Below are 56,321 nucleotides of genomic sequence, written 5' to 3' on the forward strand. Positions count from 1 at the left end.
GTCCAGCCAAGGTTGTTGACATGGTTCACCGGCACTCCGGCGGCCAGGAGGATGCGGACAGTCTCCACATGGCCGTGTTCGCTGGCGGGAATCAACGCCGTGCCGCCGTAGCGGTTGGTGCTGCCGACGTCCGCGCCGGCCGCCAGCGTCAGCTCAAGCACCTCGTTGAATCCCTCGGCCCCGGCATAGAGGAATGCCGAATCCTGGATGGCATCCTTCGCGTTCACATTGCCGCCCCGCCCAATAAGTTCACGCACCAGGGCCACGTTGTTGGCCTTCGCGGCGGCGATCAGCTTTTGGTCGAGCTGCACCTGTGCCTCGGCGGATAAGGGCGGCTTGGTTGGAGTCGGGGACATGGTGGGAGTGACGGGCACGTCAGATTCCGGGCTCCCCAAAACGGTCGACGGCGGTGACTCCACCCGCTCTGGTTCACCGGGGGTCGCCTGGCACGCGGCCAGGCAAGCCACCACACCGCCCGCCAGAATAAGAATCAGCGCTGCCCTGCGTGACCGGCGCCAGGTCCTGAACCGCCTCATGGAGCCGAGCCTACTTGGCTGGGCCGGTGGCCGCTGCGGCGATGGCCTCGGCACCGGCCGTGGCGCAGGCTTCGTCCAGGTTGCCGTCAGGGGCACCGCCCACTCCGATGCCTGCCACAGACACACCGTTGACCTTGAGCGGAACGCCGCCGGCCAGGAACAGTGTGCCGGGGAGGTCCGCGATGCTGGGCCCGTTGCCGTTGATGCGCTTGGCCAGCTCGGACGTTGGTGCACCAAAGGCGGCCGCGGTATAGGCCTTCTGCTTAGCTGCCTCGATGGTGTGTTCGGCGGCGTTGTCCCCGCGCAGGAGCGCCTGGACCGTGCCGAACCTGTCCACAAGGGCCACCGTGACGAACGGCAGTTTGTCCGCCTGGCATTTGGCGAGGGCCGCCCGGACGGCGTCTGCGGACGCGCCCGCGGTGATGCGGTTCTGGGTCACGACGGTTGCCGGCGCCTGCGGGATATCGACGGCGGATACGGCGGCCGGAACGGGCACGGTGGCCTGCGCAGCCGATGGGCCGGTCCCCGCATTGGCCGCGGCGGTCAGGCCTCCGGTCAGCAGCAACGCTGCGGCGGTGGCGGCTATCTTGTTGGACTTCTTCACGGTGTTCTCCTTGGGTTTCAGGTTGTCGTGGCTCGGCCGGACCGTGATGCAGGTCCTGCCTGTGGCCTCATCTCCATCCTGCCCAGCCCCACCGTGGCAGACATCGGGCGTTCGGCTGCGGCCCGGTCACCCGAACGGCCAGCAGCATCAGCCAAAAGACTGAGAGACCACGAACGGCGCGGGCAATAGCATGGGATGAGAACTCCCCTGACCGGAACCGGACCATATGCCATCCCCAGACGATCCCCGCGAATCCCTGCTTGCTGAACCGGCGCAGTCTGCCGAACCTACCCTGCCGGGTAGACGAACCGCCGTCCCTGGCCGATTCGGCGGGATAGACACGGCCGTCCACCTCGGCTTCGCGATCCTGCTCGTCGCGTCCGCCGTTCGCTACGCCATGCGGCACAGCATTGAGGACAACGTCCTGGTCCTCGGACTCGCGGGGGCAGTTTGTGTCCTGTACGCCGTGATCGCTGTACTCGCCCGGCAGAGACGCCCGTGGGCAGTCTGGATGCTGGTGTTTGTGGCCGTCTGGGCAGTCCTGGTCATCGCCGCACCCAGCTTTGCGTGGTGTTCGTTTGCGATCTTCTTCCTCTGCCGCACGGCCTTCACCGGTACCGTGGGCTACGTGGCGGCGGGCGCGACGGCGGCCGCCACCGCCGTAGGGCTGTTCCGCCTCAGCGACAGGACAGACCTCGCAATGCTCTTGGGGCCGCTCGCCGTCGGCGTGATGCTGACGCTGATCTATGACCGGCTCGAGCACGACGCGGCGGAACAGCGGCGGCTCCATGCCGAGGTATCGCTGGCACAGGGACAACTGGCGGCCAGCGAGCGCCGGGCCGGAACCATCGCCGAGCGCGAGCGCGTATCGCGTGAAATCCACGACACCGTGACGCAGGGCCTCGCCAGCAGCCTGCTGCTCCTGGAGGCAGCAGACCGGTCATGGCCCGGCCCGGGATCCCGCCAGGAGCTCAACCAGGCCACTGAACTGCTGCGCCGGAACCTCTCCGAGACCCGCAGCCTGGTCCACGAGCTCGCTTCCCCGGGACTGGACGCCTCGCCGCTGCCTGATGCACTGCACCTGGCCGCCGCCCAGTACGTCCCGAACGTCCGGCTCTTGGTCACCGGCGAGCCGAGGGCCGTCGCCGCAGAAGTCCGGCACACCCTGCTGCGGGTGGTCCAGAGCGCGGCCGCGAACATCCAGCAGCACGCAAACGCCTCGGGCACAACGCTGACGATCGGGTTCCTTCCGGACTCCGTCACCCTGGACATTTACGACGACGGGACCGGCTTTGATCCCTCAGCGGCAGCACCGCCGTCGGACGCCGGAGGCTACGGGCTCCGGGCCATGCGCCAGCGGGTGGAGCAGCTGGGCGGAGTATTCTCGGTGGAAAGTTCCCCCGGCGAAGGGACCATCGTGGCCGCACAGGTGCCGAGCGTCCCGGCGGAGCCGTCCCTGCAGCAGACACCCCAGGGCGACGCATGACCGGCATCACCGTCCTCCTGGTGGACGATCATCTGGTGGTCCGCAGCGGGCTCAGGGCACTGCTGGGCACCCAGCCCGACCTTGACGTGGTGGCTGAAGCAGCCTCCGGTGAGGAAGCCCTGGAGCTCGTGGAACAACTCGCGCCCGCCGTGGTGGTGATGGATCTGGCCATGGGCGCCGGAATGGACGGAATCGATGCCATCCGGCAACTGCGGCAACGCAACAGCCGGCAGGCCATCCTGGTGTTCACCACCTACGATTCGGATGCGGACATCGTCCGGGCGGTGGACGCCGGCGCCATGGGCTACCTCCTCAAGGACGCAACCCCGGACGAAATCTTCGCGGCAATCCGGGGTGCCGTACAAGGCAAAAGCGTGATGAGCGCCCCCGTGGCCTCCCGGCTCTTCCAGCAGCTCCGCAATCCCGACGAGATCCTGACGCCCCGGGAAGCGGAGCTGCTGAGCCTCCTGACCGAGGGGCTCAGCAACCGCGAGCTCGGCCAGCGGCTGTTCATCTCCGAGGCCACGGTCAAGACCCATCTGGCGCACATCTACGCCAAGCTCGGCGTGGAAACCCGCGCCGCCGCCATCGCAACGGCCATCCGCCGGGAGGGCATGCGCTAGCCCGGCAGTCACGGCCAACTTAGCCCCGAAGCCCCCGCTGGCAGCTGACTTCGGCGGTCCTCAATGGCCCGTAATCCAGACACTATTCAATAACAGGAGTGACAGATGATGACCGCAGCTATTGCACGCCCACCGCGCACCCCCTAGGTTTGAGAGTGCGGACCACAGTCTCCGCGTCTGCCTGCCGTCCGAGCAGGACCAGAAAAGGGTTACAAAGGAAGTTAGCAATGGCAACAGGCACAGTTAAATGGTTCAACGCTGAAAAGGGCTTTGGCTTCATCGCTCCGGACGACGGATCCGCCGATGTTTTCGCGCACTACTCCGCAATCGCCAGCAGCGGCTACCGCTCGCTGGACGAGAACCAGAAAGTCGAATTCGATGTGACCCAAGGTCCCAAGGGCCCGCAGGCAGAGAACATTCGCCCGCTGTAAGGTTCTGATTAACTGCCCTGACTGTGCTGCCAAGCATGGTCAGGGCAGTTTCTTGTTAAGCGATTATCGGTCGCCTAATGACGGAAGAATCACCGTCACACGAATGCCGATTTCCCGGTCACTGCCCTGCCCACAATGAGCGAATTGATTTCGTAGCTGCCCTCGTACGTATAAAGGATTTCGGCGTCGCCAAAAAGCTTGCCCATTTCGTAGTCCGCACTGATGCCGTTTCCACCCAGCAGCGATCTGCCCATGGCCACCGAAGAGCGTGCCAGGCGGGTGCAGGTAGATTTCGCCATGGCAGCCTGGGCCATCTCCAGTTTTCCGTCGGACTGGATTCGGGCGAGCTGCGCCATCAGCGCCAGCGAAGCGGACGCGTTGCCGAGGATCTCCGCCAGCTGCTGCTGGACCAGCTGGAAGCGCGCCAGTTCCTTGCCGAACTGCCGGCGTTCCAGTGCATAGGCACGGGCGATGTCGAACGCGGCGAGCTGGATACCGGCAGCTTGCCAGCCCACCCATGCCCGGGAATCCCGCAGGAGGTCGTTGGCTTTGGCGAAGTCCGTGGCCCCCGGCAGCATGTTGGACACGGGAATCCTGACGTTGTCCAGCACAATGTCGGCGTTCTGCATGATCCGCAGGCCGATCTTATTGGCAATCTTGGTGGCCCGGTAGCCGGGGCGGTCCGTCTCCACAATGAAGCCTTTGATGTGCCCGTCCGCCTGATCTCGGGCCCACACCAGGGCAAAATCCGCAATGGTGCCCGAGCCGATCCAGCGTTTGGCACCGTTGATCACCCATTCACCGTCCTCCAGCCGCGCGGATGTTTCGAGCCCGCCGGCAATGTCCGAGCCGTGCTCCGGTTCTGTGAGGGCGAACGCTCCAAGCTGGGTGAACGCGGCCAGGCCAGGCAGCCACCGCTGCTTTTGTTCCTCAGAGCCCAGCGCGTCGATCATGCCCACGATCAGTTCGTTGTGGATCCCCACGAGGGCAGAAAGCGAAACATCCGCCCGTGCCACCTCGACGTACATCAGGCCCTTGAAGAGCTTCGAGGTGCCGTCCGTCTGCAATGTCCCGAGCCCCCGCTTGCCCATCTCCGCCAGCAGTCCGAAGGGGAATTCCTCGCGGTTCCAGTAGTCGATGGACGCCGGCCGCACCGTGGACTGCAGGAACGCCCGGATGTCCAGGTACCGCTCGCGTTCGGCGGCCGGCAGCAGGTCCACAACGTACATCAGGTCGGCATCGGGAAAAGGCGGCGGGCTTGTCACATCAGGCTCACGTCGTTGTGGCTGCACGGTCTGCGTCCCTTCGGTCTTCCAAACTCTTGGATGTCCTAGTATATTGCACAGGGTTGGACATCAGTGATGCGCATCACGTGACGAAAGGTCTCCCCTTGTCAGTGACCGATGATTTCCGGGAAGCACGGGACCACTTGCTGGCCCTCCGTTCCGACTACCACCGGGCCCGGAGGGAGTTCCAGTGGCCCCGGTTTTCGGAGTTCAACTTTGCCCTTGACTGGTTCGACCAGATCGCCGCCGATCCGTCGAAGGCCAAGAACCCGGCACTGGTTGTCGTGGAGCAGGACGGCTCGGCCACCCGCAAAACTTTCGCCGACCTCGCTTCGCGTTCCAACCAGGTGGCCAACTGGCTGCAGAGCCAGGGCGTGCGCCGCGGCGACCGGATGATCGTGATGCTGGGCAACCAGGTGGAGCTCTGGGAGCTTATGCTCGCCGGCATCAAGCTCGGAATCGTCCTGATCCCCACCACCACCCTGATGGGTCCCGAAGACCTCGCCGAACGGGTGGAGCGCGGTGAGGCGGGCTGGGCCGCCGTCGGGCATGCCAACATCGGCAAATTTGCCGGCGTGCCCGGCAGATACCGCCTGATTGAAATCGGCGAACTTGGCACAGACACAACCCCTGCAGCCCTCCAGTACGCGGATTCGGCGACGGCGCCCGATACCTTCACCCCCGGCGCCCCCACCCGGGCGGACGAGACGCTGCTGCTCTACTTCACGTCCGGAACCACGTCCAAGGCCAAACTCGTGGAGCATACGCACACGTCCTACCCGGTGGGGCACCTGTCCACGATGTACTGGATTGGCCTGGAACCCGGCGACGTGCACCTGAACGTTGCCTCGCCGGGGTGGGGCAAACACGCCTGGTCCAATTTCTTTGCCCCCTGGATCGCGGAGGCGTGCGTCTTTGTCTACAACTATGAACGGTTCGACGCCCGCGCCCTGATGGAGCAGATGGACCGCGAGGCCGTCACCAGTTTCTGCGCGCCGCCCACAGTCTGGCGGATGCTGATCCAGGCAGACCTGAAACTGCTGAAGACGCCGCCCACCAAAGTGGTCTCTGCCGGCGAGCCGCTGAACGCCGAGGTGATCGACCAGGTGAAGCGCGCCTGGGGCCAGACCATCCGTGACGGCTTCGGGCAGACCGAGAGCACTGTCCAGGTGGCCAACACGCCTGGCCAGCCGGTAACCATCGGCGCCATGGGCCAACCACTCCCCGGCTACGACGTAGTGCTGGTGGACCCGAACACCGGGAAGGAAGCGGACGACGGCGAGCTGTGCCTGCGCCTTGACCACCGACCCGTGGGGCTGATGAAGTCCTACTACGCCGATGCGGCAAGGACCGCGGAAGCGTTCCGCGGCGGCTATTACCACACGGGGGACATGGCCCGCCGGGACACGCATGGAACCATCACCTACGTGGGCCGGGACGATGACGTGTTCAAATCCTCGGATTACCGGCTCTCCCCGTTCGAACTGGAGAGTGTGCTCCTGGAGCACCCGGCGGTGGCTGAGGCGGCGGTGGTGCCATCGCCGGATGAACTCAAACTCTCCCTCCCCAAGGCGTATGTGGTTTTGGTGGCGGGGCTTAAGCCGGGACCGGAACTGGCCGAGGACATCCTGCGGTACTGCCGTGAGCACCTGGCGCCCTTCAAGCGAATCCGCAGGCTGGAATTCGCGGAGCTGCCCAAAACCATCTCCGGCAAGATCCGCCGGGTGGAGCTGCGCCAACGCGAGGAAGCCAGGCACGGCACGGGCGCAGTGGCGGCCGGGGGAAAGGCCGCCACGGGCTTCGGCATCGAGTACTCCGACGCTGATTTCCCCGGGTTGAAGGGCTGAAAGTTCCGCCGCGCGGACCGTGGCCCTGGCTTTCCCCGCACCGGCGCCGCCAAGGTAAGTTAGGGACTGTGAAGATTGCTACCTGGAATGTGAACTCCCTCCGTGCCCGCGCCGACCGCGTTGAAGCCTGGCTGCAGCGCAGCGACTGCGATGTCCTGGCCATCCAGGAGACCAAGTGCAAGGACGAGAACTTCCCCTGGGAGCTGTTCGAGCGCATGGGCTACGAGGTGGCCCACTTCGGCGTCAGCCAGTGGAACGGTGTGGCCATCGCGTCGCGGGTGGGCCTGGAAGACGTGGAGCGCACGTTCCTGGACCAGCCCCCGTTTGGCAAGGAAGGCAAGGACCCCGTGCAGGAGGCCCGTGCCATGGCTGCCACGTGCGGCGGCGTCCGTGTGTGGAGCCTCTACGTCCCCAACGGCCGGTCCCTGGACGACGAACACATGCCGTACAAGATCAAGTGGCTTGAGTCCCTGAAGACCCACGCCCACAGCCTGGTCAACGCGGACCCGACAGCCCAGGTAGCCCTCATGGGTGACTGGAACATTGCACCGTTCGACGACGACGTCTGGGACATCGACCTATTCGTCAATAACAGGTACACCCATGTCAGCCCGCCGGAACGCGCTGCGTTCCACGCCTTTGAAGAGGCCGGGTTCAAGGACCTGGCCCGCGAGTACACTCCCGGGCCGGGCGTCTACACCTACTGGGACTACACGCAGCTGCGCTTCCCCAAGAAAGAGGGCATGCGCATCGACTTCGTGCTGGGCTCCCCCGCCCTGGCTGCCCGCGTTACCGGTGCGTCCATCGACCGCGAGGAACGCAAGGGCAAAGGCGCTTCGGACCACGCACCGGTCGTGGTTGAGCTGACTGACTGATGACCGCTGCCGGAGCCCAGGAAGGGAGACTGCCATGACGGGAAACCTCTACCGGGGCCAGGCCGGCCTGCCATTCTCCTCCACGCTCCGGGTCTACGAGCCGCTGGAAGCCTTCCCCGAAGGGCAGCGGGAAGCCATCCGGGCTGCAGGCGCGCGGACGGCCTCCCGGGCGGCGGTCGAAAACGCAGAGCTGCTGGCGTCGCTGGGCCGGATCACCCGCGCCGGCGGGGACCCCTTTCCCACCGGGCGGACGGACCTGGTCAGGGTCACCAGTGCACCCGGCGTACCGCCGCGCCGCACCCCGCGGGCAGGAACACCCGACGCCGGTGCTGCCGCCGGCACGGGTGCTGAGGCCAGCGCCGAACGCGTGCTGCTCTACTGCCCCAGCCAGCTGGTCCTGCGCGCCGGGCTCGCCGCCAACGCGCTGATGGAGGGAATCCACGGCCCGCTGGCCGAACTGCTGATTCCCGAAGAACAGCGGGACAAACACCAGGAACGGATCGACCAGGTCAAGGCCCGTGACGGCAGTATCCGGGTCCACAGCCGCGCCTCCACATGGGGCATCCCGTTCAGCTGGTTCTCGCTTTTTGCCGAGGGCGACCACAAGGACGTGGTGGAATCCGGCGGGCGCATCCTCACCGTCAGGGTGTGGGCCCCCATCACGGATGCCATGGAGCGGGCACGGTACGCTGTCGCCAACCTGGCCTTGGCTGCCCCGGACCTGGACATGCTGGACGATCTCGCCCAGCTGACAGAGTGGCTGGAGATGTTCCACGTCAATTCAATGGTGGAGCTCGACTATGGTGCCGTCGCGGACAAGGTGTACCCGGACGAGTCGCCCATGGACATCCGGCTGGGCATCGAGTGCCTGGCCGAGGGCGATATGACTGGAGCCGCGGCAGCCTACCGGCGGCTGGCCTCCCGCTGGATTCCCATCCGGCAACTCGCCCGCGCTTCCTGACCGGGGCCCGCATAAACCCTGGCCGAGGTGCGCTGCCTCAGGAAGGGGGCGGCGCCGTCGTACGCCTGACGATGAGCTGGTGGGGCGCGACGGCGGAGCGAACCGCCCCGGGTGTGCCGTTCAGTTCGTCCAGGAGCATCTTGGTGGCCAGTTCGGCCTGTTCGTCAGGCCGTTGGCCTACGGTGGTCAGGCCCATCGCGTCCGCGAAATCGTGATCGTCGATCCCAACCACTGAAAGGTCCTCGGGCACCCTGACGCCGGCGCGGGCGGCTTCGAAAATCACACCCATAGCCATTTCGTCAGAGGCACAGAAGAGGGCAGTGGGCTTGGGTCCGGGCCTGGCCCACAGGCGCCTGAAGGCCTCCTGTCCGCTCCGGACCGTGAAGTCACCCCACTCATCCCACTCGGGGCGCGTCGGCAGTCCGGCCGCCGCCATCACTTCCTTGAAGGCCAGGATCCGCACCCTGGGAACGTCGAAATTGAGGTCCGTTTCGTCGTCGCCGTGCAGGAGCGCAATGTCCCGGTGGCCAAGGTCGATCAGGTGCCGGACGGCGGTGGACGACGCGGCGTAGTCATCGATCCCGATATACGCGCACTCCTCCACGTGACCGCCCACCACTATCAGCGGGATGTCGATCTTCTGCAGATGCTCCAGCTCATCGTGCGTCAGGGCCATACACAGGACCAGCAGGGCATCGATCTGCTTGTAGACCATGGTTTTGCTGAACAGGCGTTCGCGGTTGCTGCCGTGTCCGCCCAGGTTGAAGAGCGAGAGGTTGTACTGGCGGGCGTGAAGTTCACGGTCCGCGCCCTCGATGGCCTTGGAGAAGAACCACCGGCTCACGAACGGCGCCAGGACGCCAATGGTCCTGGTGCGGCCGGTAGCCAGCCCCGAAGCGGAAGACGACGCCACGTAGCCCAGGGCACCCGCCACCTCCAGGATTTTCTCCCGGGTGGCGGGCGAAACCCTGGGCAACCCGCGCACTGCCCGGGACACCGTGGCAGTGGACACTCCGGCCGCCGCTGCTACGTCCTCAATGCTGACGCCGCTGTGGCCGCCACGTTGCGACCTCTCCGTAATGCGTGCCACTGTTTTCCCCTCATGGGCTCGTGCAGAATATGCGGTTTCCTGCGCTTACCCCTTCAGTCCGCCGGCGAGCAGGCCACGGACAAAGTAGCGCTGCAGGGCAAAGAAGACGACCAACGGAGCAATGATTGAGACAAAGGCCGCCGCAGGGTTCAGGAAGTCCCTGCTGCCGCGGGTACCGGAGATCTCCGCGAGGCGCTGCGTGATCGGCGCAACGTCCGCCGTTCCACCGGAGAAGACCAGCGCAACCAGCAGGTCATTCCACACCCAGAGGAACTGGAAGATGGCGAGCGAGGCCAGTGCGGGCACCGAAAGCGGCAGGATGATCCGCCAGAAAATCGTGGTGTGTCCGGCTCCGTCCACCTTCGCCGCCTCGATCACTTCGCCAGGGATCTCCGAGATGAAGTTGTGGAGAAGGAAGATGCCCAGGGGAAGCCCGAACATGGTGTGGGCAATCCAGAGCTGGGCGTAGGAGCCTGGCGGAATCTGAAGCACCTGGGTGAACAGCGTCAGCAGCGGAATCAGCGCCATCTGCAGGGGGATGATCTGGAGGGCGAAGACAAAGATGAACGCCGCCTCACGGCCCTTGAAGTTGCCCCAGGCGAACATGTAGGCCGCCATGGAGGCAAGCACCAGCACAAAGACGGTGACAGGGATGACGATCGCCACGGAGTTGGCGAAGTACTGGGAGAGGTTTGCGGACTGCGATCCCGCGGCCGCCGTTACATCCACGTAGTGCTTGAACGTGAAGTCCCAGTCCGTAAAGAAGTTCCACCAGCCGTCTGACCGGGGGCCCACTTGCTTGGCTGCCGGACGGATTGAGGACACCAGCAGGCCGAAGGTCGGCACCGTCCAGACCGTTGCAATGATCACGGCCGCTGCGGTGGCCCACCGTGACGTCAGCTTGTCCTTGACGCGCCGCATGATCGGCGCGGAATCCTCCGGTGAAGCGGCACTGCCTTTGGCTGGGCGCACCTGGGTACGGGAAGTGTTGGCCGCCTCATCCGGCGCTGGCATGACTGTCATCGGATTTCCCTTTGCTGACGGAGTACGCGGGCGTTGTAGACCACGATGGGGAGGACGAGAAGGAACAGGATGAGGGCGAGTGCTGCGCCCCTGCCCGGCTCACCGGCACGGAATGCCTGGGTGTACATCTCATTGGCAACCACTGAGGTGTCATAATTACCCGCCGTCATGGTGCGGACAATGTCGAAGACCTTCAGGGTGGCGATGGTGATGGTTGTCAGCACAACCACCAAAGCGCCGCGGATCCCGGGAATGGTTACGTTCCGGAATTGCTGCCAGGGGTTAGCGCCATCCAGACGGGCCGCCTCCACCAGCTCCATCGGAACGCCCTTGATGGCCGCCGACAGGATCACCATGGCGAAGCCGGTCTGGATCCAGACCATCACGATGATGAGGAAAATGGTGTTTTCCGGTGCGTCGAGGAGGAACTGTTTGGGGTCCAGGCCGAAGGCGGCACGCAAAGCGTTGAAAACGCCGGTCTGTTCAATGCCGGGGCCGCGGTAGTCGTAGACCAGCTTCCAGATGATGCCTGCGCCCACAAACGAGATGGCCATGGGCATGAACACCAGCGCTTTGAGGACTCTCTCCCCGCGGGCCTTGTCGATGAAGACCGCATATGCCAGGCCGAAACCCGTGGACAGCAGGGGCACCAGCACCGTCCAGATGACCGTATTGCGGAGCGTGGTCAGGGCCTCGGGCTGGGTAAACATCCAGACGAAGTTGTCCAGTCCGTTCGGCTGGCCGGAAGCATTCGTGAATGCCAGGAACGTTGTGGTCACGGCCGGGTAGACCAGGCCAACCAACATCAGGATTGCTGCCGGCGCCAGAAAGCCAGCGATCGTTACTTTGTCTTTGACTGATTTGGGAGCCCTGTCCACAATCAGCATAATCAGCCCGATTAGCGCAGCAAATACTGCCAAAGCTATAAAGACTTGAAGAAATTTTCCTCCAAGGAATTCCATTGCCCAACCTCCGTGGTGTGCGTGGATCAGTTAATACGTAATCGACACTGCGCCCTCGGGACTGGAAGTCCCAAGGGCGCGGTGTCGAGGAGGTCAGCCCTTCGGCCAGCTGCCTTCAACGCTGTCGGCAACCTGCTTGGCCGGGGCGCCGTTGATCCATGCAACGATGCCCTTCCAGAAGGAGTTGGAGCCTACGGCGCCGGGCATCAGGTCAGAGCCGTCGAAGCGGAAGACGGTGTTCGGATCCTGCAGCAGGGCGATCGACTGCTTGTCGAGTTCCGTCTGCGCACTCGCGGGGTCCAGAGCCTTGTTAGCGCTGATCACGCCGCCGAGCTTGACGCGGCTGTTGGCGAACTCGCCGCTGGCCAGGTAGGCCTGGAAGGCCTGTGCCTCGGGGGTGTCCTTGTAGGCGCCCACCATCTCGCCGCCGCCCGTAATGGCCTGGCCCTTGCTGGCGTCAGTGGGAGGGGTCATAAATGCCCAGACGTCACCATCGGGAGCCACAACAGTACCTTCGGGCCAGTTGGCGGCCTGGAAGTTGGCCTGGTGGTGCATGGCGCACTGCCCATCGAGGACCGGCTGGCCCGCCTGGGCGAACCCGGTGCTCAGGATGGAACGTACGTCGCCGAATCCACCGTTCATGTAGTCCGGGTTCAGGAGGATTTCGCCCGTCTTGTTCATGGCATCGACGATCTTGGGATCGTTGAACGGGATCTCGTGGCTCACCCACTGGTCGTAGACTTCCGGGCCCTGGGCGCGAAGGACAACATCTTCCACCCAGTCAGTGCCCGGCCAGCCGGTCGCCTCACCGGATTCGAAGCCGGCACACCACGGCTTCATGGTGCCGTCGTCAGCGATCTTCTTGGACAGGGTCAGCATTTCGTCCCAGGTCTTGGGAACTTCCCAGCCCTTGTCCTTGAACGCCTTCGGCGCGTACCAGACGTAGCCCTTGACGTTCGCCAGCATCGGAGCCGTGTAGAAGACCCCATCCACGGTGCCGTACTTCTTCCAGTCAGCGGACCAGTTCTTGTCCACCAGATCCGAGACTGCCTTCGGCGCCGGCTTCAGGTTGCCGGCCTTGGCCTGGTCGGCCATGAGTCCGGGCTGCGGGAAGATGGCAATATCCGGCGCGTTACCTGCTTTGGCCCGAACCCCGATCTGGGTCTCGAATTCCTTGCTGCCCTCGTACTTGATAGTTGCCCCGGTGCACTCCTCAAACGGTGCCCACGCGGTTTCCAGGTTCGTGGCCTCGATATCGACGATGGTGGAGTAGACGGAAACGGTCTTCCCGTCGTGCTTTCCATAACTTGCGTACGCGGAGCAATCAACATCGGTTGTCTCGGCGCCGCCCCCACCGGAGCTGCACGCCGTGAGGGCTAATGCCAGGGCTCCGGTAGCGGCTACGGGAAGCAAGTACTTGCGGTTTCTCATTTGCTGATGACTCCTCGGTGAGTTGCAGATCACGTGCGATTGAGGTGAAAGAGACCATGGTGGTGGTATGAATCACACACTAATAAAGCCCCGGAGCTAAATGCAAGCGTTTACACCCGTCGTGTCCGAAAGGAGATCTAAGGCGGAAGAACGCGGGAATGACCCACCCGGGTTGTCACCACACAGCGATAAGCCCGCCGGGAAGGACCTCCTGACGGGCATGTCGGTACGGCCCTACGGCCGCGCTTTGGGGGATTTAGCCCGCATTCATCTCGTGGCTGGAGGCCGCCCTTGAACGGAGCGGTGTCCGGCCGCATCGACCCGACCAGACGCCCCGGATCGCACTAACGGACGCGTTCGGCGCGGCTGAACCGCGTCCTGGCCCCGGCGCCGATGTGGATCAGGACAGGCGTCTGCTTCCCCACCACCGTGTCGAGGGCGGCTACGAGGGCAACGACCTCGGCACCCAAAAGATGCGGCGCGACGCCCTGGCGCGGCTGCAGCTTGATCTTAAGGGCAGGGCTGCCTTGGACGTCGTACGTTGCCACGGTGGCCCCAGCCAGATCCGGCCGCTCGGCCAAGGCATGCTTCAATGCCTGCTCGGCGACTCCCCCGCTGATCCGCACGTCTCCGGGCACGGCACCTGGATCGAACTCGGCCACCAACAGGTTGCTCCGGCCTTTGCCCTGCTGTGCAATCCAAGCAACCATCAGACCGATCAGGATCACCAGTGCAATCGCCACGACAATCCAGAGCCAACTTTCCGGGCGGCCGGGAAAGCGGGTGCTGTTGAACGCCTGGTTCATGCCATTCCAGGCCCCGCCCGACCACGCGTGCCACCAGTTGCCCACTGCGGGAACCGAGGCAAGCAGGACCAGGAGGATGCCCACAGCGAGCAGCTTGACTCCGAGGAGCCCGATCAGGATCCGGTTGAGGACCGACGGTGTGCTGGTCATGCGCCAATCACCCCTGCGGTGGATATGTTCACACGGACTTCCGGTAACGGATCGAGCGACATCTCACGGAGTTCATCCTGGACAGCGGCCAGCACTGCGTTCTCGGTCACGGGAACCCCTGAAGTGGGACGGACATTCACGATGACCTGGCGCTGGGAGACCACCACCATCACCTGCTCCGGAGTGACATTGGCGGCGAGCCTTGCGCTGCGCGCCAGGGCCGAGGCGATGACTTCGTCATCCACCACCACGGCCGTCGATGATCCGCCGCAGTTCAGTACGTGCCGCGCGCGCCGGCCAGGCAACACGGCGTTCAACAGAAAAAACAGGCCGACCATGGCAACCACGGCACCGCCGGCACCCAGCAACAGGGGCGGCACGCCAGCCGGCAGGGCAACGATGCGCTCCGCCGCAAGCTGGGGTTCGATCAGCCACGCCGGTTGTCCAATGGCATGCACGGCCGATTCGAGGAGCCCGTAGCCAGCGAGCCCCATCACCAGGACGGCTGCCACAACCGCCACAGCGGCACGCGATGAGTGCGTCTCCCGGTACACCACCCTGCGCATGTCCGGTTGCCGTCCGCTGGCCGCAGGACCGGCTTCACTCGGGTCCGCATGCTCGTCATCCGCTAATTTGTGGCTCACAGGACCCTGCCTCCCTCGCTTGGCTTCACACCGCTGATCCGGACATCCACCCTGCTCAGGCGTGCACCACTCAGCGCAGTGACAGTGGACAGAATCCTGCCTTTGGCTTCCACAGTCCTGTCCCAGATGGATCCTCCGAACGTGTTCACCCTGCCGGGGTCCCGGAGCACCGCCATCAGGGGCGGAATCCTGATCGGTGAGACGAGGGCCAAAGCGAGCAGGCCGTCGTCGTCCGTCCAGTCCGCCCGGACATCCTGCGCGTCCACCCCGAGAGCCTCGGCGGCCGCTGCCTTGGCGAGGCTGGTCAGGGCCTGCGTACTGATGCGGTTGTGCCCGCTCAGCTCCTGCGCAGGAAGGGAAGGTACGGCTGCAGTCATGATGAGGAGCGCCGGCCGATGATGGCGTCCAAGACGCCGCGCAGGTCCAGTTTCCCTTCTGCAGCGCGGCCCAGGAGGGCACCGATAGCCATAAAGAGGAGCGACACCAGGAAGCCCCACAGCCCGAACTGGAAGGACATAAACGCCACGAACGCGCCCACGGCGATGCCCACAACGGTCAGGTTCACAGCAGCGCCTCCCTCTCGGTGCCCGCATGACCAGCCGCTTTCGGCGGCGGCGCCACATAGACATCGGTTATTTCGACATTCACTTCGATGACCTGCAGGCCCACAAGTTCCTCGACGGCACGGTAAACGGAGGCCCTGACCTGGTTGGCGAGGGAGTGGAGCGGTGTCCCGTAGGAGGCGACGAGGCTGATGTCCACGGCAACTTGGGTCTCGCCGACCTCGGCACGGACACCCGCGGCATGGTCCGAGCTGCCCACGGCATCCCTGATGGCCCCCAGCGCGCGGGACGGAACGGAGCCCAGGGAGTAGACTCCGGGCACCGCGCGGGCAGCGATGCCGGCGACTTTTGCCACGGCGGCTTCAGCGATCACCGTGCGGCCGTGCCCGGGCACCGGCGCGTGGCTGGCAGCAAGCTCGCCGGCACGTTGCCGCTCATCCCCCGCAACGGGCTGTGGGTTCTGGTATTCCATCAGGCACTTCCCCCTTCTGTTGTTCCCAACCCTATCCCCTGGCCGTGACAACGTGCTGAAAATCGCGAATTACCGACGCGAAGGACCAGTTGAAGAAGAAAGGCGCCGGTTCCGAAGAACTGACGCTTCCCAGTGGTGGCTCTCAGACCGGCGTCGGTCCGGAAACCCGGCCAAACGGTGGGGTCTGGAACATTATCAAGGGAATACGAGAGGGAAGGCGAAAATCTACAGGCTGACCGCATTGTGCCCGACTCCCGTCAGATCGTTTCTAACAGCAACTCGCGCTGTGGAGACGCAGCGGCGTACCCAGCCATTTCCGGGCCAGCATGGAATGCGTTCTAGGAAACTCGACATGTGCGTTGGGCCTGCCTGCCCTCGGCCGAAGAGAAGAGCATCCCTTGACCTCAGCGAACGCCCGCTCGACGACGGCCCCGGGCGGGGACGATTAGCGTGTCGTCACGTCTTTCGACTTGATCAGCTCGTGTTGTTCAAGAAACGTCTGGCTGCCCGTCGATGCAAATCGTTTCTAACGCTTGCACGCCTGTGGAATCCGATGCTGTAACGAAACCAATTACTACTTCGCTGTATGACATTGAATGATCCAAACATAGAGATCCGGTATTGCGCCCATTCGCACTTCAATCATGCAAGGATATGAGGGCCTCATAGGGACCATGTTTCGATTTCGATTCCCCACGAATAAGTTCAGAAACGTTTTTGACTGACTAAAACCAGTCGCCCAAAAGAAAGTCACTCGAATGTCAGTGAAGAAGATAACCACGTTCGCTGTTGCAGCGCTTGTCGGCGCTGCTGCTCTTCTGGTTGCTCCTGCACCGGCAGCGGAAGCAGGGGCTCAGGTCTACAACCCCTGCGCACGTGCCACATCCGGGCAAACAAAATACTCCACGTTCGGAGCAACCCGGGTCACGTTCGTCACCACAACAACACGCAATTCAAACGTCGCCACCATCACTGGCTGCGTACGTCGCGGAAACGCATACCACCAGGAATGGCAGGACTGGGGTTATGTCGGCGTTAACGGGTTCGCTCCTCCGGGGCTGACGTGGGAGAACTCTTTGCGCTCACCCACGGGTTCCTACAGTGTCACTGAGGCCTTGGGACGCGCCAATCCGGGTACGGCTTTGAAGTACCGCACGGTAAACAAGAATTCGCGCTGGGGTGGCGAGCATAAAGCAACCTACAACCAGTACTTTGAGGGTGCAGGCGGCGATTCTGACGAGAACCTCTGGACTTACATGAAGCAGGGGTACTACGAACAAGCTGCGGTCATCAACTACAACCGCTCACCTGACATGAAGGTGACACAGGGCGCTTCGTACGCCATCTTCCTACATGCCGGGCGCACCACGTCAGCGGGTTGTGTTTCCACCAGCCTTGCCACCACGACACGTTTCATCCGTTCTGCGCGACCCGGTGACAGGATCATCATGGGCGCAGTGGAGGACATTTTCACTCCGTACTCGAGCAACCCTTTCGGTGCGATCATGAGCAGGTACGCCGCTTCGGGCAGCGTCGCTGGAGGCCTGAGGAGCCCGACCAACAGGGAAGTCGCGGGCCTGAAGAACGGTGGCGCGGGGCGCACCTACCAGGGTGGCGGGATCTACTGGTCACCTAAGACCGGGGCAAAGATTGCCAGTGGTGCCATTCTCAAGCATTGGGTAAGCGTTGGAGCCTACAAGAGCTCGTACGGTTACCCCTCAACCGAGGAGTACACGATTCCCGGCGGCAGGGCACAGAAGTTCCAGAACGGCTTCTCCATCACGTGGAATGGCAAAACTTCATATACCCAGTCCGGAAGAATCGGGGCGCGCTGGCAGGGAGCAAGCTGGCTCGGTCCAGCTACCAACAATAAGAAAAAAATCAAGAACGGCGGCTATTACCAGAGCTTCCGAAGTGGTTTGATCTACTGGTCCCCATCGACCGGTGCCCGCATCTCATCCGGAGCTATGCACACCGCCTGGGGCAAGACTGGTTTCGAGAATGGTCGACTCGGCTACCCGAAGACGGACGCGTATAAGACTTCCAAGGGAACGTCGCAGAACTATCAGGGTGGCCGGATCGACGTCAGCACCGCTGGCAAGGTATCCACCACCTACGGAACGGCTGTACCGGTCGCAAAGTAGTTCCAGCCAACGCTCTACCCAAGGGATACCAGGGGCGCCAGTGTGACTGTCACGGTTTCATGTGATCCAGCTGAAACCGTGACAGCTCCAACAAAGACAAAACCCCGCCGTTCCCGTGTAAACACTGGGAACGGCGGGGTTCTAGCTGGTGGCTCCGACCGGCGTCGATCCGGTGACCTTTCGATTTTCAGTCGAACGCTCTACCAACTGAGCTACAGAGCCTAGGTGACATGTCACCATGACCGCCGAAATCTCTTTCGACAATCAGAGCGACCCTGACGGGACTTGAACCCGCGACCTCCGCCGTGACAGGGCGGCGCGCTAACCAACTGCGCTACAGGGCCTTGCTTTTCTTGCTTCGCAGTATGCCTACCGCGTTTTTTCAAGGCTTCCAGCTTACCAGACATTTTCTGCCTGCCTGACCAGTTCCTTGCGTACCCCCAACGGGATTCGAACCCGTGCCGCCGCCGTGAAAGGGCGGTGTCCTAGGCCGCTAGACGATGGGGGCCAGAACCCGTTCGGCACAAAAGAAAAGGCTTCGAGCCGAGGCCCTCAGTCTTTGTCGTTTGCGGTTTCTCCGAACTGGACTCTAAAACTATAGGGCCTCGAACGGGATAATCCAAAATCGGCCACCAAAGGCCTCAACGAAAGGGCCTTAACAGGCGAAGATGGAGGGATGGATGCCGTCGCTGCGCTCAACGAGATCGCCTTTTGGCTGGAGCGCGGACGCGCCGCCACGTTCAAGGTCCAGGCCTTCCGGAAGGCAGCCGGGGTCATCTCGGCCCTGGACCCCGCCGAGGTGGAAGCCCGGGCCCGGGACGGCAGGCTCAAAAGCATGAAGGGGATCGGGGACAGGACGTACCAAGTGGTCCGCCAGGCGGTGGACGGCGGGGTGCCCGACTACCTGGAGGACCTGCGCCAGCGCGGCTCGACACCGCTTGCCGACCGTGGGGCTGAGCTGCACTCGTCACTGCGCGGCGACCTCCATAGCCACAGCGACTGGTCCGACGGCGGATCACCCATCCCCCTCATGGCCGATGCCGCGAAGTTACTGGGCCGGGAATACCTGGCCCTCACGGACCACTCGCCCAACCTGACCATCGCCAACGGGCTCAGCGTGGAGCGTCTCACCGAACAACTCGACGTCGTAGCAGAGCTCAATTCCAGCACCAACGGCTTCCGGCTCCTGGCCGGCATCGAAGTAGACATTCTGGAGTCCGGTGAGCTGGACCAGTCGCCGGAAATGCTTGACCGGCTGGACATCGTGGTGGCCAGCGTGCACTCCAAACTGCGCGCGGACCGGACCACCATGACTGAGCGAATGCTGGCCGGCATCCGGGATCCACACACCAACGTGCTGGGTCACTGCACCGGTCGCCTCGTGGAAGGATCGCGGGGCACCCGGCCCCAGTCCGAGTTCGATGCCAATGAAGTGTTTGCTGCCTGCGCTGAACACAACGTGGCTGTGGAGATCAACTCCAGGCCCGAGCGGCAGGACCCGCCGGACAACCTGATCCAACTGGCCCTGGACGCCGGGTGCCTGTTCTCGATTGACAGCGACGCGCACGCCCCGGGGCAGTTGGACTTCCTCCAGTACGGAGCCGCCCGCGCGGCCCTGAATGACGTGCCGGCCGAGCGCATCGTCACCACCTGGCCTTTGGACCGCCTTCTCGCGTGGGCCAGCAAGGCCTGACGCAGGGAGCTACTTCACCGCGTCGGTGAGTTTCTGCCGGAAGTCCTGCTTGGTGGTCAGGGTCAGCTTCTCCCCGTTCAGGAAGAAGGTGGGGGTGCCCGTCACGCCCAGGGCATTGCCGTCCGCGATGTCGGCCCGGATGCGTTCCTTCGTTTTGTGATCAGCCACCGCAGCGTCGAACGCGGCCAGGTCCAGCCCAATTTCCGCGGCGAAGGTCCGGAACAGCGGCCCCTGCGATTCGCGTTTTCCGTGCCACTGGTCCTGTGTTTCAAACATTTTCGCGGCCATGGCGTCAAATTTTCCCTGCTGCGCGGCAGCTTCCACGGCGAGCGCGGCGGGACCGGAGTTCGGGTGTGAGGGCAGTGGGAAGTAGCGGTTGACGAACGTGATCCTGTCGCCAAACTCCGCTTTCAGCTCGTCCACGAAGGGCTGGATGGAGCGGCAGGCTGCACATTCGAAGTCCAGGAACTCCACCAGTTGCGCCTTTTCAAGCGCAGGGGTGGTGAGCTGGCGGCCGTCCGTCGGCACCACCTTTTCCGCGCCAGTTGGCGGCTGTGTGGGCGCGGGTTTGTTCAAGGTGAGTGCCGCGTACCAGGCACCCCCTGCGACCATGACAACCCCAAGCAGGATCCAGATGACCACGCGGATCCGTTTTGCAGGGTCCGGGCCGGATTCACGGGATGAAGTCGAAGCTGAGACCATGAACCGCATCCTAGCCGACCCTGCGATATCGACCGGCGCTTCCGTGGCTGCGGCTTTGGCAGGAAGTTGATGAGACGTGACCGATTTCCGCCAGCCGCCGGCGCGGGCGCGGGGCTAGATTGGCAGCATGGCTTCAACTTCCTCCACCAACTCCGCACCATCGGCTGCGCCACCCACATCGTCGGGCGGCATCAGTGCCCTCGGCGTCGCAGCGGTGCTGGTCACCGTGGTGCTGTGGGCATCGGCGTTTGTGGGCATCCGGGCGATTGGACCGAGCTTCTCGCCCGGCTCCCTGACGTTGGGCAGGCTGGCGGTTGCCGCCGTCGTACTCGGCGCACTGGTCCTGCCGCAGCTGCGCAAGAGCAGGCTGCTGCCGCAGGGCCGTGAATGGTGGCCCATCCTGGGGTACGGAGTGATGTGGTTCGGTGGGTACAACGTGGCGTTGAACGCCGCCGAGCACCTCCTGGACGCGGGCACGGCCGCCTTGCTGATCAACGTGAACCCCATCCTCGTGGCCATCATGGCGGGTTTGTTCCTGAAGGAAGGCTTCCCGCGCTGGCTGATTATCGGCAGCCTGGTGGCTTTTGGCGGGGTGGCGCTGATCGCGTTCGGCTCGGGTCCCGCTTCGGGTGAACGTTCGACGGCGGATGTTGCCGGCGTGCTGCTTTGCCTCCTCGCCGCCGTACTCGCCGCGGTCAGCGTGATCATTCAGAAGCCGGTGCTGCGGAAGATCCCCGCAGCCCAGGCCACCTGGTTCGGCATCATGGTAGGCACCGTGTGTTGCCTGCCTTTCACCGGCCAACTGGTTTCCGAACTGCAGGCGGCCCCGGCGTCCGCAACCCTGGGGCTGGTGTATCTCGGCGTCTTCCCGACGGCAATCGCCTTCACTACGTGGGCCTATGCTTTGTCCCTGATTGACGCCGGGAAGCTGGCCGCCACGACTTACCTGGTCCCCGGCACCACCATCCTGATCTCCTGGCTTCTCCTCAGCGAAGTTCCCTCGGCCTGGGGCCTCGTGGGCGGCGGGGTCTGCCTGGTGGGGGTGGGCCTGACCCGCCGCAGGTCGCGGACAGTCATCCGCCCTTGAACACGGACGGGCGGGCGGAAATTCGCGCTACAGTCGTGGCATGCCCGCCAATCTGCCGCCCGGACTGCCCATCATCCCCGATGGGCCGCACGAGCCGCTTCCCTTCGAGATGTCCGCCGACGACTTTGAAGCCGCTGTCACCGACGCCTTGGGCCTGATCCCGCCGAAGCTTGCCGCCGCCATGGACAACGTGGCCGTGTTCATCGAGGACGACTACGTTCCGAACCCCGACGAAGACCCCGACACCGTGCTGCTGGGCCTCTATGAAGGCGTGCCGCTGACCGAGCGGGATTCCTGGTGGGACGCCGGTTCGCTCCCGGACCGGATCACCATCTTCCGCCAGCCCATCCTGGACATCTGCACCTCCCGCGACGAAGTGATCCAGGAGGTCGCCGTCACGGTGGTGCACGAGATCGCCCATCACTTCGGCATCGACGACCACCGGCTGCACGAGCTCGGCTGGGACTAGCCTTGTAGTCATGGGACACGACCACAGCCACACACACGGAATCACGGCCACGGGCCGGCACCGCAAGAGGCTCATCGCCGTCCTGGCCATCACACTGACTGTGGTCCTGGTCCAGGTGGTGGGTGCGGCACTGTCCGGCTCGCTGGCCCTGCTGGCGGACGCCGGCCACATGCTGTCCGACGCGGCGGGTGTGACCATCGCGCTCCTGGCCGCCTGGATCGCCGGACGGCCCGCGAGCGACCAGCGGACCTACGGCTACCAGCGGGCTGAGGTGCTGGCTGCCCTGGCCAACGCGCTGATTCTGATCGTCATCTCCGTGGTCATCTTCACGGAGGCCGTCCGGCGGATCGGTTCCACGCCGGAAGTCCACACCGACATCATGCTCTTCGCCGCGATCCTGGGCGCGGTTGCCAACCTGGTGTCGCTGCTGATCCTGCGCGGGGCACACCAGGACAGCCTGAACGTCCGCGGCGCCTACCTTGAGGTGCTCGGCGACCTGCTGGGATCCTTTGCCGTGATCGTCGCGGCCCTGGTCATCATGTTCACCGGCTACCAGGCGGCAGATACCATCGCCTCGGTCCTCATTGCCCTCATGATCCTGCCGCGGGCCTGGAACCTGCTGCGCGACGTGGTGGATGTGCTCCTGGAGGCAACCCCCAAGGGCGTGGAAGTTCAAATGATCCGCGAGCACATCCTCAGTGTCGACGGGGTGGTTGACGTCCATGACATCCATATCTGGACCATCACGTCCGGAGTGCCGGTGTTTTCTGCGCATGTAGTGGTGGAGGACGGTGTCCTCAACGCCCGGGGAGCCGACCAGTTGCTGGACAAGCTCACCGCCTGCCTCGGCTCGCATTTCGACACCGAGCACTGCACATTCCAGCTTGAGCCAGCCAGCCATTCCGAGCACGAGTCGCGCCAGCACGCCTGATGGCCGGGCAGCGGCGGGGCCGCATCCATCCAGCCGCGCAAAAGGCTGCCTCCCGTGACACCACGCCGAAGTCTCAGCCCTGAATCCGGAGCTCATTCCGCGACACGCCGGATTCAGCTGTGCCGGAATCACACTCTTGTTGTTATGTTATTGATGTGACCAGTGTTGCCAAAGTGCAGGACGTCACGTAGCCTCGGACTGCTGGGCGATCAGCAGAGGGGCCCTTTGTGCCGCCACCCGACCTCGCTCCCCAGCCTGACTGTCCTGCGAGGTTCTGCGAATGGCTTTGTCCGGATCCGGCCTGAAGGCCGCCGTGCTGTGTACCGCCGTCGTGCTGTCCGCAGCCTTCACCTTCCCGGCCCAGGCATCGTCCACGCCTGCCACTCTGACCATCCAGCGTCCGGCCTCGCCGAAGATCCCGTCCGCGGAGGACATCGCGGCTGCGAAGTCCAATGAAAGTGCGACGGCGGACCAGGTCACGGCCATCGAACGACTCCTGGCGGACGCTGCCGGCGCCCAGGAGGCCACTTTTGCCCTGACACTGCAGGCAAACAACGCCTACAGCGAAGCCTTGGTGGAACTTCAGGACCGCCGGAGCGCGGCGAATGTAGCCACAGCGCGGGCCGAGGCGGCGACGCAGGCGGAGGACAGGACCCGGAAACAGGTAGGCCAGCTTGCCGGCGATCTGTACCGCAACGGCGGCCTGAACCCGACGCTGACGACGTTCGTCAGCGGCCAGGGGGAAGCGCTGCAGCAAGCCGCAACGCTGCAGGCCATTTCGGCCAGCCGCAGCAGGGCCTTCGAATCCGCGGAAACAGCGGCCGCCGCAGCGCAGTCGCTGACGGCCGCGGCCCAGGACGCCAACCGGGCCGCCGACGAGGCCGCAAAGACAGCCGAAGCCCGCAAGGCACAGGCGGAGGAGGCCAATGAGGCCCAGGTCCAGGCGGTCGCCGAAGCCCGGGCGCAACGGACCATCCTGGTGGACCAGCTGGCGCAGCTGCGGAACACCACAGTGGCGCTGGAATTGGCGCGGGTGGATGAACTCGACCGGCAGCGCGAAGAGGCCCGTCTCGTGGCAATTACCACGGCTGCGGAAGGGACCGCGTCCGGTCAGGCTCCCGCTGCGCCAGCTGCGCCTGGAGGGGCCGCACCGGGAGGGACTGCGCCGGGAGGGACTGCGCCGGGCGGGACTGTACCGCAGGCGCCCGCTCCGGCCCCAGTTCCCGCCCCGGTTCCGGTTCCGCCGCGGGCCCCTGCTCCGGCCCCGGTCCCAGCACCGGATCCGGCCCCCGCCCCTGTCCCGACTCCGACGCCGGCACCAACACCCCCGCCTGCGCCGTCACCGGGCGGTTCCAACGAGGCTGCTATTTCCGTGGCGCTGTCCAAGGTAGGGTCGCCCTACTTCTACCAATACGGCGGCACCGGTCCCACCGGTTTCGACTGCTCCGGCCTGGTACAGACTGCCTTCGCCGCCGCCGGCAAATATCTGCCCCGCACGGCTGCCCAGCAGTACGCGGCCGCTCCGGTGCAGGTACCCATCTCACAGGCCCGCCGCGGCGACCTGCTGGTGTGGGGGTCGGCCCCGGGTTTTTACCACGTTGCCATCTACCTGGGTAACGGACAGGTAGTGCAGGCTTTGAATCCTGATGAGGGTCTGGGCGTCACGCAATTGAGCAGGATGGCCGGGATGCAGCTCTACCCTTACGCCGCCCGCTACTGACCCGGCGCGCACCATTGGCCGGGCCCGGCTTCAACCACAAGACTCCCGCCCCAGGACAGGACGGCCTCAGGACAGAACGTCCTTGGTGACGAACCGGCCGTACGCGAGCGCCCCGAAAACGGCCACGTATCCGGCCTGCAGCAGGGCATTGCTGGCGAAGGAATCCCACAGCACCGGCTGGCGCAGGACATCCGCGAACCCAAACCAGTAGTGGGTAAACAGCCAGGGGTGCAGCCACTCCAGCTGGGGCAATTGGTCCGCGATCTGCGATGCCACGGAAACCACCACCGTGGCAGCCATCGCTCCGACGGGGACAACCGTCAGGGTGGACAGGAAGAGGCCGATCGCCGACAACCCGGCCAGGGAAACCGCAAGATATGCCGCGATCAGGACAAGCCGCAGGGCTGCTTCGGGTGGCTGCACCACATCGCCGGACAGGAGCGTCACGGGCCCGATCGGGAACAAGGACGCTCCGATCGCCGCCCCGGCCAGCGCCACGGTAATAGGCGCGGCCAGGCAGAAGGCCAGCGCGCCGGCATACTTCACCAGCAGCAGCCGGACGCGCCCGGCAGGTGCCACCAGCAAATACCGCAAAGTGCCCAGGCTTGCCTCGCCGGCGATGGTATCGCCAGCCACCACACCGATGGTGAGGGGCAGGAACAGCGGCACGGAGACCAGCATCGCCGTGACGGCCACAAACAGCCCGTTCTGCGTGATCCGGTCCAGGAACGCGGGCCCACGGCCGGGAGGAACAGTTGAGGAGAGCCGTACCGCGACGGCGATCAGCACTGGAATCGCTGCCAGTGCCACCAGCATGGCCAAGGTCCGGCGACGCCGGAACAGAGTCTTCAGCTCGGACGCCAGGAGTGACAGGCTGGACCCTCCGGCTGGGACAGGACCGTCATCTGGACCGCTGTGGGCATCCGGAGCCCTGCGGTCATCCGGAGCTCTGCCGTCTTCACCACTGCGGTTGACGGGGACACTGACGCCAGGTGAACCGTCCCGGGTCCCTGCCGCATTTCTGGCGCCTGCCGCATTTCTGGCCCCTTCAACCTCACTCGGCGAAGCATCACGGGCCGAAGAATGACGGCCCGAAGAATGACTGGCCAAAGAATCACTGGGCAACGTCGAACCCCTCCCCCGTCAACGCAACAAAACGCTCCTCAAGGCTTTCCCGCTCGACTGAAAAGCCACGGACGCGCACGCCTGCCGCCACGAGCTCCGCGACGATGTCTTCCGGGAATGGCATGCCGGGCGGCGGCATTCCCGGCGGTGACATCCCCGATGGCCTGCCCGTTTGAGCACCCGTCGCCGCACCAGCCCCCATGGCCGCTTCCGCCCCCGTCGCCGCACCGCCCGGGAGAGTCGCACCGGCTGGGACAGTCGCGCCGGCTGTAACTACTTCCCCGTCCACGCCGGGGATCCCCGCCTCGGAGGTCCATGTTTCATGGCTAGCCGGTTCTGGGTTTCCCCTCCCCGGCGTCATACCCAACCGCAGCAGGACCTCGCAGGCTCTGCCAGCGTCGGGGGTCAGCAGGCGGATCCGCGTGTGCCCATCCTGCCGAAGCTCTGCCAGCGGCCCCTGCGCCACCAGCCGGCCGGCGCTCATGATGGCCGCATGCGTGCAGATCTGCTCCACCTCGGCCAGCAGGTGGCTGGAAACGAACACGGTGGCGCCGTCGGCGGCCAGCGATCGGACCAGGCTGCGCACTTCACGCGTGCCCTGCGGGTCAAGGCCGTTGGTGGGCTCATCCAGCACCAGCAGGTCCCGCGGGGAGAGCAGCGCGTTGGCGATGCCCAGCCGCTGCTTCATGCCCAGTGAATATGCGTGTACGCGCTTGCTGCCGGCGTGCGAGAGCCCAACCCGCTCCAGCGCCGCAGCCACCCGGGCCTTCCGGGTGCCGGGCGTTCCGTGCCGGCTTGCGGCGTCCAGCCGGTGCAGGTTGGCGGTGCCGGACAGGAATGGATAAAACGCCGGCCCCTCCACCAACGCCCCGACGCGCGGCAGCACCTCGTGCAGCCGTTGCGGCATCGGCAGGCCCAGGACGCTGACCGTACCGGCGGACGCGGCGGCGAGGCCCAGCAGCAGCCGGATGGTGGTGGTCTTGCCGGATCCGTTGGGCCCCAGGAAGCCGAACACGGCGCCCTGCGGTACGGCCAGATCCACGTTGTCCACGGCCAGCTGGTGGCCGAACCGCTTGGACAGGCCCTGGGTCTCGATGGTCAGCCCGGCAGCAATGCTGCCGGCCGCGGTCACGCTGCGCCGGCGGCGGCCTGCAGCCGGTCCGCCGGAACCATCCCCACAAAGATCCTGCCGTCGTCGGTCAGCAGGACGTTGACCAGGGACGTGGACAGGAGCCGTCCGCCGGGAACGACGACGGCGGCCTGGGACAGGAGCGGATCCTTCAGCAGTGCATCGGTCAGCTTAGCCCCCTGACCGTCAGGCGCCGCCGGGAACCCGACCACAGTTTCCCATCCCTTGCCGGTCACCGTCGGCTTGGGCTTGTCACGGTGCGTCAGTTCGGGCGCAACCCAGGGGTTGTGGTCCGGCGTGACTGTTCCGGACTTCCCAGGGAGGGCGGGCATGCCGTGGGGGTACGGCAGCGGAGGTACCTGCAGTTCCTTGACCGTGGCGCCGGGTGGAGCCACGAACGTGAACATGCCAGCCTCAGGTGCCTCCAGGGACAGGCTCGTGAAGCCGGCCTCGAAAGCAGGCTGCGCCTGACCCCGGGCCGATACGGTCACCCTGAGCGGCATTCCGGTCTGGCCGTCGACGGCGATGACGACCTTCTCCAGGAGTGTCCCCTCGGTGCGCGGCGCCAGTTCGAGGCTGTAGGCCGAGCGTCCGGCCACCTGGACCGCCGGGCCGACCGTTACTGCGGTGGAGCGGTCAGCCATGGCAAGGAACTTCGCGGCCAGGTCCTCGGGGGTGGGGACAACTGGCATGGGCAGGTCCGGCATGCCCACGTCCGGGCCGGGAAGTACGCCGGGATCCGAGGGTACGGGCAGCGGCAGGCCGGGAGACTCAGGAACCTGCAGGGGCAGGTCGCTGGCGAAGGACGGCAGGGTCAGGTGGGTGGCGGAGTTGTCCTTGGAGTTGTAGAACCAGACGTCGTTGTCCCGCCGGATGACATCGCGTTCAGCCAGCCGGTCCATCACCTGGACCCGCACGTTTGCAGGCCCGTCCATAAAAATCCGGGCAGTGTGCTCGCCGGTCAGGAACTCGACGATCGAAGCCGGCCCGCCTGCTGAGGCGGGCCCGGAGGCGGGGCCCACGGCCGGCAGCTCCGGCAGTCCAAGGTCCGAAACCTGCTCAATAGTCCCGGAGAACGTCTTGGTGCTGTGCTTGCCCAGAAGGGTAAGGACCTCAGCCGGAGACTTGTCCGGCAACGGATCGCCGGCCCGCGCCGGTATGGATCCCACCAGCACACCGGCGGCGATCACAGCGGGTACAGCTGCGGCAGGCACCCAGCGCTTCCATGCGCGGTTCATGCCAGCCCCACTTCATCATTGGAGCCCATAGCATCAGGTTACGCCTGGGGACCGCTGTGCACACCCCTCCCGGGACGGGCCTGCCCAGCTACGAAGGAACTACGGTTCCGGCGCCGCCGTCGACCGTTATCTGTTGGCCGGTGGTAAGCCGCAGGGTGGCATCCGGGACGCCCACCACCGCCGGGATTCCATACTCCCGGGCCACCACGGCGCCGTGGGAGTTGGGGCCGCCCATCTCCATGACCAGTCCGCCGGCCGTGAGGAACAGCGGCGTCCAGCCGGGGTCGGTGGACGGTGCCACAAGGATCTCGCCCGGTTCCAGGTGGGCACCCACCGGGTCCAGGATGACGCGGGCCGGTGCCGTGACGGTTCCGGCCGACGCCGGGCTCCCTGTCAGGGTTCCAGGCGCCGCGGACCCTTCGGCGGTGCCCGCAGGCTGCAGGGCCTCGGGTTCGGTGCCGTCGGAGAGCAGCAACCGGGGCACATGGCGCCGTTCCAGCTCGGCGGCGTATGCCTCCCGACGATCGGTCACCAGGCCGCGCAGGTCAGGAGGTCCTTTTCCGCGTTCTCCGCCCGGTCCCCCAACTGCGCCCTTCAGGAGGCCGGCCCTGGCTTCGTCCAGGTTCAGGAAGAAGACATCATCAGGCGCAGCCACAGCGCCGGCGGCGACGAGCGCCTCGCCCACCAGGCCCAATTGTTTCCGCACCTCGGCAAGCCCCACCACCAGCTGGAACTTGGGCAATTCGCGCAGGCCGGCGAACAGCCGCGTCCGCCGCAGCGCAGCCCGGACCACGGCACCGCGCAGCCGGCCCCGCGACCGGGCATCCGCCACCAAGCTCTTCACCTGGGCTTCTGCCTCCTCGGCGGCGTTGCTGAACTGGACATCCGGCGCCATGGCGTCAGCGTCAAGGCGCAGATAGTTGGTCAGGACGCCCATGATGTGTGTGGGATCGTCGGACCAGCGCGGCATCCCGACGTCGATCTCGGCCACGGCGCGGTGCCCGTACTGGCCCATAAACCGCGCCAGCCCTGCCTGCAGTTCCGCAGGCAACTGGCCTGCCTTGAAGTCGGCGGCCAGTTCGGCGGGTTTCCGGCCCGTCACGGCGGCGCGGGAGCCGCCGTCGTTCTTAATCACTTGGGCGAGGCGCCACAGTTCCAGGTCCATTTCGGTGGTCACGTTGTTGGGCAGCCCGCGGAGTACCACCTGCAGGTCATCCCACCGGCCACCGCCCAGCAGCTTCCCCGCCAGCGCCAGTGAGGCGAAACCCAGCGCCGGGAGGGGCAGGATGGACGGCACCACCGAAAAAAGGCGGGCACCAAGGACGTGTTCAGCATGGTCGAGCCGCTGCAGCGGAGTGGCGCCGGCAGGAAGCTGGAGCGAGTCCCCGAACTCGCGCGCTTTGCGGTTCGCCCGGCGGAGCGCCGCGTCCGGCCGTAAGGCCGCCCGGAACAGTGTCTCCGGCACCCGGGCATGCGCTGCAGCCGGCAACACGTGGCGCAGCAGGCCCAGCGGCGTCCGCCGGGTCACGGAAAAGCGCGGGTCCTCGAAGACCCTCCGCAGCACCGTGGCTGAGCGCGCTTCCATCACGTCGAAGACCCTGGGCACGATCCGCCGGCCAGTGGTGCTGCGGGCAACAGCCGTCAGGTCAAAGTACATCCGCTGGCCCGCCTCAGCGTACAGCGGCGGTCCGTTGCGTGGCTGCGGCACGTCGAACTGCGCGGCGCGGGCCACCGATGATGCGATCAGCCGGAACGCTGCCAGGCCCATCGGAGTAATGGGGCGGGTGAGGCCCTGCGCCAGGCTGAAGCAGAGGTACACCCGGGCGCCGTTCACCTCCGCGCGTTTGGCAGAGCTGCCGGCCCTACCGGCAGTCCGCTGGGGCACCGGGAACAGTGTGGTGATGGGCCGCGACTGCGTCAGCCACAGGCGCCCGCTGCCGTCGATGGCCCATTCGATATCCTGCGGCGCTCCGAAGTGTTGCTCCACGCGGTGGCCAAGGGCGGCAAGTTCTGCTGCCTGCTGGTCCGTCAGGCATGCAGTGGCGCCGCCGTTGCTGACCGCCTCGGTCCGGGTTCCGCCGCCCAGGATCGGCCGGACGGCGATGCGCTTATCGCCGAGACGCCGCTCCAGGATCCGGCCTGTGACGGGATCAACCACAAAGTGGTCCGGGTTCACGGCCCCGGACACCACCGCCTCCCCCAGCCCCGGGCTGGCATCAATAACCGCCTGCTGCCGGCGGTTGGTCAGCGGGTTCGCCGTGAATAGTACGCCGGCTGCCGTGGCATCCACCATCCGCTGGACCACAACGGCCAGCGCCACCGCGGCCGGATCAATTCCCCGGGTGGCCCGGTAACTGACAGCGCGGTCAGTCCACAGCGAAGCCCAGCATTTGCGCACAGCCTCCACCACGGCGGCAGCACCCACCACGTTGAGGTAGGTGTCCTGCTGCCCGGCGAAGCTCGCGGACGGAAGATCTTCGGCAGTGGCCGAGGACCTCACTGCCACCGGGACATCGTGCCCGAGCGCTGAGTAGGCCGTCTCGATGGCAGCGGCTATGGCCGCCGGGACGGGCGCGGCCCGGATGACATCCCGGGCCTGGCCGGCCAGCGCAGCCAAGGCGGGCAGGTCGCCGTCGGCAGTGTTTTTCAGGGCCTGGTGGACGCCGGCGAGTGGGCCGGCTCCGCCGTTCCCGTCACCGCCACTACCGTTACCGCCACTACCAGCGTCGCCAGCGCCAGCCTCACCGCCACCGGCGGTAGCTTGGCGGTAGGCCGCCGTCGTGAGGCAAAAGCCGTCCGGCACCGGCATTCCCGCGGACAGCAGCTCCCCGAGGTTAGCGGCTTTGCCACCCACGAGGGGAACCATGGCGGCGCTGACGGCCTCCAATCCGAGGATCGGGGACCGTCCGCCGTCGTCAGGCACTTTCACGCCTCCTGCAGCAAGGGGGTCGTCCGTCAGGCCGCGCCGAGAATGGGTCCGAACTTCGCCCGGTCCGCCAGCCGGGGATCATCGCGGTCCGGTACTACCAGAACCGGCCCCTTGGTGTGGTGCAGGACCCCGCCGGACGTGGAACCCAGCAGCATGCCGGTGAAGCCGCCACGGCCGCGGGTGCCAACCACCACGAGTTCCGCATGCCTGCTGGCGTCCACCAGGACATCCACGGCCGAGCCGTCTTTCACTTCCGACTCCACACGGAGGTTGGGGTAATGGCTCCGCAGCCAGGCCTTCCCGGCTTCCAGCTGGTTCTCAATGTCCTCGAACAGGGCCTTGCGGTCCATCGGCGCAGGAACCCAGGCCAGGGATCCGCTGAACTGCGGTACGGCGCAGATCACGCGCAGGGTTGCCCCGAGCCGTTCGGCCTGGTCTGCGGCCTCCAGCACGGCGACGCGCGCCTGCTCGGAGCCGTCCACGCCTACCACCACAACGTTGTCGACCTGCTTGTGCCCTTCCTTGGCCTGTTCGGCCCGGATGCGCTTGTCCTCGGTAGTTTCGCCCAGCCGGTCTGAACAGACCAGGGGCACGGTGACGGTGGGGCACTTGGCGTGGGCGGGAAGTGCGCTGCTCACTGAGCCCAGCAGGCGGCCCACAAATCCGCCGCGGCCGCGGGTCCCGAACACCAGCAGCTCCGCCGTTTCCGACATTTCCAGCAGCACACCCGAGGCGTCGCCATTCTCCACGGAGGCATCGACGTCGATGCTGTAGCTGGAAACCTTTTCCATCGCCTGCTGGATGATCGCTTCCGCACCCTCGCGGATCACGGAATCATCCACCGTGGCGTAACCGCCGTCCAGCCCGGACGCGGCGAAGATAGGCACTGAATATGCGGTGACGATGTGCAACGGCCGACGGCGGCGTTCAGCCTCCCGGGCTGCCCACACCAGCGCGCACTGGCCGTGGTCGGATCCGTCCACGCCCACCACTATTCCCCGGGGAGCAGCGGAATTGGCCGTGTTCTCCCATTCCGGGTCCGGTTGCATCTCATGTGCGCCCATCGGGCCGCCTCCTCGCGATACTGCCTTATGTTCCGGCCATTCTGCCAGAAGATGAGCGCTCCGCCCGCACCCGCTGCCCGGACATCGAAGCTGGTCAGGAACGCCCTGCCTCCATTTATCACTATTGTCGGTCCGCGGACACTTAGCAAGCCACCGGGGCCCCTGAGAGAGAGTTATCCACAGCCCTTGGCAACCGGAACGGCAACCGTATCCATCGTTAAGGGGAATGTTTCGTTTTGGGCTATCCCCCGTCACCAATCTTCTGTAGTCTTCGAGGCACTGCCGGTCCGTTGATGCCCTCTGCAAGGGTGTATCGCGGGCCGGTGTTGCGGCCGGACTTTGGGGGTAACGGGACGCATGCAGGGCGACGACGCCTGCATCATCCGAATGCCTTCAAAGGAGGAGAACTGTAGTGTCAACCATGCCTGTGACTGGCGGGACCGAGCGGACCACCACGGTGATCATAGGCACCGGGCTCTCCGGCCTCGCCGTCGGCGCAGAACTGCGCCGACGCGGCGTGGACGCCATCGTGGTGGACGGGCTGGACATCCTGGGTGCCGGGCAACCGGCCAATACAACTTCACTGCAGCGCTGCGACGCAGCAGACTCCGACTCCCTCCGGGAACGCAACGAGATCCTCCGGCACCTGCGCAACTATGCCGCCAGCCACCATATGGATGTCCGCAACACCACCCGGGCCGTTCAGCTCACCATGGTGGGCGGCGTACCCGGCACACCGGCCACTGCCGCACCCGGGGAGCCCCCGGCCCTCCAATGGGAAGTCCATACCCCTAACGGAATCCTGCTTGCTGACCACATCGTGCTGACCCGCTGCGCGCACAGCCAGCTCCGGCGCATGCTCAGCGACTTCGGCATCACCGTCGGCCGGAACCTGGTGGCAGCCATGCGGAAGATCGGCATCTACCTCGTAGGCGTGGGTGAACTTATTACGCCCTCACCCAAGGAAGTGCTGCGGCAGGCAAAAACCGTAGGCCAGGCCATCTCTTCCAAGGTCTACCCGGAGTCCGGCCCGGCCGGTTGGGCGGGGAGTTCCGCCGTCTAGGACTCCTCAGTGTCCTCGTCGTCGCTGCCGGCCGTCAGGCGGCGTTTCGCGAGGATCCCGATGGTCACGAGCAGGCCCAGAGCCACCGCGGCAAAGATCACCAGGCTCCACGGAAACGGTTCAGACGCGTCAGCTGCTGGTTCCGGTGCCGCCGTGGTTCCCGGCTGGGCGGTTCCCATCCCCGGAACGCCCGCGGACGCCGTCGGGCTCGCCGTTGTTCCGGGCGTTGAAACGCCCGACGTCGATGCCCCCGCCGCCGCGGCAGTGGCCGTAAAGCCGAACGTCCCCTCAATCGGATGGGAATCCGAGCTGACGACGCGCCAGGCCACGGTGTAAGCCCCCGCGGGTGCGCCGGCCTTCAGCTTCTGGGACGCAACGTTATCCACGATCTCAACTGCACCGTCGGCCCACTCGGAACCGCCGGCGTCCTTGACCGAAAACTGCGCGCCGATGCCCAACGGGTTCTTGTTGAACGTGACGGACACCTGCTCCGGCGGCGACGCCACGGTGGCGCCCTGGGCCGGACTGCTGGATTCAGCGGCATCGTGCGCCACGGCCGGGGCAGAGAACCCCAGCAGCGCGGCGGCCACAACGAAGATCCCCAGCAGGGCACTCAGCAACTGGCGGCGGATGGATCGCATGGGTGGACTGCTCCCTTAAAGTTGACCGGTGTCTTCCTTTCAGCCTAGCCGCTGCGCTGACCGCCTTCCCCGGGCGTCCCGGCTAAGTCGCCACGTACGCTGCGAGGTGCTTGCCGGTGAGCGTGGACTTCGCGGCCACAAGTTCAGCCGGAGTCCCCTCGAAAACCACCTTGCCGCCGTCGTGCCCTGCGCCGGGGCCGAGATCGATGATCCAGTCAGCGTGCGCCATGACTGCCTGGTGGTGCTCAATAACGATCACTGATTTGCCCGAGTCGACCAGGCGGTCCAGGAGGCCCAGCAGGTTCTCCACATCGGCCAGGTGGAGGCCGGTGGTCGGTTCGTCGAGAACGTAGACGTCGCCCTTCTCCGCCATCTGCGTGGCCAGCTTCACGCGCTGGCGCTCGCCGCCGGACAGCGTGGTGAGCGGCTGCCCGAGCGTCAGGTACCCGAGGCCAACGTCCACGAGCCGGTCAAGGATCTTGTGGGCCGCGGGCGTGCGGGCTTCCCCTTCGCTGAAGAAGACCTCCGCCTCGGTCATCGACATGGACAGGACCTCAGAGATGTTGTGCCCGCCCAGTTTGTATTCCAGGACCGATGCCTGGAAGCGGCGGCCCTCGCAGTCCTCACAGGTGGACTCGACGGTGGCCATCACGCCCAGTTCGGTGAAAATGACGCCCGCGCCGTTGCAGGTGGGGCAGGCCCCTTCCGAGTTGGAGCTGAACAGCGCCGGCTTGACGCCGTTGGCCTTGGCGAATGCCTTCCTGATCGGCTCGAGCAGGCCGGTGTATGTGGCGGGGTTGCTGCGTCGCGACCCCTTGATGGCGCCCTGGTCAATCACCACCACACCCTCGCGGCCTGCCACCGAGCCGTGGATCAGTGAGCTCTTGCCCGACCCCGCGACGCCAGTGACCACGCACAGCACGCCGAGCGGAACATCGACGTCGACGTTCTGGAGATTGTGCGTGGACGCCCCGCGCACCTCAAGGGCGCCCGAGGGCTTGCGAACGGATTCCCTGACGGCGGCCCGGTCATCGAGGTGGCGTCCCGTGATGGTGTCGCTGGCCCGCAGGCCGTCCACGCTGCCCTCAAAGCAGACGCTGCCACCCTGCGTGCCGGCGCCCGGCCCGAGGTCAACCACATGGTCGGCGATGGCAATGGTCTCAGGCTTGTGCTCAACAACCAGTACGGTGTTGCCCTTGTCGCGAAGCTGCAGCAGGAGCTGGTTCATCCGCTCGATGTCGTGCGGGTGGAGTCCGATGGTCGGCTCGTCAAAGACATAGGTGACGTCGGTGAGGGACGAGCCAAGGTGCCGGATCATCTTGGTGCGCTGTGCCTCGCCGCCGGAGAGGGTGCCGGCGGGCCGGTCCAGGGAGAGGTATCCCAGCCCGATTTCTGCGAACGAGTCCAGCAGGTGCTGCAGGCCCTTGAGGAGGGGCGCAACCGACGGTTCGTTGAGGTCGCGGACCCAGCCGGCGAGGTCGGTGATCTGCATTTGGCACAGGTCGGCGATGTTTTTGCCCTGGATCTTCGAAGACCTGGCCTCCGCGCTGAGCCGTGTGCCCTCGCACTCGGGGCAGGCCTGGAAGGTGATGGCACGCTCCACAAAAGCCCTGATGTGGGGCTGCATCGCTTCGACGTCCTTGGAGAGCATCGACTTCTGGATCTTCGGAATCAGGCCCTCGTAGGTGAGGTTGATGCCTTCGACCTTGATCTTGGTGGGCTCCTTGTACAGGAGGTCGTGCATTTCCTTCTTGGTGTACTTGGCGATGGGCTTGTCCATGTTAAAGCCGGCGCCGCTGAAGATCCGGCCGTACCAGCCGTCCATGCTGTAGCCGGGAACGGTCAGGGCACCCTCGGCAAGCGATTTGCTGTCGTCGAACAATGCGGTGAGGTCGAAGTCGGAGACGGATCCCATGCCTTCGCAGCGGGGGCACATGCCGCCCAGGTAGACAGCGTTCTGCACCACGCTCTTGTCCACCCGGCCGCCGGCCTTCTCTGTGCTCATCACACCGCTGGCCTTGCGGGTGGGGACGTTGAAGGAGAACGCCGTGGGCGGGCCCACCTGCGGGGAACCGAGGCGGCTGAAGAGGATCCGGAGCATGGCGTTGGCGTCGGTGGCAGTTCCCACCGTGGAGCGGGGGTTTGCGCCCATCCGCTCCTGGTCAACGATGATCGCCGTGGTCAGTCCCTCCAGGCGGTCCACCTCGGGCCTGGACAGATTCGGCATAAAGCCCTGCACAAAGGCGCTGTAGGTCTCGTTGATCATCCGCTGCGACTCCGCGGCGATGGTGGCAAACACAAGGGAGCTCTTGCCCGAGCCGGAGACACCCGTAAACACGGTCAGCCGCCGTTTGGGGATCTCGATGCTGATGTCCTTGAGGTTGTTCTCCCGGGCGCCCTGCACACTGATGAGATCGTGACTGTCGGCAACGTGGGCCGTAGGGAGTTGCTCGTCCGTGGTGGTGGCAGTGGTCATCGTGTCTCCATCATTTGCGCGTTGTGAAGTTCCTGACAGTCATTCTAGGCTCGGGCCCGCGAGCGCCTGCCGCGGCATACGGCCGGGCTGTGACGGCGCCCACCTTGTCCCGGCCCCAGGCCCGCCGCCCTTTAGGATTCAAGTATCCCCACAACACTTTCCCCGGAGGACTAATGCTTAAGCAAGGCTCTGCCCTGGACCGGTACTTCAAGATTTCCGAGCGAGGGTCCAACCTCTCCCGGGAAATCCGCGGCGGCTTTGCGACGTTCTTCGCCATGAGCTACATCGTGGTGCTGAACCCGCTGATCCTCTCCGGGCCCGACTCCAGCGGCAATACCCTTGGCTTCCCCGCTGTAGCCGCCGTGACGGCGTTTGTGGCGGGTATCCTCACCATCCTGATGGGCGCTTGGGGCCGCCACCCGTTTGCGCTGGCCGCGGGCCTCGGCGTCAACGCGTTTGTGGCCGTCACCGTGGCCACCAACCCTGGCCTGACCTGGCCGGACATGATGGGTCTGGTGGTCATCTCCGGCGTGACCATGCTGATCCTGGTCCTGACGGGTTTCCGGACCGCCGTCTTCAAAGCCGTGCCGGACGGGCTCAAGACCGCCATTGTGGTGGGCATCGGCATGTTCATCGCCCTGATCGGGCTGGTCAACGCCGGCTTTGTACGCCGCATCCCCGACGTTGCCGGCACCACGGTCCCCGTCAGCCTGGGTTATGACGGCAAACTTCTCGGCTGGCCGACGGCGGTATTCGTCTTCGGGCTGATCCTCACCATCGCCCTGGTGGTCCGCAAGGTCAAGGGCGCCATCCTGATCGGCATCGTCACCTCCACCGTCATTTCCGTGATCCTGGAACTGACCCTGCGTATTGGCCCCAGCGTTTCCGACGGCCCCTACAACCCGCAGGGCTGGTCCCTGGTGACGCCGTCCTTCTCCGGCTGGGCCGCCCCTGACCTGTCCCTGATCGGCAAAGCGAACCCCTTCGGCGCCTTCGAGCACCTGGGCTTTGTGGCCGCCACGCTGCTGGCCTTTGTGATCCTGCTGAGCATCTTCTTTGACGCCATGGGCACCATGGTTGGCTTGGCCAACGAGGCGGGCACCGTGGACAAGGACGGCAACATTCCGGATGTGGACCGCGTGCTGCAGGTGGACGCCCTGGGCGCCATCGTGGGCGGCGGTGCGTCCGTCTCCTCGAACCAGATCTACGTTGAGGCCGGCGCCGGAATCGGCGAGGGCGCCCGGACCGGCGTGGCCTCCATCGTCACCGGCCTGCTGTTCCTCGTGGCCATGTTCTTCACCCCGCTGATCAACCTCGTCCCGTTCGAGGCGGTGGCTCCGGCCCTGGTGGTGGTGGGCTTCATGATGGTGTCCCAGGTGGGCAAGATCGACTGGCAGGACTGGGGCATTGCCATCCCGGCCTTCCTCACCTTCACCCTCATGCCGTTCACGTACTCGATCGCCAATGGCCTGGGCGCCGGCTTCATCGCGTATGTCATCATCCGCACGGTCCAGGGCCGGGTCAAGGATGTCCACCCCCTCATGTGGGCCGTGGCCGGGGCGTTCCTGCTGTTCTTCGCCGTGGGACCCATCGAGGCCGCCCTGGGCATGATCTAGGGCCCAAACCGAACGTCTCGGCTGGGCACAGCCGCAGGTCCCGGCTGTTGATTCACGTCCGGGTGCGTTCCGTCCGGGTGCGCACTTACCAGGTGCCGTCCTAAACGGGCGTGGTGGGGGCCTTGCCCTCGTCGCCGGTGTCCGCCATGGCCTTCCGCTCCCGGAGGCGGTCCAGGCGGTTCATCAGGGGCGAGGTGCTGGCCCCATGGATAACTATGGACAGCGCAACCACCAGCCCTACAAAGGACCACAGCCACTGGGCCTCCTCCGTGAATTGACCCTTGCCGAGCGCGTACGCGAGGTAGTACAGCGAGCCGATGCCGCGGATCCCGAAAAAGGACAGGGCAATGCGTTCGCGCGGGCCCGTTTTTCCGCCCAGTAGACCGATCCAGCCCGCGGCCGGCCGCACCACGAGCAGGAACGCCAGCGCGACAAGGAGCTCGGCCCAGCCGATTTCCGACAGGAGCCCGCGGGCAATGGCACCTCCCAGCAGCACCAGGATCACCACGGTCATGAGCCGTTCGAGCTGTTCCACGTAGGAGTGGAGCACGCGGTGGTAGCCGTGGGTATGTTCCGCGGACCTGATGGTGACCGCGCAGACAAACACCGCGATGAACCCGTAGCCTTCCACCATCTCGGTGAGGCCATACGCCAGGAACGTCGCAGCCAGGGCAACGAAACCTTCGGAGTGGTTGGCGAGCCTCAGGCTTTGCTTCTTGGCGGAAAAGAACAGCAGGGCAAGCAACTTGCCGATGCCGAAACCAAGCAGCACTCCAAGGCCCAGCCGCCAAACGACGTCGATCCCAAACCACTGCGGGAACCACGCTGACGGCGCCGCCCCCACCACACTGATGGCGATGGCCAGGTACACAAACGGGAATGCCAGGCCGTCGTTCAGGCCGGCCTCGGAAGTCAGGCCGAACCGGACCTCATCCTCCTGGTTGGCCTCGTTTTCCTCGTCGGCAGGTTCGCCCACCTGCACCTCCGATGCCAGCACCGGGTCTGTGGGCGCCAGGCTGGAGGCCACGAGCAGCGCTGCGCCGAGCCCCAGGCCAAGGAACCACAACCCCATCAGGGTCAGGGCAATAATGCACAACGGCATGGCAATTCCGAGGAGCCGCCAGGTTGTGGACCAGCTGCGGCGCCCCACAGGCCGGTCCAGGGCAAGGCCGGCACCCATCAGGGAGATGATGACGCAGACCTCGGCGAGGTGCAGGGCAAAACCGCTGTGCACGATCGGGTCAGGGTCCGGCAGGCCAGGGATCACGGAGAAGGCCGCCAGCCCGGCGCCCAGGAACACCATGGGCATCGAGAAAGGTGCGTTGCGCAGGAGCTTGGGAAGGACCGCAGCAACAAAAACGGCAGCGCCTGCCGCGGCGAAGAGGATGCTGGGGGCTTCAAACATATGGCTCCGGCCTGCGTCGTTGCCCTGGGGCGCCGCCACTTCGGACACGCCCACGGGGGGGGTTGCTCCACTTTAGCCCCGCGCGTGCGGCCACCACACCAACTGGCGCCGATGGTGGATTCCCTCCGCGTGAGTTCCGGGATTTCAGACAGCACTACGGCGGTCCTGCTCGCTTCGGCGGCGGGCATGCGGTGAGCTTGAGGCATGACCCCCACTGCACCCACCGTTGACGTCCCGCCGCAGCCCTGGACCGGGCGGTTCGACGGCGACGGCGACGAACACCGGCGCTGGTGGCAGGCGGTTTCGCCGTACACGGGCACTAACAACAACAACAACAACAACGGCGGTGCCAGTGCGGTGCCGCCGGAACCCGCGGCATCAACTGAAACAGCCACGTCCCGCCCGGCCATCATCCTCGGCTTTGCCAGCGATGAAGGCGTACGCCGCAACAAGGGCCGGACCGGGGCCGCCCAGGCACCGGCGGCCATCCGCGCTGCCCTCGGCCCGTTGGCCTTTCACCTGGACCGTGCCGTGTCGGACGCCGGCGACATTGTGGTTTCGGACGGCGCCCTCGAGGCTGGCCAGGCCCGCGCCGGGCAGGCGATTACCGCAATGCTCGACGGCGGCAGCCTCACCGTAGTGCTCGGCGGCGGGCACGAAACCGCCTACGCCAGCTATCTGGGGGTGGCAGGGTCTGAAGCAGTACGCGGCGGCCAGCGGCTGGGCGTCCTCAACCTTGACGCCCACTTTGACCTCCGTCAGGAAGCCCTGCCCAGTTCAGGCACGCCGTTCCTCCAGATGGCCGGGGCGGAAGCCGCCGCTGGGCGCGAATTCAGGTACGCCGTCGTCGGGATTTCGGAGCCGAACAGCACCCGGGCACTCTTCACGACGGCGGAGCGGCTGGGCGTGCAGTACCTGCTGGACGAGGACTGCACGGCGGAGCGGGTGGCGGGGTTCGTCGCTCAGTTCGTGGACAGCGTGGACGTCCTCTACCTGACCATCGACCTGGACGTCCTGCCGGCGTCGGTGGCTCCCGGAGTGAGTGCCCCGGCCGCGTATGGAGTGCCCCTGCCGGTGATCAGCGCGGTCTGCCGCCAGGTGGCTGACAGCGGCAAGCTGCTGCACCTCGATGTGGCGGAGCTGAACCCCGAATTCGACATTGACGGGCGGACCGCCAAGGTGGCCGCCCGGCTGGTGAACACTCTGCTTCACTAGGCTGATCCAACCGTATTCGGCGGCGCGGGCGCGGAAAGTAAGTAGGCTGTCTACTGGAGTTCACAGACGCCTAACGGAGGAGCCGGAATGGGGCATCGAGGAAACAGGCTGGCCGCCGTCCTGGCCCTCGCCGCGGTAGTCTCCGTTGCCGGCTGCGGGACGTATCCTGCAGATCCATCCGGCACGCTGGAGCGGGTCGCCGCCGGAACTCTCCGCGTGGGGGCGAGCGAGAACGGCGACTGGGTGAAGTTCTCAGCGGCCTCCGGCGGCGGGCAGGGCACCCAGCCAGCCAGCCCCCGGCCGGATGAGGACGTCCAGGGCACCGAAGCCGAGCTGGTCCGCAGGTTTGCTGCCCGGCTCGGTGCCGAAATCGAGTGGGTGTCCGGGACCGAACACGTGCTGGCGGAAGAGCTCAAGCACGCGGAGCTGGACCTGGTTATCGGCGGCCTCAACGACAAGACACCATGGGCCCAGCACGGCGGACTGACCCGGGTCTACGCGGAATCACGCGACAGCCACGGGGCGCTCCAGAAGCACGTCATGCTGGTGCCCCTCGGCGAAAATGCGTTCCTCCTGGAGCTGGACAAGTTCCTGATGGAAGCCAAGGAGCAGCGATGACCATCCTGAAGGGTGACAGTCCCGCCCGCTTCGGACACACCGAACTCCCGGACGAACAGCAGGCTGCGCTGCGCAAGGCAGTGAAATTCGAGTGGATCACCATCGGCTTCCTGGCTGCCTCCACAGTGCTGGTCTTCGCGGTTCTGGGTAACTCGCAGGCGATGAAGGCAGCGTGGGTGGAGGACCTCCTGTCCTTCCTGCCGCCCATCTCCTTCCTGCTGGCCGCCCGGGTCATCCGCAGGAAGCCCAGCGAGGAGCACCCTTACGGGTTCCATCGTGCCGTCGGAATCGCACACGTGGTGGCCGCCGTCGCCCTGACCGTGATGGGCGCCTACCTGATTGTTGATTCGGGGATCGGCCTGCTGAGCGCCGAGCACCCCACCATCGGCGGCTTCGACTTCTTTGGCCAGACCATCTGGCTGGGCTGGGTGATGATGGCGGCGATGCTCCTCACCGCGGGCCCGCCCATCTACCTGGGCCACGTGAAGATGAAGCTGGCCGAAAAGCTTCACGACAAAGTCCTGTACGCCGACGCGGATATGAACAAGGCGGACTGGATGACCGCCGCAGCAGCAGCGGTGGGCGTGGCCGGCATCGGGCTGGGCTGGTGGTGGGCCGACTACGCTGCGGCGCTGATCATCTCGGGCAGCATCCTGCACGACGGCGTCCGCAACACCCGTGCCGCCGTCTCGGCCCTGATGGACAAGCGGGCCAGGACGTACGACGACGAGGAGCCGCACCCGATCGGGCACCGGCTGGACGAATATCTCTGCGGGCTCGACTGGACCGAGACCGCGCAGTCGAGGATCCGGGACGAAGGCCATGTGTTCCATGTGGAGTCGTTCGTCGTCCCCGCGGGCGGCAGGATGCCCACCCTCGAGCAGCTGGAGGCCGCCCGGAAGGCGTGCATCCAGTTCGACTGGAAGGTCCAGGACATGGTGATCATCCCAGTAGCGGAACTTCCGTCCGAGTTCCTGCCGGGCGTGACCTCCGGCGGCGAACGCTGACGGGGACAGGTCACGGACGAGGGCAGTCAGCTAACTGCCGGTGGTGCTAAACCTTGAGCACGTAGCGCCGCTCCGGCCGGCCCACTCCGTACTTGAGCCGGACGTCCAGCACGCCTTCGTCGTGGAGGTACTCCAGGTACCGCCGGGCACTGACCCGGGACGTGCCCAACTGGACGGCGACCTCGTTGGCGGACAGGTCGCCGTCGGCCGCTTTCAGGGCAGATTCCACCAGCTTCAGGGTCTCGACGCTGCAGCCCTTCGGCAGCGGCCGCCCGCCTTGGGCTCCAGCACTGTCGAGCCCGAACACCCGGTTGACGTCCGACTGCTCCGCCACGTCCTTGGACGAGTCCAGGCCCTGGTAGGCGAGGCGGTAGTGCTCCAGCCGTTCCTGCAGGTCAGTCTGCGAAAAGGGCTTGATAAGGTAGTGCACAATCCCGCCACGGAGGGCCTTGCGCACCGTGTCCACTTCGCGGGCGGCGCTGATCACCAGCACATCCAGTTCCGGTGCCACCTCGCGCAGCTTGTGCATCAGGTCCAGCCCGTTGATGTCCGGCAAGTGGATGTCGAGCAGCACCAGGTCCGGCTGGAGGCGTTCTGTTTCAACCACAGCCTGCGCGCCGGTGTGGGCCACCCCGACCACCGTGAACCCGGGAGAGCGCTGGATAAACCCGGCGTGGACCTTGGCCACCATAAAGTCGTCGTCAACAATCAGGACTTTGATCATGGCTCCAGTCTCCCCGTTCTTTTGAACCGCGCCGTGAAAACCGCCCCGTTGTCGTTGGCCACGGTGAGGTCGCCGCCGCTGCGCCGGCAGACCACCCGGGAGAGGGCAAGGCCAAAGCCCCTGCTGCCTGCGGCCCCCGGTTCCTTGGTGGTGAAACCCTGCCGGAAGATCTCCCCCGCGTCGCCGGTGACGCCTGGGCCGGTATCACGCACGGTGACCGTGACGGCGCCGGCCGTGTCCTCCACCAGCACCCGCACCGCCGGCTCCGGAAGCCCGGAGACGGCGTCGAACGCGTTGTCCACCAGGTTCCCGACGACGGTGGTCAGGTCGCGGGACAGCTCATCGTCCACACGCGCCAGCCCGGATTCGGGGTCCAGCTGCAGGGCGACCCCGCGTTCGGTGGCCAGGCTGGACTTGGCGATCAGCAGGGCGGCGAGCGCCGGGTCCTGGATGCGGCTGGTGACGTCGTCGTTGAGCCGGGTCCTGTCCAGGGTGGCGCCGTTGACGAACTGGACCACGGAATCGTATTCGCCGATCTGGATGAGGCCGGAGATCACGTGCAGCTGGTTGGCGAATTCGTGGGCCTGGGCCCGGAGCGTGTCGGTGGCGGTCCGGGTGGTGCCAAGTTCGCGCTCGAGGGCCGAGAGTTCCGTCCGGTCCCGCAGCGTGGTGACGGAGCCGATGTCCCGGCCGCGGGACCTGATGGGGACGCGGTTCAGGACCACCAGCCTGTCGCCCACAAGTACCAGCTGGTCCGGCCCCGGCTGCTCGCGCGTGAGGACGTCCTTCAGGGCAGGCTCCACGGGGAGGCTGTGCAGCCTCTTGCCCACGCAGTCGGCGGGGAGGCCGAGCAGCGCACGGGCACTGTCGTTGGCCACCGTAATGCGCTCGTGCGGGTCGAGCGCCACCACCCCCTCCTTCAGGCCGTGGATCAAAGCCTCCCGGTTCTCCACCAGCCCGGTAATTTCGCTGGGTTCCATGCCGAGCGTCTGCCGCTTCACCCGCCGGGCCAGCAGCAGCGAGCCGGCTACGCCCAACACACTCGCCACCCCCAGGTACGTGAGGAGGTTGGGCACGGCGTCCCCCAGCCGCTCCAGGGTTGACGGGTAGTTCCGGCTGACGGACGCGATGCCGATCATTTTCCCGGCGTCGTCCAGGACGGGCACGTGGGCAGACAATTCCTGGGTGCCGGAGCCGTCCACCACGCCTGTCCAGGCACGGCCTTCCATCACCCGGCTGCCGCCCAGCTCGAGCGACTGGCCCAGGAGGCCGGGATCGGAAGAAGCAACCACGGTGCGGTCCAGCCTGGCGAGCGCCACATGCGAGGATCCCGAGACCGTCCGGACCGACTCGGCTACAGCAGGAAGGGCTGAGCCGACGCGGGGCTCCGCAGCGGGGAGCAGCTCACGCACGGTGGGGTTGGCCCCCAGGGCTTCGGCGGCGGCCAGCGCCCGGCGGCCCTCCGTCCGTTCAAACGCCGCGGCGGACTGGGCGAGGGAAATGGCAACCACGGCGACGAGGACAGCGAGGACAATCAGCAACTGCAGAACCAGGTACTGCCCCGCAAGGGACATTCCTCTTCGTCGAGTCACTGTGGTTCTTTCCTCTGGTGGTTGGGACCTCTGGTGGTTGGGTCCTCTGGTGGTCAGGCTACCTGAACTATGCCAGCTACAGAGCCCGGGTGTGCCGCCGGAAACGTGAACGCAATGAACTTAACTTTCTCTGCGTACACAAGAGTGATGCCGATCACTTACGGGCCTAGCATCAGATCACCAGTCAGTTTCTTGCTGATCAGATTTAGAGAAGAGGAACACCATGCGCCAGATCCGCGCATTGCGAATTGCCGCCGTCGCCGCCGGCATCGCCCTGATGGCCACCGGCTGCGGTGCCACCGGGAAGAGCTCTACTGACGGAGCCACCTCCGGCGCCCCCGCCGGCCCGCTGACCGGGCTCCAGATCATGGTCCCCAACACTGCGGGTGGCGGCTACGACACCACCGCCCGCGTGGCGGCCAAAGTCCTCGAAGACGAGAAAATCGCCACGAACCCCGAAGTCTTCAACCTCGCCGGTGCCGGTGGCACGGTGGGCCTCGCCCGGATCGTCAACGAAAAGGGCAACGGCGACCTCACCATGCTGATGGGCCTGGGCGTGGTGGGCGCGAGCTACACCAACAAGTCCGAGTCCAAGCTCACGGCCACCACTCCCCTGGCCCGGCTCATCGAAGAACCCGGCGCCATCATGGTCAGCAAGGATTCGCCCTACAAGACCATCGACGACCTGGTGACCGCTTGGAAGGCCAACCCCGGTGCCATCAGTGTTGGCGGCGGCTCCTCGCCGGGCGGCCCGGACCACCTCCTGCCGATGCAGCTTGCCGGCGCGCTGGGCATCGACGCCACCAAGGTGAACTTCGTGTCCTACGACGGCGGTGGAGACCTCCTCCCGGCCATCCTGGGCAACAAGGTGGGCTTCGCGGCCTCCGGCGCAGGTGAGTACCTCAAGCAGATCGAATCCGGCGCGGTCCGCGTCCTGGCCACCAGCGGCGAGAACCGGCTCGAAGGCGTGGACGCACCCACGCTCAAGGAATCCAACATCGACCTGGTGTTCACCAACTGGCGCGGCATCGTGGCCCCTCCGGGCATCACCGACGCCGACAAGGCCAAGCTGATCGGCGCGCTCGAAAAGATGCACGGCACGGCTGCCTGGAAGGAAGCCCTGAAGACCAACAGCTGGAGCGACGCCTTCATCACCGGGGCTGAGTTCGAAAGCTTCCTGGCCGAGCAGGACAAGCGGGTGGCGGACGTCCTCACGAAGCTTGGCCTGGCGTGAGCTCCTCACCAACACTGGCCTCACGGCTCAAAGGCCGCTCCGAGCTGGGGGTTGCCCTCCTGCTCGGGGCGGCCGGGGCCTTGGTCATCGCGGACGCGGCCCGCATCGTCACCCCCTACTCCCAGTCTGATCCCGTAGGACCAAAAACCCTGCCGTTCATTGTGGGCGGCCTGCTGCTGGCCTGCGCTGTCCTGCTGGCCGTCAACGTGCTCCGCGGCGGCCAGGGCGAAGCCGAAGGCGGCGAGGACGTGGACCTCACCCACCCCGCCGACTGGAAGACCGTCCTGCCGCTGGTGGGAGCCTTCGTGGCCAACATCCTGCTGATCGACTGGGCAGGCTGGGTTATCTCGGGAACCATCCTCTTCTGGGGCAGCGTCTGGGCACTGGGAGGCCGGAACTACATCCGTGACGGCCTCATCTCCGTGGCCCTCTCCCTCCTGACCTTTTACGGTTTCTACCTTGGCCTTGGCATTAACCTGCCCGCCGGTCTCCTGGAAGGGATTCTCTGATGGATGTCTTCTCCTCCCTGATGGACGGCTTTGCCACCGCCCTGACCCCCATGAATTTCCTTTACGCCGTCATCGGCGTCGTCCTGGGTACCGCCGTCGGCGTCCTCCCGGGCCTCGGCCCGGCCATGACCGTGGCACTGCTGCTTCCGGTCACCTACGCACTGGAACCCACCAGCGCCTTCATCATGTTCGCCGGCATCTACTACGGCGGCATGTACGGCGGCTCCACCACCTCCATCCTGCTTAACACGCCGGGCGAATCGTCGTCGGTGGTCACCGCCATCGAGGGCAACAAGATGGCGAAAGCCGGCAGGGCCGCACAGGCGCTTGCGACGGCGGCCATTGGCTCGTTCGTGGCCGGCACCATCGGCACCGCACTCCTGGCACTCTGCGCTCCGATCGTGGTCGACTTCGCCGTCAGCCTGGGTGCCCCGAGCTACTTCGCCATCATGGTTCTCGCCCTGCTGGCGGTCACCGCCGTCCTCGGCTCCTCGCGGCTTCGGGGCTTCGCGTCCCTGGGCCTGGGCCTCGCCATTGGCCTGGTGGGCCTGGACTCGGTCACCGGCCAGGCCCGGCTCACCTTTGGCGTGCCGCTGCTGGCGGATGGCCTGGACATCGTGGTGGTGGCAGTGGCCATCTTCGCCGTCGGCGAGGCACTGTGGGTTGCCGCGCACCTCCGCCGCAACCCCCTGCAGGTCATTCCCGTGGGACGTCCATGGATGGGAAAGCAGGACTGGAAGCGGTCCTGGAAGCCCTGGCTCCGCGGCACGGCCTTCGGCTTCCCCTTCGGTGCACTGCCCGCCGGCGGCGCCGAAATTCCCACGTTCCTTTCCTACGTGACGGAAAAGCGCCTCAGCAAACACCCCGAAGAGTTCGGCAAAGGCGCAATCGAGGGTGTGGCCGGTCCGGAAGCAGCCAACAATGCTGCAGCTGCGGGCACCCTGACACCGATGCTGGCCCTGGGCCTGCCCACCAACGCCACGGCGGCAGTGATGCTGGCAGCGTTCACGCAGTACGGCATCCAGCCCGGGCCCCAGCTGTTCGAAAGCGAGGGACCGCTGGTATGGGCCCTCATCGCCAGCCTTTTCATCGGCAACCTGCTGCTGCTGATCATCAACCTGCCGCTGGCACCGATGTGGGCGAAGCTCCTGCAGATTCCGCGGCCGTACCTGTACGCCGGCATCCTGTTCTTCGCCACGCTGGGCGCCTACTCGGTGAACCTGCAGGCATTCGACCTGGTGCTCCTGCTGGCGCTCGGCGCGCTGGGCTTCATGATGCGGCGCTTCGGACTTCCCGTCCTGCCGCTCATCCTCGGCGTCATCCTCGGACCGCGCCTGGAGAAGCAGCTCCGCCAGACGCTGCAGCTCAGCGCCGGCGACCCTGCCGGCCTCTGGAGCGAGCCGATCGCCGTCACCGTTTACATCATCGTGGCGCTCATCCTCCTGTGGCCGCTGCTGTTCAAGCTGATCCGCCGCAACCGTCCGGCAGCCAGCACCATCCCCTCAACCGGCTCCGGCGCAGTCCCCCCGCGGGATGCCGGCGGCACCATCAGCCACCAGAGCCACCGGGCCGACGGAACATCCGGCGGCGATGGCGACGGCTAAGCAGTTCGTTGCCCGCCGCGCGGCAGACCATCACACACTTACAGAGATTAAGGAGCAACCATGACGATCGTGGTGGGATACGTCCCTACCCCCGAAGGCGAAGCGGCGCTGACCCAAGCCATCGAGGAGGCGCGGAAATCCGGGTCCAAACTGCTGGTCATCAACTCTTCCAAAGGCGACGCCCTGGTGGATAACCGGTACGCGCAGCAGGACGAGGTGCAAAGCATCGACCAACGCCTGGCATCCCACGGGATCGACCATGTCATCAAGCAGCCGGTCCGCGGCCACGACGCAGCGGCGGAGGTCCTGGACGCGGCTGAAGAGCACAACGCCGAGCTGATCGTGATCGGCCTGCGCCGCCGCACTCCGGTGGGCAAACTGATCATGGGAAGCACATCCCAGCGGATCCTGCTCGAGGCTGACTGTCCCGTGCTGGCGGTCAAAGCCAGCGCAGGCTGATAAGCCAGGCCCCTCCTGAGGCCACTGGCTTCCAGGCCGAAGCTTGTTCGCGGCCCCCTGCCGTCAGAATGGGGCCGGCGAACAAGCTTCGGTTTTTTGGCGCCTGGCCGCTTAAGTTAGCAGTCATCTGACATCTTTCACCCAGCCCGGTATAGTTGAAGCTATGACTACAGCAATATTGGAACGCCCCTTGACCGCCGCTGCGGCCAACGAGGCCTCAGACGCCCGGTCCCTCGACCTGCAGTTTGCCACTGCCGAGGAGATGCACGAAGGACTGGACAACGCTGTTGCCACTCTGATCGAAACCGCCAAGGATGCAGCCTGCGGCATCCTGGTGACCCGGCTGCGCCCCGGACGCTTTACCGTGGCCCTGGACGAATCGGTCCCCTTCGGCGAGACCTACGAGGCCATCGCCGCCTGATTCAACCATGCGCTAAAGAAAAAGTCCCTGCCTCCCGATCGTCAGACCGGATGGCAGGGACTTTTTTGCGTTCAGGGTCAGCTCCGCCGAACCTGTACACCGTCGGATTTCAGGAAAAGTTGTTCCTCTGACGGCCCAGCCGGCACGAGCCACAACACATTCCCGCTCTGCGATACTTCTTCCACCTCGCCCGCCGCAATGACATGCGCGTGCTTGATGACTTCCACCTGGTCCCCGGCCCGGAATGTTCTCCAGTCAGAGATGATGGCGGAATGTGCGTTGCGCCTCGACAGGACAGCCCCACGTGCTTTCATTTGAACTTCTACCCCTTTGTATACGTCCTGCCACAGCCTCGTTGATGTGACTTTTACTACACCTTCAGTTTTACTACACTTCCTTGGCCGGAAATGTGCGTGTTGCACCATATTTCGGCATTAGCCCGGAAAGTCGTTGAGACCGAAGAATATTCCCGGTCAAGCAAGAATTCCGACGGCGGATTCGGCAGCCGAAATCACCTCACCGGAGTGGACCAGCCGGTCAGCCGCTTCCAGTTCGGGCGACAGGAACCGATCGGTGCCGGGGCCGTCCACGACGTCCCGCAACACAGCGATAACGGCAGCACCTGCCGGCCCGGGAAGCAGCTTTCCGCCCGACAGCTGGGTGCGGATATCGATGGCCCGGCCGCTGGTGACCAGTTCGATGGCCAGGACGCGGCGGAGGTTCTCCACTGCCCTGCGCAACTTGCGCGCGGCGTGCCAGCCCATGGAAACGTGGTCTTCCTGCATCGCTGAGCTCGGGATCGAGTCCACCGACGCCGGGACGGCCAGCCGCTTGTTGTCGGAGACGAGCCCTGCCTGCGTGTACTGCGCGATCATCAGGCCGGAATCAACGCCCGGATCCGCGGCCAGGAAGGCGGGAAGTCCGTGCGAGCGGGCCGGGTCCAGCATCCGGTCGGTCCGGCGCTCGGCGATGGAGCTCAGGTCCGCCACCGCAATGGCCAGGAAGTCCAGCACATAGGCCACCGGCGCTCCGTGGAAGTTGCCGTTTGAGCTGACCCGGCCGTCGGGCAGGACCACGGGGTTGTCGATGGCGGCGGCGAGTTCCCGGGACGCCACCAGCGCGGCGTAGTCCACGGTGTCCCGTACCGCGCCGGCCACCTGGGGTGCGCAGCGCAGCGAGTAAGCATCCTGCACTTTCGAATCCCCCACGCGGTGCGAGGCAACGATTGGCGAGTCGGAGAGCACCCGCAGCATGTTGTCCGCACTCGCAGCCTGGCCCGGATGCGGGCGCAGCGCCGCGTGCAGCTCCGGCAGGAACACCTGGTCTGTACCAAGCAGCGCCTCGACGCTCATCGCTGCGGTGATATCCGCCGTCGTGAGCAACCGGCGGATATCCGCGATGGCCATCAGCAGCATGCCCAGCATGCCTTCGGTGCCGTTGACCAGCGCCAGGCCTTCCTTTTCAGCAAGGGTCACGGGCTCGATGCCGTGTTCCGCGAGCAGTACGGCGACAGGCTGTTCGCCGCGCCCGCCGTATGTCACGCCGTCGGGCCCTTCCGCCTCGCCCTCGCCCATGAGCACCAGTGCGCAGTGGGACAGTGGGGCGAGGTCTCCGGAGCAGCCCAGTGACCCGAACTCCCGGACCACGGGCGTGATGCCGGCGTTGAGCACGTCCACCATGGTCTGCAGCACCACGGGGCGGACGCCGGTGCGTCCGGAGGCGAGGGTCTTGGCGCGCAGGAACATGATGCCGCGGACTACCTCGCGCTCCACGGCCGGGCCCATGCCGGCGGCGTGGCTGCGGATGAGGGACTTCTGCAGCTGTGTACGGAGTTCGTTGGGAATGTGGCGGTTGGCCAGCGCGCCGAAGCCTGTGGATATGCCGTAGGCGGGAGTCTCGCTGTTGGCCAGGCCGTCGATGTGCGCGCGGACCTTGGCGACATTGTCCAACGCTTCAGGGGCGATGGTCACCGTGGCGTTGTGGCGGGCGACGGCGACGACGTCCTCGGGCGTAACGCCGCTGGAGCCGAGGGTAACGGTGAGCGGTTCGTGGGTTGGTGCATTGGCTGTAATAGTCATGATTCCTACTTCTTGATCGATTGCTCCGTAGGGGCCCTTTTGGTGGCTCAAAACGGCATCCACGGAGCAGTCGATGTGGGTTTGGACTTGGTCAGAGGGTTTCCGGCGCCGTCTCTGACATGGGGATGCGGACGCCACGCTCTTTGGCGACCTCGACGGCGCGGTGGTAACCGGCGTCGGCATGGCGGATGACGCCCATGCCGGGGTCGTTGGTGAGGAGGCGTTCGAGCTTCTGGGCGGCGAGGTCGGTGCCGTCGGCGACGGACACCTGGCCGGCGTGGATGGAGCGGCCGATGCCCACGCCGCCGCCGTGGTGGAGGGAGACCCAGGTGGCGCCGGAGGCGGTGTTGAGCAGCGCGTTCAGCATGGGCCAGTCGGCGATCGCGTCGGAGCCGTCGGCCATAGCCTCGGTTTCGCGGTACGGGGACGCGACGGAGCCGGAGTCGAGGTGGTCGCGTCCGATCACGATGGGCGCCTTGACCTTGCCTTCCTTGACGAGCTGGTTGAACAGGAGGCCGGCCTTGGCACGTTCGCCGTAGCCCAGCCAGCAGATCCGGGCGGGCAGGCCTTCGAACTCGACCCGTTCCTGGGCCGCGTCGATCCAGCGATGCAGGTGCTTGTTTTCCGGGAACAGTTCCTTGATGGCCTCATCCGTGACGCGGATATCTTCCGGGTCCCCGGACAGGGCAACCCAACGGAACGGACCCAGGCCCTCGCAGAACAGGGGGCGGATGTAGGCCGGAACGAAGCCGGGGAACTCGAACGCGCGGCTGTAGCCGCCCTTGCGGGCTTCGTCGCGGATCGAGTTGCCGTAGTCGAACACCTCGGCGCCGGCGTCCTGGAACTCCACCATGGCCTGGACGTGCCTGGCCATCGAGGCCTGGGCCTTCTTGGTGAAGCCTTCCGGATCCGCTTCGGCCTCGCGGTGCCATTCCTCCACCGAGATGCCTTCGGGCAGGTAACTCAGGGGGTCGTGGGCGGAGGTCTGGTCCGTGACGATGTCGACCGTTAGCTCCCCGGCGTTGTGGCGGCGCAGGATCTCCGGGAAGACCTCGGCGGCGTTACCGACGTAGCCCACGGACCACCCGCGGCGCTCCTCCTTGGCCTTGAGGACCTTTGCAATGGCGGTCTCAAGGTCCGTTTCGACCTCGTCGAGGTACCGCTTGCCGGCGCGGCGGCGCAGGCGGGTCTCGTCGACGTCGACAATCAGGCAGGCGCCCTCATTCAGCGTGACGGCGAGCGGCTGTGCCCCGCCCATGCCGCCGCAGCCGCCGGTGAGGGTCAGGGTGCCGGCGAGGGTGCCGTTTTCGTCGCCGGTAAGTTTGCGGGCGATCGCGGCGAAGGTTTCGAAGGTGCCCTGCAGGATGCCCTGGGTGCCGATGTAGATCCAGGACCCGGCGGTCATCTGGCCGTACATCATCAGGCCCTCGGCCTCGAGCCGACGGAATTCGGGCCAGTTAGCCCAGTCGCCCACGAGGTTGGAGTTGGCCAGGAGCACGCGCGGCGCCCATTCGTTGGTGCGGAAGACGCCGACCGGCTTGCCGGACTGGACCAGCAGGGTCTCGTCCTTCTCCATCGTTTCGAGGGTGCGGGTGATCGCGTCGAACGCGGCCCAGGACCGCACGGCGCGGCCGGTGCCGCCGTACACCACCAGGTCATCCGGGCGTTCGGCCACCTCGGGGTCCAGGTTGTTCATGAGCATGCGCAGCGGGGCTTCCGTCTGCCAGCTCTTGGCGGTGAGCTTGGTGCCGCGGGCTGCTTTGACCGGGCGGGCACCGGTGGTGAAATCGGCGGGTGCCATAAGGGCTCCTTCGTGTTGTGGGCGAGCGTGCGGCCCGCGGTGGTGGGAAGAGGTTCTGTATCTACTAAAGCCCCTTCGCGCCGGGGCAAACAGGGCTTTGGGAGCGGTGCTGTCCGGGATTCCAGACATGCCGGATGGGCTATATGGCCGGGCGGCCGTGGATGCGGACCGAGAGCTCGTCCGCCACCTTCTGCACGCGGGCAGCCAGTGCCGGCCACTGGTCGGCCGGCAACTTGTCCTCCAGGAACGTCACGGCCACGGCCGCGGTGGGCCAGCCCACGTGGTCGGTGACTGCGGCGGCGATGGACCCGAACCCGGGCGTCACTTCGCCATGTTCGGTGGCAAAGCCGCGCTGCCGGACCTGGTCCAGGTGCGAGGACAGCGCCGAGTACTTCATGATGGCGCCCTCCACCTCATGCCGTGCCGTGAAAGCTGCGGCGTTCGGGTAGAGCGCACGAACCTGTGACTTCGGCAGTGCCGCCAGGATGGCGCGGCCGCTGGCGGTGAGGTGGCTGGGGAGCCGGACGCCAACGTCGGTCACCAGGGACGGGCGGTTTTTGGCCCGCTCCTCCACGATATACAGCACGTCCCGGCCATGAAGCACCGCCAGGTGCGCGCTTTCGCCGATGACGTCCACCAGAGAGGCCAGCAGCGGCCGGCCCAGGCGGGACAGCGGTTCCTGCCGTGAGTAAGCCGAACTCAGTTCGAAGGCGCTGATGCCGAGCCCGTACCGCTGCTCCTCGTGGAGATGGAGGACAAAACCGTTCGCCTCCATCACGCCCAGCAGGTGGTAGACGCTGGAACGCGGCAGGTCCAGGGACGTGGCAATGCTCGACGCCGCCATGGGCCCGCGCTTCGAGGCCAGCAGCTTGAGGATACGAAGGGTGTTCTCGGCAGCGGGGACTTTGGACGTCACCTTTGTTTCAGTGCCTGCCACTATGTCCTCCGATTGCGTCGCCGTCGTCTTCGCCGGGTGTCCGGGATCCCGTACTTAAGCTTGCATCCCGCGCCAGAGGCCGTTGCGCCATACACCTGGCCTAATGTCCGGTATACCAGACATTCGCCCATGGTGCAGCAACGCGGAGACGTTGAAGCCCGAAGCGCAGGGCTGTTCGGTAGAGTGCCCGCTATGGACGAAAAAGAGACCCTGCACCACTATCTTCGCGTCCGGCGGGACAACCTGCTCGGCAAGCTGGACGGGCTGGGTGAATACGACGTCCGCCGGCCGCTCACGCCCACCGGCACGAACCTGCTGGGCCTGGTCAAGCACGTGGCGAGTATGGAGCTCGGCTACTTCGGCGAGGTCTTCGAACGCCCCAGCGGCCGGCACCTCCCCTGGCTCGACGACGACGCAACCCCGGATGCCGACCTGTGGGTAACCGCCGAGGAAAGCCGGGACTCCATCGTGGAGCTGCACCACTTCGCAGCGGCGCACACCGACGCCACCATTGGGGCACTGCCGGCGGACGCCCCCGGCACGGTGCCGTGGTGGCCGGAGGAGCGGCGTCACGTCACGCTGCATCAGATTATGGTCCACATGCTTGCTGAACGGGCCCACCATCTGGGTCACGCAGACATCCTGCGGGAACTCATCGACGGCACCACCGGCCAGCGTCCGGGCGATCCGAACCTGACTCCGCGCAGCCCGGAAGAGTGGGCCGCGCACCGTGCTGCCATCGAAGCTGCGGCGAGGCAAGCGTGAGTACCCGCGACGTTCCTGCGCAGATCGGGGACCTGCCCCCGATAGGCCGGCCCGCCAACAGTGCACTGCTCAATGCCGGCATTACTTCCTTGGCTGAGGTGGCCTCGCTTGGCCGGAGGGAGTTGCTTGCCATGCACGGCGTCGGCCCCAAGGCCGTGCGGCTTCTCGAAGCCGCCGCCACCGAACGCGGGCTCACGTTCGCACCCTGAGGTCGGGTTCCTGACTGAATGACTGAGTGCATTCCTGCGTCAGCAGAAGCGCCCAGTCCGGGCAGGACTCCTCATCCAGCGGTTCTTCGGACGGCGCGTCCCCATCTTGAGCAGCGCCAAGTTCCTGATCAGTCCGTTTCGGGTCCGTCCGCTGGAGGGCCCCTTCATGGACCGCCCGTTCCTGATCCATCCGCAGGTCCGCCATGAATGCCGGCTCTTCCACCACCTGGTCGGGCCAGTGGGGTGGTTCCCGGTCGGGGTGTTCGCTGGTGTAGTGGCGGCCGGTGGGGGATATCCAGCCGGGTGGTTCGGTGGGGCTGGCCTCGGTGGGTTGCCAGGCTGTGGTGTGTTTGAGCTGGTGGTGGCGGCGGCATGGTTGGCCGAGGTTGGAGATGCCGGTGGTCCCGCCGTTGGCCCAGGCCTTCAGGTGGTCGGCTTCGTTGTCCAGGGACTGGTTGTTGCAGCCAGGGAAGGGGCACTTCCCATCCCGCAGCCGGAGCCATTGGCGGAGTGCTTTGGGGATCCGGTAGCTGGACCGTCCGATCTCCAGGGGTGCGCCGTCGCGGGGGTCGGTCAGGACGCGGTGGAAGGACTCGGCGCCGTCAGCGACGAGTGCCCTGGCCGTGGACGGCGGGATGGGCCCGTACCCGTCGAGCATGGCGGGTTCCTCGGTGAGGCCCATCAGCGCAAACACCGGGACCGTGACCAAGACCTGGGCTTTCGGTGACGGGATCAGCTCGGCTTCCCCGGCGAGCAGCCAGGCTGCGGCGGTGTCGGCGCGGAGTTGGGTGAGGGTCCTGGCCTCGGTGGGGCTTTGGAGGGCGCGGGCGGCGGCGGTGGCGCGGTCCCAGATCCCGGCGGCCTGGTCGGCGGGGAGGTAGGCCGAAAGCCAGGCCATGCCGTCCCGGTCCGGAGCGTACTCCAGCCGCCGGTCCAAAGCACTCTTCTTATGGCGTTGTTCGATGCTGTCCGGGTGGTGGCGTTCGCGCCAGGTCCGCGCCCTGGCCCGGGAACCGGCCAGGGGTCATCTCCCCGGCAGGCCCCCTGGCCGGGTTCGGCGCATCGGGGTCGAAGAAGTGGGCTTCCAACGCAGCCGCGCCGGAGGCGTCCAGGTTGAGGGTTTCGTCCACCATGATCCGGGCGTGCTGCCACGAAATCGATCCTGCTTCCAGAGCGGCAATCGTCAGCGGCAGCGCAGTAAGTAAGCGGTGTGCTTCGCCCAGCAGCGCGCTGCCCGTGCGTTCGCTGACCGTCAGGGCACAGGCGACCTCGGCCACCCGTGCTCATCTCCTGGGCGGTCTGCTCCTGCGGGGACGTGATGGGGCCCGCGATGGCCTTGGCGGCTGCGTCGAAGCCGTTGGCGGCATGGACCTTCACGGCAGCGAACATCCCTTCCATCCCGGCGGTCGCGGACAGGACCGTCAGCACACCTCAGCCTGCCAGCGCACAGGATCCGCGCCCATCACCGAAGATCCGATTGCTGGCGGGGCATCAGTCGGGCCATCAACCGGGCCGGCCGTCGCGTCGGGTGCTGGATCTGCGGCCGCCCCGCGCAGCACACAGCCATCTGCAAAGCAGAGGCCGCGATGGCCTCCAGAATCTCCGCAGCAGCCGTGTTGTCCATACTCACATCATCCTGCGAGGCACTGACAATAGCGGCGTAGCAGATGGCCTATGTGGATAACATCCGACCAAGCCGGGGCAGGGCCATCAGACCCGAACAACCACCTTGCCGCGCACGCGCCCCTCGTGCAGGTGGGTGATGGCGGCCGGGGCTTCCGCCAGCGGGTAAACCTTGTCGACGGCGGGTTTTACGCTGCCCGCTTCAAGCAGCCCTGTCAGCGCTTCGAGGTCCTGGTGGTTCTCCTTCGACACGAGCCCCTTGAATTTCTGGCCGGAAAACAGCGATGCCAGCGGCGCAGCCAT

At 65.8% G+C, this 56,321-nt stretch carries 52 protein-coding genes, 3 tRNA genes and 1 pseudogene (2 of these 56 only partly in view); 24 read left to right on the plus strand and 32 right to left on the minus strand.

Going from position 1 to position 56,321, the window contains the following annotated elements; translation table 11 throughout:
* Both J2808_RS05190 and J2808_RS05195 read right to left on the minus strand, forming a co-directional pair.
* A protein-coding gene (locus J2808_RS05190) for an ankyrin repeat domain-containing protein (protein ID WP_309812651.1) crosses the window boundary here: on the minus strand, positions 1–356 show its 5' portion. 178 nt of this gene lie to the left of the window's left edge; only the first 356 of its 534 coding nucleotides appear in the window; it begins with the start codon at positions 354–356; its stop codon lies off the left edge, out of view.
* 190 nt (positions 357–546) lie between these two features.
* A complete protein-coding gene (locus J2808_RS05195) occupies positions 547–1,140 on the minus strand; it encodes a GlcG/HbpS family heme-binding protein (protein ID WP_309812654.1) in 594 nt (197 codons plus the stop codon).
* 226 nt (positions 1,141–1,366) lie between these two features.
* Between J2808_RS05195 and J2808_RS05200 the strand changes: the two genes are divergently transcribed.
* The 3 genes from J2808_RS05200 to J2808_RS05210 all read left to right on the plus strand — a co-directional run bounded on the left by J2808_RS05200 (position 1,367) and on the right by J2808_RS05210 (position 3,680).
* Positions 1,367–2,626 (plus strand): sensor histidine kinase, encoded by a 1,260-nt coding sequence (locus tag J2808_RS05200; protein ID WP_309812656.1) that lies wholly within the window; start codon positions 1,367–1,369, stop codon positions 2,624–2,626.
* Positions 2,623–3,249 carry a response regulator transcription factor gene (locus tag J2808_RS05205; protein WP_309812659.1) on the plus strand — a complete coding sequence of 209 codons (627 nt, stop codon included), beginning with the start codon at positions 2,623–2,625 and terminating at the stop codon, positions 3,247–3,249. The genes J2808_RS05200 and J2808_RS05205 overlap by 4 nt, the downstream gene beginning before the upstream one ends.
* Before the next feature lie 227 nt (positions 3,250–3,476).
* On the plus strand, positions 3,477–3,680 hold the full coding sequence (locus J2808_RS05210) for a cold-shock protein (RefSeq protein WP_013599688.1): 204 nt from the start codon (positions 3,477–3,479) through the stop codon (positions 3,678–3,680).
* A gap of 95 nt (positions 3,681–3,775) precedes the next feature.
* Here J2808_RS05210 and J2808_RS05215 read toward each other — a convergent pair whose 3' ends face one another.
* Entirely contained in the window at positions 3,776–4,909 is a 1,134-nt protein-coding gene (locus J2808_RS05215) for an acyl-CoA dehydrogenase family protein (RefSeq protein ID WP_309814160.1), read from the minus strand.
* A gap of 161 nt (positions 4,910–5,070) precedes the next feature.
* Here J2808_RS05215 and J2808_RS05220 point away from each other — a divergent pair, with 161 nt between their 5' ends.
* The 3 genes from J2808_RS05220 to J2808_RS05230 all read left to right on the plus strand — a co-directional run bounded on the left by J2808_RS05220 (position 5,071) and on the right by J2808_RS05230 (position 8,649).
* On the plus strand, positions 5,071–6,813 hold the full coding sequence (locus J2808_RS05220; RefSeq protein WP_309812727.1) for an AMP-binding protein: 1,743 nt from the start codon (positions 5,071–5,073) through the stop codon (positions 6,811–6,813).
* Positions 6,814–6,881: 68 nt separating this feature from the next.
* On the plus strand, positions 6,882–7,688 hold the full coding sequence (locus J2808_RS05225) for an exodeoxyribonuclease III (protein ID WP_309812730.1): 807 nt from the start codon (positions 6,882–6,884) through the stop codon (positions 7,686–7,688).
* A 34-nt stretch (positions 7,689–7,722) separates the two neighbouring features.
* The gene (locus J2808_RS05230; protein ID WP_309812733.1) at positions 7,723–8,649 is read left to right on the plus strand and encodes a hypothetical protein; all 927 of its coding nucleotides are present in this window, start codon (positions 7,723–7,725) and stop codon (positions 8,647–8,649) included.
* A gap of 37 nt (positions 8,650–8,686) precedes the next feature.
* On the opposite strand, the gene J2808_RS05235 is transcribed toward J2808_RS05230, so the two are convergent.
* The 9 genes from J2808_RS05235 to J2808_RS05275 form a co-directional block, all read right to left on the minus strand.
* Entirely contained in the window at positions 8,687–9,739 is a 1,053-nt protein-coding gene (locus J2808_RS05235; RefSeq protein ID WP_309812737.1) for a LacI family DNA-binding transcriptional regulator, read from the minus strand.
* A gap of 45 nt (positions 9,740–9,784) precedes the next feature.
* On the minus strand, positions 9,785–10,762 hold the full coding sequence (locus J2808_RS05240; protein ID WP_309812740.1) for a carbohydrate ABC transporter permease: 978 nt from the start codon (positions 10,760–10,762) through the stop codon (positions 9,785–9,787).
* Entirely contained in the window at positions 10,759–11,724 is a 966-nt protein-coding gene (locus J2808_RS05245) for a carbohydrate ABC transporter permease (RefSeq protein ID WP_309812743.1), read from the minus strand. Before J2808_RS05245 ends, J2808_RS05240 begins: the two co-directional genes overlap by 4 nt.
* A 93-nt stretch (positions 11,725–11,817) precedes the next feature.
* Entirely contained in the window at positions 11,818–13,155 is a 1,338-nt protein-coding gene (locus tag J2808_RS05250) for an ABC transporter substrate-binding protein (RefSeq protein WP_309812745.1), read from the minus strand.
* A gap of 344 nt (positions 13,156–13,499) precedes the next feature.
* Positions 13,500–14,111, minus strand: a complete 612-nt coding sequence (locus J2808_RS05255; protein ID WP_309812750.1) for a hypothetical protein — start codon at positions 14,109–14,111, stop codon at positions 13,500–13,502.
* Positions 14,108–14,677 carry a DUF6286 domain-containing protein gene (locus J2808_RS05260; RefSeq protein WP_309814163.1) on the minus strand — a complete coding sequence of 190 codons (570 nt, stop codon included), beginning with the start codon at positions 14,675–14,677 and terminating at the stop codon, positions 14,108–14,110. Before J2808_RS05260 ends, J2808_RS05255 begins: the two co-directional genes overlap by 4 nt.
* Before the next feature lie 74 nt (positions 14,678–14,751).
* Entirely contained in the window at positions 14,752–15,132 is a 381-nt protein-coding gene (locus tag J2808_RS05265) for a hypothetical protein (RefSeq protein ID WP_309812754.1), read from the minus strand.
* The gene (locus tag J2808_RS05270) at positions 15,129–15,320 is read right to left on the minus strand and encodes a hypothetical protein (RefSeq protein WP_131133405.1); all 192 of its coding nucleotides are present in this window, start codon (positions 15,318–15,320) and stop codon (positions 15,129–15,131) included. Before J2808_RS05270 ends, J2808_RS05265 begins: the two co-directional genes overlap by 4 nt.
* Positions 15,317–15,790 carry an Asp23/Gls24 family envelope stress response protein gene (locus J2808_RS05275; RefSeq protein WP_309812757.1) on the minus strand — a complete coding sequence of 158 codons (474 nt, stop codon included), beginning with the start codon at positions 15,788–15,790 and terminating at the stop codon, positions 15,317–15,319. The genes J2808_RS05270 and J2808_RS05275 overlap by 4 nt, the downstream gene beginning before the upstream one ends.
* Positions 15,791–16,548: 758 nt before the next feature.
* Between J2808_RS05275 and J2808_RS05280 the strand changes: the two genes are divergently transcribed.
* The gene (locus J2808_RS05280) at positions 16,549–17,934 is read left to right on the plus strand and encodes a hypothetical protein (protein ID WP_309812759.1); all 1,386 of its coding nucleotides are present in this window, start codon (positions 16,549–16,551) and stop codon (positions 17,932–17,934) included.
* A 146-nt stretch (positions 17,935–18,080) separates the two neighbouring features.
* Here J2808_RS05280 and J2808_RS05285 read toward each other — a convergent pair.
* The 3 genes from J2808_RS05285 to J2808_RS05295 all read right to left on the minus strand — a co-directional run bounded on the left by J2808_RS05285 (position 18,081) and on the right by J2808_RS05295 (position 18,442).
* A tRNA-Phe gene (locus J2808_RS05285) sits at positions 18,081–18,156 on the minus strand.
* A gap of 48 nt (positions 18,157–18,204) precedes the next feature.
* Positions 18,205–18,278: transfer RNA gene (locus J2808_RS05290), tRNA-Asp, on the minus strand.
* A 91-nt stretch (positions 18,279–18,369) separates the two neighbouring features.
* Positions 18,370–18,442, minus strand: a tRNA-Glu gene (locus tag J2808_RS05295).
* Between the two features lie 168 nt (positions 18,443–18,610).
* Between J2808_RS05295 and J2808_RS05300 the strand changes: the two genes are divergently transcribed.
* Positions 18,611–19,627, plus strand: coding sequence for a PHP domain-containing protein (locus tag J2808_RS05300; protein ID WP_309812762.1), 1,017 nt, complete (start codon positions 18,611–18,613; stop codon positions 19,625–19,627).
* A gap of 9 nt (positions 19,628–19,636) precedes the next feature.
* Here the strand turns inward: J2808_RS05300 and J2808_RS05305 are convergent, their stop codons facing one another.
* Entirely contained in the window at positions 19,637–20,329 is a 693-nt protein-coding gene (locus J2808_RS05305; protein ID WP_309812764.1) for a DsbA family protein, read from the minus strand.
* Positions 20,330–20,456: 127 nt separating this feature from the next.
* On the opposite strand from J2808_RS05305, the gene J2808_RS05310 reads away from it, so the two are divergent.
* The 4 genes from J2808_RS05310 (at position 20,457) to J2808_RS05325 (ending at position 24,536) form a co-directional block, all read left to right on the plus strand.
* A complete protein-coding gene (locus J2808_RS05310; RefSeq protein ID WP_309812768.1) occupies positions 20,457–21,416 on the plus strand; it encodes a DMT family transporter in 960 nt (319 codons plus the stop codon).
* Between the two features lie 40 nt (positions 21,417–21,456).
* The gene (locus J2808_RS05315; RefSeq protein ID WP_309812772.1) at positions 21,457–21,885 is read left to right on the plus strand and encodes a metallopeptidase family protein; all 429 of its coding nucleotides are present in this window, start codon (positions 21,457–21,459) and stop codon (positions 21,883–21,885) included.
* Positions 21,886–21,895: 10 nt separating this feature from the next.
* Positions 21,896–22,816, plus strand: a complete 921-nt coding sequence (locus tag J2808_RS05320; protein WP_309812775.1) for a cation diffusion facilitator family transporter — start codon at positions 21,896–21,898, stop codon at positions 22,814–22,816.
* Positions 22,817–23,096: 280 nt separating this feature from the next.
* Positions 23,097–24,536, plus strand: coding sequence for a C40 family peptidase (locus J2808_RS05325; protein WP_309812779.1), 1,440 nt, complete (start codon positions 23,097–23,099; stop codon positions 24,534–24,536).
* 66 nt (positions 24,537–24,602) lie between these two features.
* Here J2808_RS05325 and J2808_RS05330 read toward each other — a convergent pair whose 3' ends face one another.
* The 5 genes from J2808_RS05330 to J2808_RS05350 form a co-directional block, all read right to left on the minus strand.
* A complete protein-coding gene (locus J2808_RS05330; protein ID WP_309814165.1) occupies positions 24,603–25,400 on the minus strand; it encodes an ABC transporter permease in 798 nt (265 codons plus the stop codon).
* A 250-nt stretch (positions 25,401–25,650) separates the two neighbouring features.
* Positions 25,651–26,793 carry an ABC transporter ATP-binding protein gene (locus J2808_RS05335; protein ID WP_309812782.1) on the minus strand — a complete coding sequence of 381 codons (1,143 nt, stop codon included), beginning with the start codon at positions 26,791–26,793 and terminating at the stop codon, positions 25,651–25,653.
* Entirely contained in the window at positions 26,790–28,028 is a 1,239-nt protein-coding gene (locus J2808_RS05340) for a LolA family protein (RefSeq protein ID WP_309812785.1), read from the minus strand. The genes J2808_RS05335 and J2808_RS05340 overlap by 4 nt, the downstream gene beginning before the upstream one ends.
* 88 nt (positions 28,029–28,116) lie before the next feature.
* A complete protein-coding gene (locus J2808_RS05345) occupies positions 28,117–30,894 on the minus strand; it encodes a PEP/pyruvate-binding domain-containing protein (protein ID WP_309814168.1) in 2,778 nt (925 codons plus the stop codon).
* A gap of 89 nt (positions 30,895–30,983) precedes the next feature.
* Positions 30,984–32,021 carry a universal stress protein gene (locus J2808_RS05350; RefSeq protein WP_309812788.1) on the minus strand — a complete coding sequence of 346 codons (1,038 nt, stop codon included), beginning with the start codon at positions 32,019–32,021 and terminating at the stop codon, positions 30,984–30,986.
* Positions 32,022–32,442: 421 nt separating this feature from the next.
* On the opposite strand from J2808_RS05350, the gene J2808_RS05355 reads away from it, so the two are divergent.
* Positions 32,443–33,084, plus strand: coding sequence for an NAD(P)/FAD-dependent oxidoreductase (locus J2808_RS05355; RefSeq protein ID WP_309814171.1), 642 nt, complete (start codon positions 32,443–32,445; stop codon positions 33,082–33,084).
* Here J2808_RS05355 and J2808_RS05360 read toward each other — a convergent pair.
* Positions 33,081–33,725, minus strand: a complete 645-nt coding sequence (locus J2808_RS05360; RefSeq protein ID WP_309812792.1) for a copper resistance CopC family protein — start codon at positions 33,723–33,725, stop codon at positions 33,081–33,083. The genes J2808_RS05355 and J2808_RS05360 overlap by 4 nt on opposite strands.
* A gap of 82 nt (positions 33,726–33,807) precedes the next feature.
* Positions 33,808–36,201: an excinuclease ABC subunit UvrA gene (locus J2808_RS05365; protein ID WP_309812793.1), complete on the minus strand. Its 2,394-nt coding sequence runs from the start codon at positions 36,199–36,201 to the stop codon at positions 33,808–33,810.
* Positions 36,202–36,374: 173 nt separating this feature from the next.
* Between J2808_RS05365 and J2808_RS05370 the strand changes: the two genes are divergently transcribed.
* On the plus strand, positions 36,375–37,817 hold the full coding sequence (locus J2808_RS05370; RefSeq protein ID WP_309812796.1) for an NCS2 family permease: 1,443 nt from the start codon (positions 36,375–36,377) through the stop codon (positions 37,815–37,817).
* A 100-nt stretch (positions 37,818–37,917) separates the two neighbouring features.
* On the opposite strand, the gene J2808_RS05375 is transcribed toward J2808_RS05370, so the two are convergent.
* Positions 37,918–39,222 carry a cation:proton antiporter gene (locus J2808_RS05375; protein WP_309814174.1) on the minus strand — a complete coding sequence of 435 codons (1,305 nt, stop codon included), beginning with the start codon at positions 39,220–39,222 and terminating at the stop codon, positions 37,918–37,920.
* 204 nt (positions 39,223–39,426) lie between these two features.
* Between J2808_RS05375 and hutG the strand changes: the two genes are divergently transcribed.
* The 3 genes from hutG to J2808_RS05390 all read left to right on the plus strand — a co-directional run bounded on the left by hutG (position 39,427) and on the right by J2808_RS05390 (position 42,062).
* The gene (hutG, locus tag J2808_RS05380; RefSeq protein ID WP_309812799.1) at positions 39,427–40,437 is read left to right on the plus strand and encodes a formimidoylglutamase; all 1,011 of its coding nucleotides are present in this window, start codon (positions 39,427–39,429) and stop codon (positions 40,435–40,437) included.
* An 87-nt stretch (positions 40,438–40,524) separates the two neighbouring features.
* Positions 40,525–41,055, plus strand: coding sequence for a transporter substrate-binding domain-containing protein (locus J2808_RS05385; RefSeq protein ID WP_309812802.1), 531 nt, complete (start codon positions 40,525–40,527; stop codon positions 41,053–41,055).
* Positions 41,052–42,062, plus strand: coding sequence for a cation efflux transmembrane domain-containing protein (locus J2808_RS05390; RefSeq protein ID WP_309812805.1), 1,011 nt, complete (start codon positions 41,052–41,054; stop codon positions 42,060–42,062). The genes J2808_RS05385 and J2808_RS05390 overlap by 4 nt, the downstream gene beginning before the upstream one ends.
* 46 nt (positions 42,063–42,108) lie before the next feature.
* On the opposite strand, the gene J2808_RS05395 is transcribed toward J2808_RS05390, so the two are convergent.
* Both J2808_RS05395 and J2808_RS05400 read right to left on the minus strand, forming a co-directional pair.
* The gene (locus J2808_RS05395; RefSeq protein ID WP_309812808.1) at positions 42,109–42,786 is read right to left on the minus strand and encodes a response regulator; all 678 of its coding nucleotides are present in this window, start codon (positions 42,784–42,786) and stop codon (positions 42,109–42,111) included.
* Positions 42,783–44,360, minus strand: a complete 1,578-nt coding sequence (locus tag J2808_RS05400) for a sensor histidine kinase (protein ID WP_309814177.1) — start codon at positions 44,358–44,360, stop codon at positions 42,783–42,785. Before J2808_RS05400 ends, J2808_RS05395 begins: the two co-directional genes overlap by 4 nt.
* A 241-nt stretch (positions 44,361–44,601) precedes the next feature.
* Here J2808_RS05400 and J2808_RS05405 point away from each other — a divergent pair, with 241 nt between their 5' ends.
* The 5 genes from J2808_RS05405 (at position 44,602) to J2808_RS05425 (ending at position 48,605) form a co-directional block, all read left to right on the plus strand.
* Positions 44,602–45,612 carry a Bug family tripartite tricarboxylate transporter substrate binding protein gene (locus tag J2808_RS05405; protein ID WP_309812811.1) on the plus strand — a complete coding sequence of 337 codons (1,011 nt, stop codon included), beginning with the start codon at positions 44,602–44,604 and terminating at the stop codon, positions 45,610–45,612.
* Entirely contained in the window at positions 45,609–46,121 is a 513-nt protein-coding gene (locus J2808_RS05410; protein WP_309812815.1) for a tripartite tricarboxylate transporter TctB family protein, read from the plus strand. The genes J2808_RS05405 and J2808_RS05410 overlap by 4 nt, the downstream gene beginning before the upstream one ends.
* Positions 46,121–47,725, plus strand: a complete 1,605-nt coding sequence (locus J2808_RS05415) for a tripartite tricarboxylate transporter permease (RefSeq protein WP_309812817.1) — start codon at positions 46,121–46,123, stop codon at positions 47,723–47,725. The genes J2808_RS05410 and J2808_RS05415 overlap by 1 nt, the downstream gene beginning before the upstream one ends.
* A gap of 60 nt (positions 47,726–47,785) precedes the next feature.
* On the plus strand, positions 47,786–48,184 hold the full coding sequence (locus J2808_RS05420) for a universal stress protein (protein ID WP_309812820.1): 399 nt from the start codon (positions 47,786–47,788) through the stop codon (positions 48,182–48,184).
* Positions 48,185–48,347: 163 nt separating this feature from the next.
* Positions 48,348–48,605 carry a hypothetical protein gene (locus J2808_RS05425; RefSeq protein ID WP_309812822.1) on the plus strand — a complete coding sequence of 86 codons (258 nt, stop codon included), beginning with the start codon at positions 48,348–48,350 and terminating at the stop codon, positions 48,603–48,605.
* Positions 48,606–48,682: 77 nt separating this feature from the next.
* On the opposite strand, the gene J2808_RS05430 is transcribed toward J2808_RS05425, so the two are convergent.
* From J2808_RS05430 to J2808_RS05445, 4 genes are all read right to left on the minus strand, one after another.
* Positions 48,683–48,919 carry a hypothetical protein gene (locus J2808_RS05430; protein WP_309812825.1) on the minus strand — a complete coding sequence of 79 codons (237 nt, stop codon included), beginning with the start codon at positions 48,917–48,919 and terminating at the stop codon, positions 48,683–48,685.
* A gap of 159 nt (positions 48,920–49,078) precedes the next feature.
* A complete protein-coding gene (hutH, locus tag J2808_RS05435; RefSeq protein ID WP_309812828.1) occupies positions 49,079–50,683 on the minus strand; it encodes a histidine ammonia-lyase in 1,605 nt (534 codons plus the stop codon).
* Positions 50,684–50,774: 91 nt separating this feature from the next.
* Positions 50,775–52,484: a urocanate hydratase gene (gene hutU, locus J2808_RS05440; protein ID WP_309812830.1), complete on the minus strand. Its 1,710-nt coding sequence runs from the start codon at positions 52,482–52,484 to the stop codon at positions 50,775–50,777.
* A 139-nt stretch (positions 52,485–52,623) separates the two neighbouring features.
* A complete protein-coding gene (locus J2808_RS05445; protein ID WP_309812833.1) occupies positions 52,624–53,421 on the minus strand; it encodes an IclR family transcriptional regulator in 798 nt (265 codons plus the stop codon).
* Between the two features lie 192 nt (positions 53,422–53,613).
* On the opposite strand from J2808_RS05445, the gene J2808_RS05450 reads away from it, so the two are divergent.
* Positions 53,614–54,186 carry a DinB family protein gene (locus tag J2808_RS05450; RefSeq protein ID WP_309812836.1) on the plus strand — a complete coding sequence of 191 codons (573 nt, stop codon included), beginning with the start codon at positions 53,614–53,616 and terminating at the stop codon, positions 54,184–54,186.
* Positions 54,183–54,395: a helix-hairpin-helix domain-containing protein gene (locus J2808_RS05455; protein WP_309812839.1), complete on the plus strand. Its 213-nt coding sequence runs from the start codon at positions 54,183–54,185 to the stop codon at positions 54,393–54,395. Before J2808_RS05450 ends, J2808_RS05455 begins: the two co-directional genes overlap by 4 nt.
* Here the strand turns inward: J2808_RS05455 and J2808_RS22340 are convergent.
* Positions 54,379–56,019, minus strand: a pseudogene (locus J2808_RS22340) (HNH endonuclease signature motif containing protein). The gene J2808_RS05455 and the pseudogene J2808_RS22340 overlap by 17 nt on opposite strands.
* 86 nt (positions 56,020–56,105) lie before the next feature.
* Positions 56,106–56,321: the 3' end of an NAD(P)-dependent alcohol dehydrogenase gene (locus J2808_RS05470; RefSeq protein ID WP_309812843.1), read on the minus strand. The gene runs 756 nt beyond the window's last position; 216 of the gene's 972 nt are visible here — the last part of the coding sequence; its start codon lies off the right edge, out of view; its stop codon occupies positions 56,106–56,108.

Origin of the sequence: Pseudarthrobacter sulfonivorans (assembly GCF_031454915.1) — a bacterium.
In the GTDB taxonomy this organism is placed as follows: Bacteria; Actinomycetota; Actinomycetes; order Actinomycetales; family Micrococcaceae; genus Arthrobacter; species Arthrobacter sulfonivorans_C.

Bases quoted from the DNA above. Each gene is read 5' to 3' on its own strand.
- J2808_RS05200 (WP_309812656.1), top strand. From the start codon at position 1,367: ATGCCATCCCCAGACGATCCCCGCGAATCCCTGCTTGCTGAACCGGCG.
- J2808_RS05205 (WP_309812659.1), top strand. From the start codon at position 2,623: ATGACCGGCATCACCGTCCTCCTGGTGGACGATCATCTGGTGGTCCGC.
- J2808_RS05210 (WP_013599688.1), top strand. From the start codon at position 3,477: ATGGCAACAGGCACAGTTAAATGGTTCAACGCTGAAAAGGGCTTTGGC.
- J2808_RS05215 (WP_309814160.1), bottom strand. From the start codon at position 4,909: ATGTACGTTGTGGACCTGCTGCCGGCCGCCGAACGCGAGCGGTACCTG.
- J2808_RS05230 (WP_309812733.1), top strand. From the start codon at position 7,723: ATGACGGGAAACCTCTACCGGGGCCAGGCCGGCCTGCCATTCTCCTCC.
- J2808_RS05240 (WP_309812740.1), bottom strand. From the start codon at position 10,762: ATGACAGTCATGCCAGCGCCGGATGAGGCGGCCAACACTTCCCGTACC.
- J2808_RS05245 (WP_309812743.1), bottom strand. From the start codon at position 11,724: ATGGAATTCCTTGGAGGAAAATTTCTTCAAGTCTTTATAGCTTTGGCA.
- J2808_RS05250 (WP_309812745.1), bottom strand. From the start codon at position 13,155: ATGAGAAACCGCAAGTACTTGCTTCCCGTAGCCGCTACCGGAGCCCTG.
- J2808_RS05255 (WP_309812750.1), bottom strand. From the start codon at position 14,111: ATGACCAGCACACCGTCGGTCCTCAACCGGATCCTGATCGGGCTCCTC.
- J2808_RS05260 (WP_309814163.1), bottom strand. From the start codon at position 14,677: ATGCGCAGGGTGGTGTACCGGGAGACGCACTCATCGCGTGCCGCTGTG.
- J2808_RS05265 (WP_309812754.1), bottom strand. From the start codon at position 15,132: ATGACTGCAGCCGTACCTTCCCTTCCTGCGCAGGAGCTGAGCGGGCAC.
- J2808_RS05275 (WP_309812757.1), bottom strand. From the start codon at position 15,790: ATGGAATACCAGAACCCACAGCCCGTTGCGGGGGATGAGCGGCAACGT.
- J2808_RS05280 (WP_309812759.1), top strand. From the start codon at position 16,549: ATGTCAGTGAAGAAGATAACCACGTTCGCTGTTGCAGCGCTTGTCGGC.
- J2808_RS05300 (WP_309812762.1), top strand. From the start codon at position 18,611: ATGGATGCCGTCGCTGCGCTCAACGAGATCGCCTTTTGGCTGGAGCGC.
- J2808_RS05305 (WP_309812764.1), bottom strand. From the start codon at position 20,329: ATGGTCTCAGCTTCGACTTCATCCCGTGAATCCGGCCCGGACCCTGCA.
- J2808_RS05310 (WP_309812768.1), top strand. From the start codon at position 20,457: ATGGCTTCAACTTCCTCCACCAACTCCGCACCATCGGCTGCGCCACCC.
- J2808_RS05315 (WP_309812772.1), top strand. From the start codon at position 21,457: ATGCCCGCCAATCTGCCGCCCGGACTGCCCATCATCCCCGATGGGCCG.
- J2808_RS05320 (WP_309812775.1), top strand. From the start codon at position 21,896: ATGGGACACGACCACAGCCACACACACGGAATCACGGCCACGGGCCGG.
- J2808_RS05325 (WP_309812779.1), top strand. From the start codon at position 23,097: ATGGCTTTGTCCGGATCCGGCCTGAAGGCCGCCGTGCTGTGTACCGCC.
- J2808_RS05340 (WP_309812785.1), bottom strand. From the start codon at position 28,028: ATGAACCGCGCATGGAAGCGCTGGGTGCCTGCCGCAGCTGTACCCGCT.
- J2808_RS05345 (WP_309814168.1), bottom strand. From the start codon at position 30,894: ATGGTTCCCCTCGTGGGTGGCAAAGCCGCTAACCTCGGGGAGCTGCTG.
- J2808_RS05350 (WP_309812788.1), bottom strand. From the start codon at position 32,021: ATGGGCGCACATGAGATGCAACCGGACCCGGAATGGGAGAACACGGCC.
- J2808_RS05355 (WP_309814171.1), top strand. From the start codon at position 32,443: ATGCCTGTGACTGGCGGGACCGAGCGGACCACCACGGTGATCATAGGC.
- J2808_RS05360 (WP_309812792.1), bottom strand. From the start codon at position 33,725: ATGCGATCCATCCGCCGCCAGTTGCTGAGTGCCCTGCTGGGGATCTTC.
- J2808_RS05365 (WP_309812793.1), bottom strand. From the start codon at position 36,201: ATGACCACTGCCACCACCACGGACGAGCAACTCCCTACGGCCCACGTT.
- J2808_RS05370 (WP_309812796.1), top strand. From the start codon at position 36,375: ATGCTTAAGCAAGGCTCTGCCCTGGACCGGTACTTCAAGATTTCCGAG.
- J2808_RS05375 (WP_309814174.1), bottom strand. From the start codon at position 39,222: ATGTTTGAAGCCCCCAGCATCCTCTTCGCCGCGGCAGGCGCTGCCGTT.
- hutG (WP_309812799.1), top strand. From the start codon at position 39,427: ATGACCCCCACTGCACCCACCGTTGACGTCCCGCCGCAGCCCTGGACC.
- J2808_RS05385 (WP_309812802.1), top strand. From the start codon at position 40,525: ATGGGGCATCGAGGAAACAGGCTGGCCGCCGTCCTGGCCCTCGCCGCG.
- J2808_RS05390 (WP_309812805.1), top strand. From the start codon at position 41,052: ATGACCATCCTGAAGGGTGACAGTCCCGCCCGCTTCGGACACACCGAA.
- J2808_RS05395 (WP_309812808.1), bottom strand. From the start codon at position 42,786: ATGATCAAAGTCCTGATTGTTGACGACGACTTTATGGTGGCCAAGGTC.
- J2808_RS05400 (WP_309814177.1), bottom strand. From the start codon at position 44,360: ATGTCCCTTGCGGGGCAGTACCTGGTTCTGCAGTTGCTGATTGTCCTC.
- J2808_RS05405 (WP_309812811.1), top strand. From the start codon at position 44,602: ATGCGCCAGATCCGCGCATTGCGAATTGCCGCCGTCGCCGCCGGCATC.
- J2808_RS05415 (WP_309812817.1), top strand. From the start codon at position 46,121: ATGGATGTCTTCTCCTCCCTGATGGACGGCTTTGCCACCGCCCTGACC.
- J2808_RS05420 (WP_309812820.1), top strand. From the start codon at position 47,786: ATGACGATCGTGGTGGGATACGTCCCTACCCCCGAAGGCGAAGCGGCG.
- J2808_RS05425 (WP_309812822.1), top strand. From the start codon at position 48,348: ATGACTACAGCAATATTGGAACGCCCCTTGACCGCCGCTGCGGCCAAC.
- J2808_RS05430 (WP_309812825.1), bottom strand. From the start codon at position 48,919: ATGAAAGCACGTGGGGCTGTCCTGTCGAGGCGCAACGCACATTCCGCC.
- hutH (WP_309812828.1), bottom strand. From the start codon at position 50,683: ATGACTATTACAGCCAATGCACCAACCCACGAACCGCTCACCGTTACC.
- hutU (WP_309812830.1), bottom strand. From the start codon at position 52,484: ATGGCACCCGCCGATTTCACCACCGGTGCCCGCCCGGTCAAAGCAGCC.
- J2808_RS05450 (WP_309812836.1), top strand. From the start codon at position 53,614: ATGGACGAAAAAGAGACCCTGCACCACTATCTTCGCGTCCGGCGGGAC.